This window comes from Leucobacter komagatae (assembly GCF_000834055.1).
GTDB classification, from domain to species: Bacteria; Actinomycetota; Actinomycetes; order Actinomycetales; family Microbacteriaceae; genus Leucobacter; species Leucobacter komagatae_A.
Genome location: NZ_JXSQ01000025.1, coordinates 1 through 46,314, shown reverse-complemented (window position 1 = coordinate 46,314; position 46,314 = coordinate 1). Strand labels below are relative to the sequence as shown.

Here is a 46,314-nt window from a genome sequence, read left to right as displayed (position 1 = left end):
TGATATCAACCCTGGGGAGGAATGGGTCGACAGGATCGAAAAGGAACTTCGAACGACCCATGCGGGTGTCATATTTTTGGTGCCCGGGTTTGAAAGCAGCACCTTCTGCGATCAAGAAGTAGGCTGGATGCGCGGCAGGAGCATCCCCTTACACACTCTCAAGTATCAGACGGCATCACCGTATGGATTCTTCGGCAGACGACAAGCGCAGCATGTTCCGGACGAGTGGAAGGCAAGCGACGTCGCAACTAACCTCGTCACCTGGCTTTCGCTCCAAAGTGAAATTGCTGAAAGCTTCGCGACGTCTCTTGCCCTCTCGCTTCAGAGCGCAACTAGTTTCGACGCGGCGAACAAGCGCTTTGGTTTCATCGAGCACCGCAGAGATTTGACCGCCGCGCAAACCGCCGCAGTTGCAGTTGCTGCGCGAGATAATAATCAAGTCGCCAATGCTGAGTACCGCCCCAAAGGACAGAGTAGCGGGGAGGGATTAGCACACCGAATACTCCGCTTCCTCAAGGATCAACCAGGGTTTCCCGCAAATGCCGAGTTAATTTCGGAGGTCGCCGAGGCAAACAACATCAATGATTTGGGTCTAATCGTTGACGAAAGGGACGTTGACACACCATTTTAATGAAACTCCCAGCTCGACTTCCGCAGGGCAGTGAGCTTGCAGAGCGCAGTCAACCGGCTAGAGAAACAGATTCTATAGCCGAGGACTAGGCTAGGCCTAAGCCAGTGAACAGTGCAGCAACGGGGAGCGGTTTCATGCGAATTCAAGTACGAAAAGACCTGAGCAACCCGAAAGGTACCCTCGGACTCTTGGTACTTATGCCTGTCGAATGGAACGACTGGTGGGACTTCAAGAACCTCTACATCGCCCAGTATTTTGCACTCGACGGTCGGGAAGTGAAGCTTGGCCATGTCAAGATACAAGATCCAACCGGAAAGCCGCAAACAGATTTGACTCACCCCTTGAAAGGTGATTATTCCGCGAAGGCGCTCCCAAGTGCACTCGTCTCGCTCGGACAGACAGACAATTACTATGAGGCTTTAGCGGGACTCCCGGAGCACGAACGCACCGAGTTCTGCCAAGCACTTAGGGACGCAGTTTTCGACCCCTCTCGACTGGTCGCGAATAGAACCAAGTCGGCGGTGCGCCGATCTCTTCTCCGAGCAGTCTCGCTTTCCTCGGTCCAAGGAGAGTACAGACGAATTCTGCATAACGAGGGGGGTGCCAGCTTCTACAGGATTAAATACAATCAGAATGAATTCGCAACAGAGTTCCTAGTAGATCCGGACTTGAAGCCCCGCACCAATCTTCACACCGTTATCGGCAGGAACGGGGTCGGAAAGACTACGTTACTTCGCAATATCACGAGATTGCTTGCCACAGGAGACAAAAGCGACCCGCAGCAAAGCCTCCAAGTCTTCGATGGAGATGGGAAGTCCGAGGACGTACTGGCTGGAGTTCTCTATGTTTCCTGGAGCGCGTTCGATCACTTTGACGCAGACAAAGACTGGAAGTTTGAGAGCGGGATTTCTTACAGCAAGGTCGGTCTGAGCGGAATCAAACAATCGACCCCCGATGGGCAACTCATTCGCCCACCTGTTATTGGTATGGGCCAGAGCAAAAGCCAACTCGTTGAGAACTCTGAGCACGAAGCACCGGTCGACTCCTTTATACGGTCCTTCCTATTGGTCATCGAGCGACAGCGAGTTCAGCTTTGGAAGGAAGCACTCGCCGCCTTAGAGAGTGACCCAGTGTTCCGGAGACTGAGAATCCTCCGCGAGCTCGACGCCATACTAGACGACGTCAGTGAAAGCGAAGAGAACCAAATACCCCGCGAGGCACTCTCAACTGCGTTTCATCGGCTGAGTGACGGGCACAAGGTAGTTCTTCTGACCATTACATACATTGCGGCGACGCTTGCCGAACGGAGCCTTGTGGTCCTCGACGAGCCCGAGGCCCACCTACACCCCCCTCTCCTGGGATCGCTAATGAGAAGTTTGAACGAGCTACTTATCAAGAAAAATGCTGTCGCGATTGTGGCGACGCACTCTCCCGTTGTGCTCCAGGAGGTTCCGCGAACCAACGTCAAGAAGCTCCTCCGTGGGCGAAAGGGGTTGCAGGCTTCTGCTCCAAGCATTGAAACATTTGGCGAAGACACGGGTGCCTTGACGTACGATGTATTCGGCTTGGAAGTATCAGAAAGCGGCTTTTACAAGACGCTAAATGAGCTGGCGTCACGGTTCGAGAGCTTTGATGAGGCCTTAGAAGAGCTGGGAGGACATCTCGGGGTCATGGGGCGCTCAGTATTGCGCTCACTCATCGCCGCTAATCATCCTGATGAAGAGGCCTAAGTCTTCAATGCTCAACTATCCGGCTCCGTTGCATCGCAATGCCAAGGTGTTTGACCTCCTCTACTCACACAGAAAGACGAGGGTAGTGCAGCTAACACCTCTGCTGCGCGCGCTTCACGAGGCGGAGAAGGAGTATCGTCTACACTGCGGACAAGGACAGTTCACTTACGCAACGTCTGTAAAAACCCCAGTCGCGCTCGCCAACGGAGAGATGACTGCTTTGTACAACGAGCATTTGCGGGGCAAAAATGGACGGGAATTCTACGATGAGGTTATCAATGACGATCAAGGATTGCCCAAGCTCTGTTCTTACTGCGGTGAACGAGCGGCTGAGCAGGCCGACCACTACAAGGAAAAATCCAAGTATCCATTGCTTGCGGTCTTCCCGGCGAATCTGGTTCCTTCGTGCGGAGCGTGCAATTGGAATCTGCGTGGCGCGAAAAACAAGTTTCACCCCTATTTTGATGATATCGGAAGCAGCAAATGGCTCACAGCCGAGATAATCTGGGATGGCTCATTCAATCCTCCGGGACTCAGATTCTTCGTTCCAGCAGATTTCGTTGGTGACACAGCACTCGCCAAACGAGTCTCAGACACTTTCAAGGATGCAAAGCTGTCGAGACGCTGGTCTTCTGAAATCTCGAGAATGGTCGCCCAAGCACATCGATATTTCCTCAGCACGACCTCGATTCGTGCACGCGAGAATCACTTGGAGGATATGCGCACATCACATCTCGAGACCCCGGCGGGCCCCCATCAGGCAGTCATTGATGCAATGCTCTGCTCCGCCTGGATCCAAGATCTCCCTGCGAGTCTCTAATTGCATAGATCGTCCCACAAGCCACCATCGCAGAGAGCGCCTCACCACTCCTGAAAGGCGTGGGCCTGAGCAACTTTCTTACTACCCAAGAACCTGGCAGCTCCCGAAGGCGGTTGAAATCCGACTTCCGGTCGCCTCTTAACAAGAAGGCAAAGCTGATGTCCCCATTGCGTGCCGCACTTACGCCCGGCGAATGTAAAGACCGTGAATGTGGAAGACCCAGGTCTGCCTACTGTGGCTCATCACCTTTCAGCGCCCCAACCCCACAGATGTCGCGAGGCCTGGGATGCGTCTGCCCTACCTGATCCGTGACCGGCGACAACAAAGCGACACAGAACTCCACGAAGCCGCAACGGCGCTGCTGGAGGGGGTGGAAGCTTTGCTCGTGCAGACAATACCCTCTCGCGCACGACTCCTGGACAAAGCCTGACACCAGGGGTTGAGAGTGTTGCGCTTGATTGGTTCTTCCAATGGCTTGGGGGAAACGTTGAGTCCGTAGGCTTCTCCCCAAGTTTTCGGGAAGTGAAGTACGCCCGATCCCCTTGTACTGCCTGAAACAGTTCAATAGGGCTGACCGCGCATGACTCAACAACCCGTGCGGTAGTACTCCTCCGTGGCTCAGAACGGCGTCACTCAGCAGGATGTACTTTTGCTACTTGTGGAGTCTGCTCGAGCGCTGCCATGCATTGATTCAATCCACAATCATCGAACGTCGCACCTTCGAGTGCCTGCGATGAGGTGTCCAAGGCGGGACTAAACATGAAAGCTACCGCAACCGTTTCAAACCCGGTACCCCGCAATGAGAGAAGTATCACGAGTCCGTAAAACTCCGTCAAGGTTATTGCTGCCCTGGAGGTCCTTTCGACATAGATCACATCGCGTGTATGACTTGAGTGAGTACATCGTTCAACGCGGGCCTGGCCTGTTCGTTCGGGGTTCCGTAGTCGCAGAACAACGTTGCGGTCCCTAACTTCTCCGCCTGTAACTCAGGGGTAGTTTCAGCGTGGTCTACGAACATGTATCCGTACACTTCATTCGACATCATGACGGCCCTCCTCAGGCTATAGAGTGGCAGCGTTGTGCTGCCAACCTTGAACTACGAATCGGCGCAGGCTTCATAACCCTTAGTACCTCTGCTTGGTGACGAGATGGGTTTCGGGGAGTGCCCGCGAGGTGCCCACAATCGGCATAGTTGTGCTTTCCAGGCCTCATACGCACAGCATGAACCGCATGATCAAGCCGAAGTCAGCGATACCCCGACACTGCTAATGAAGGGTTCTTGTTAAAGGGAACCGGGGGTTCAAATCCCCCCGTCTCCGCCATAGACAGGTAACTAAAGAGCCCCACTCCTCGGAGTGGGGCTCTTTGCTTTTGCTGTGCGTCCCGTGAGAAGAAGTGCCAGCTCTCGACGGGCCTCTGGCCCGTGCGGTAGCGTGGGCAACTCGCAAGGCAAAGGGGGAACCGTGCGCACAGCTGCTGCAGTGGCCGCCGCCCTCGCTGCCACGATCACCGGCGGTGTGCTCACGCTTGGGGCATCACCCGCAAGCGCGGAACACCCCAACACCGTCTGCTCCTACTGGGATCACACTGGCGACAGGCACGTGCAGGTCGACTGGATGGCTGGCCGGAGTTTCAGGGTCGCCATCACCGACCTCACGATGCAAGCGGAGGTTGCCGAAGCGGGCGACGCGTACCTGGCTCTCCCCCTAGACCCAGACTTGCGCCTCAGCGCGAACACCGTGCGGCTCGGCGCGCACGTTACCGCCTCGGATATTTCGTCGTCGCAGGGCGTAGCCGCCACCGGGTTGGGCGGCGATGGGCAGCGGATCGACAACTACCTGCGGCTCCCCGCTGCGCCGTGGGAGAGCGCAACCCTCACGGGCCCCAAGATCGTGTGGCTGCACGACGTAGACGCCCGCAGTGACGGCAACGGCGTGCAGACTCGGCCGAGCGAGCACGCCTCGGCCTCCGAGCGCGCTGCCGACTCAGCCGGCGTTCTCGACTTCACGGTGACGATACCCGACGACGTGGACGGGGATGTCTCGCTGTTTGACGAGATGAACGCCACGCGCACCGCGGGAGTCCTGTCGGCCGAGACGGACACCTGGACGGCGGGGCAGCCGCAGACGAGCACGCTCCCAGGCTGCGCAGTCACCGTGGAGGCCGCGATCGCTCCTGAGTCGCCGGAGACGCCCTCAGATGCGGGAGCGCCCACCGTCTCTCCCCCGCCAACCGCGAAGCAGAACCAGCCAGGAGAAGACCCAGCTGCGCAAGCGCGGCCAGGCAGCTCCGGCGAGAACTCGCCCGGTGATACTCGTCCCCCAGCTCACAACCCACCGCGCGCGAGCGGCGAGGCCCCCCGCGCGGATACCGACACACGCAGCAGCGACGGCGACAGTGCCTCGCGTGGCGGAAACCGAGACGTGGCTGCGGCAGGCGGTGAAAACTCCGCCCCCTGGCTCATCGCGGCGGGCACGCTCGCGGCGCTCGGGCTCGCAGCCTCACTCGCGGCATGGCTACGCGCACGCTCGCGGCGCGCGGCCGTTGATCGCGACGATCCAGGCGTCACCACCGGCGCGGACGGCGACAACCGCTAGCGGATCGCCGAGCGGTGCGGGTAGGTTCCGCCGGTGAAGCGATGCCAGAGCATAGCCGCACCCACGATGATGATCGAACTCACGAGAACGGGCGCCAACAGGTAGCTCCAGCCAGCCCCGGTGACGCAAACGACGACCGCGTTCGCGACCGCCGGCGGGTGCAGCACCCGAAGCGCGAGCATCGCGACGACCGAGAGGGCCGCGGCCAGCGCACCGGCGAGCGCAGATGCGAGCTCCCCGTCCCACCAGCCGGTGTGTGGGATCGCCCCAATCCCGAGCCCTACCGCTGCGGACACCAGGTGGCCGCCGACCACCGCGGTCGGCTGCGACACCGGGGCCTCCGGCAGTGCGAACACGAGCAGGCAGCTCGGTGCGAAGCCGAGAAACAGCAGCGTGAGGTCCATCGACGTGCCGAGCGCCCCGAGGAGCGCGACCGCGCCGCCAGTGCCGAGAGCGGCGAGCGCGATCCTGCGCCACGGCAGGCGGGGCTGCGTGCTCGTTACGAGGGCACGCAACGCCCCAGCCCACCGTTTTCGCACGGTCCCACTCTACGCCAGCGAGTCCTCCCAGGCCGCGTGGAGCCCCGCGAAGCGCCCGCCAAGGGCGATGAGCTCGCCAGGCGACCCGTCCTCGACTACGCGCCCGTGCTCCATGACGAGCACGCGATCTGCAATCGCGACCGTCGACAGTCTGTGCGCGATGATGATCGCCGTGCGGTCAGCGAGGAGCGTCTGCAGCGCGTCCTGCACGAGCCGCTCGCTCGGGAGGTCGAGCGAAGCTGTCGCCTCATCAAGGATGAGCACGGCGGGATCAGCGAGGAACGCGCGCGCGAAGGAAACGAGCTGCCGCTGCCCGGCTGACACGCGGCCGCCGCGCTTGTTCACATCGGTGTCGTATCCGTCTGGCAGCGCCGAGATGAACTCGTCTGCGCCGACGGCGATGGCAGCCGCGCGGATCTGCTCGGGCGTCGCGTCGGGCTTGCCGAGCGCGATGTTCTCCGCGACGGTGCCACTGAAGAGGTACGCCTCCTGCGTCACCATGACGATCGCGCGTCGCATGTCGGCGGGGTCGAGCTCGCGCAGGTCGATGCCGTCGAGCGTGAGCCTGCCCTCCGTCGGGTCGTAGAACCGGGCGACGAGCTTCGCGAGCGTCGACTTGCCGGCACCGGTCGTGCCGACGAGCGCGATCGTCTGCCCAGACGGGATCGCGAGGTTGCAGTCGTCGAGCACCACCCTCGGGTCGTCAGCGCCGCCGTAGCGGAAGCTCACGTCGTCGAAGCGCAACGCGCCGCGCGCTACTGGTAGGGCGACGGGGTGCTCGGGATCCTGCACCGTTGGCTCCTCCTCGAGCACACCCGAGACCTTCTCGAGGGCCGCGACCGCCGACTGGTACGAGTTGAGGAACATCGCGACCTCTTCGAGCGGGCCGAAGAAGTTGCGCACGTAGAGCACGGCGGCCAGCAGCGCGCCGACCGCGAGCGCGTTGTCCGTGACGCGGAAGGCACCCCAAAGCAGCACGAGTGCGACCGTGATGTTGCCGAGCAGCACGAGGCCGGGATCGAGCACGCCGAAGAGGTTCACGACGCGCAGGTTCGCGCGCCGGTAGTCGTCAGACACCTTCGCGAACGTCTTGTCATTGCGCTTCTCGCGGCGGAACGCCTGCACCGCACGAATGCCGGTCATCGTTTCGACGAACTGCACGATGAGCCGCGCGCTCACCGTGCGGGTCGCGCGGAAGCCCTTCTGCGACTCGATGACGAACCACCACATGAGCAGCGTCAGCGGGATGCCCATGCAGACGAGCAGCACGCCGCTGCGCCAGTCGATGAGGAATAGCGCGATGAGCGTGAACGTTCCGAGCAGCACGGCGTCGATGAGCTCCGAGAGGCTGCCCGAGAGCAGCTCCTGGATCGACTCAAGGTCGCTCGTCTGCCGCGAGATGATGCGGCCAGACGTGTAGCCCTCGTGGAACTCGAGGCTCAGGCGCTGCGTGTGCCGGAAGATGCGCGTGCGCAGCTCGATCATCACGGCCTGGGTGAGCTTCGCGATGAGCACGACGTACCAGCCGACGAGGGCCGCGCCACCGCCGCCAATCGCGAGGTAGGCGAGAGAGATCCCGATCGTCGGCCCCCAGTCGCCGTCCTCGACCGCGCGCGGCAGCGCCTCGTCGATGCCGAAAGCGATGAGTGTCGGCCCGACCGCGCGGAACACCGCCGAGAGGATCACGACGCCCGCGGTGAGAATAATCAGCGCACGGAGCGGGCTGAGCAGCGAGCCGAGCAGCCTGAGCGAGCGCTGCCTGATGGCACGGCTCTCCTCGCGCGTGTAGTTGCTACGGTCTTCGCCGCGGGTGCCGCGGACAGTTTCGGGGCTCATCGTGCCACCTCCTCGGTGCCGGTTGAGCCGGCTGAGCCGGTCGTGTCGTCTGGTTCGGACATGGGCGTGTCATCGTGCGGGGGTGACGCGTCGCCTGCCACTGGTTCTGCAACGGCTGCGTCCACTGCGGGAGCTTCCTCACCCGCCTCAAGCGAGGAAATGAGGTAGCGGTAGTGGTCGCTCGTGCGGAGCAGCTCGCTGTGCGTGCCGACCGCGGTGACGCGGCCGCGCTCCATCACTGCCACGCGATCCGCCATCGAGACGGTCGAAGGCCGGTGGGCGACGATGAGTGCGGTCGTCGTCGCGAGCACGCGCCTGAGCGCCGCTTCGACAAGCGCCTCCGTGTCGACATCGAGCGCTGAGAGCGGGTCGTCGAGCACGAGGACGTCAGGCCCAGCTGCGACGACGCGCGCGAGCGCGAGCCGCTGCCGCTGGCCGCCGGACAGGCTCATGCCCTCCTCGCCGACCTCGGTGTCGATGCCGTTGGGAAGGTCGAAGACGAAGCCAGCCTGCGCGACGTCGAGCGCCTCGCGGAGCACGCGATCGGCCTCTGGCCCCTCGGGGTCGAGGTCCTCGCGGCCGAGCAGCACGTTCTCGCGCACGCTCGCCGAGAAGAGGATCGGATCCTCAAACGCGACGCCGATGCGCCCGCGGAGCTCCTCGAGCGTGAGGTCGCGCACGTCGACCCCGTCGAGCTCGACCGCGCCTGCGGTGACGTCGTAGAGCCTTGTCGGGAGCGCGGTGAGGGTCGTCTTGCCCGAGCCCGTCGCGCCGACGAGTGCCATGGTCTCCCCTGGCCTGAGCACGAGGTCGAGGCCGTCGACGAGGTCGCGCTCGTGGTCGCGCGCGTCGGCGAAGCGGAAGTGGACATCGCGGAACGCGAGCTCGCCACGGGGCTGCTCGACCGTGCGCGGATGCTCGGGGTCGGCGATCGTGATCTCCGCGTCGAACACCTCGAACACGCGGTCGGTCGCGGTGCGGGCGTCGATGAGGAAGGAGAACAGGAAGCCGAGCGAGTTCATCGGCCAGCGAACAGCGGCCGCGAGCGCGAAGAAGCCGAAGAGCTCACCAACGGTGAGCTGGCCCATGGAGGCGAGCACGATGCCGGTGAACAGGCACGCGCCGAGCGCGAGGAACGGCACGAGGTCGTACCAGAACCAGATGAGGCCAACCTCGCGGGCCTTGTGCATCTCGGTGCCGCGCAGCGACTCGGCCTGCTTGCGGAACTGGTCGAGGGAGTGCCCGCCGCGGCCGAAGGCCTTGAGCACGCGGATGCCGTGCACGCTCTCCTCAACGGCCGTCGCGAGGTCGCCCGACTGGTCCTGGCTCTTGCGCGAAAGCGCGCCGTACTTCTGCTCGAAGCGGTAGCCAACGATCCAGATCGGCAGGGAGCAGATGAAGAAGACGGTTCCGAGCGCCCAGTGCCAGCGGAACAGTAGGCCGATACCGATGAGCATCGTGAGCACGTTCACGACGAGCATGATGAGGCCGAACGTGAGCCAGCGGCGGATCAGCCCAATGTCCTGCATCATGCGGCTGAGGAGCTGGCCCGACTGCCACCGGTCGTGGAACGCGACGGGGAGGCGCTGCAGGCGCTCGTAGAACGTCTGCCTGATCGTGAACTCGACCTCGGTCATGGGGCGGAGCACGAAGCGGCGGCGCAGGAAGATGAACAGCGCCTCTGCGACGCCGAGCCCCAGCACGGCGGCGACGCCCCACACGATCGCGGTGCGGTCGCCCGTGAGGAGCGGGCCGTCAACGACCCACTGGAGCACGATCGGGATGATGAGACTCGCAACCGAGCCGAGGAGGGCCACGAGGAGCCCCGCAAAGATCCACCACTTCGCCGGCTTCGCGAACGGGATGAGCCGAGCGAGCGCGCGAGGAAGAGACAGCTGTGCAGAAGAAGATGAAGAAGACATGGTCCCTAAGAAAGACGAGAGAAGTGCGCGAGCCGCGCGGATGCTGGGGAGAAGACGGCCGGAGACGGCCTGGATCTAGTGTCCGGTCAGCGGGCTGCCCGGAAGAGCAGCTGCTGTAAATGCGATTCTGACAATCATGAGCTGCTCCTTTCCGGGTCGTAGGGATTCCAAGAATTCACCCTATCCGTTTCCGCAGAGGGTTGGCAAGAGGAATTTTCTTGGCCGGTGCTGGCATTTCCCGCCGGCCCCTGCCCTGACAGTGAAGCGGGCGGCACCAAGCTAGTCCTCGGGTAGGGGGGTCGATTCGCTCCACAAGGTGACGCCGCCGCGCACACCTTGGCGAGAGGCTTGGGCTCTCATCGGAAGGAACCTATGTCGCTCATCAGCACTCCCCCCGCCCCACGTGCGTCGTCGCACGGCCGCACCCCACCCGGCGCGGGCGGCGGCAGGGACGCCGCCGTCGACCTCATTCGTGCGGCGTGCCTCGTCGCGGTGGTGGTGGTGCACGCGCTCATGGTGGGGGTGAGCGTGCAGGGCGGCGAGCCCGTGCTGGAGAACGCGCTCGAACCGTGGGACGGGTTCACAAGCTTTTCGTGGTTCGCGCAGATGATGCCGCTCTTTTTCATCGCGGGTGGCTTCGCGGCGGCAACCCACTACAAGCGGTTGCGGCTGCGTGGGGTGACTGCGGCGGGCTATGTCGCGTCACGCATGGGGAGGCTCCTACCCATTCCGCTGCTCGCGGCGGGTGCTACGGCAGCCATCCTTGCGGCGCTTGCGCTGCTCGGCGTCGACCCGACGATCGTTGCGACTGCTGGATGGCGCATCAGCCAACCCCTGTGGTTCCTCGGCGTGTACGTGCTGTGCTCGGCCCTGGTCCCCGCGATGGTTGCCATGCACGACCGCGCGCCACGGGCAACGCTTGTCGCCCTCGGCGCGGCTATCCTCACCGTCGACGGCCTCCGTCTCGTGACAGGGGTGGAGCCGATCGGGTTCGCGAACCTGCTCTTCGTGTGGCTGTTCGTGCAGCAGCTGGGGCTGTGGCTCGCAGACGGCGCTGCACCCGGCGCGCGGACCGCGGTGGTCGCGCTCGCCGGCGGCGCCACCTGGATCGCGATCGGAGCTTCCCCTGCGAACCTCTTCGAGGCGCTGAACCCGCCGACCGCTGTGCTCGCGCTGCTCGGCGTCGCGCAATACGCCGTGTTCGCTGCGCTGCGACCGTGGCTGACGCTGCTCGCCGATGTCCCAGCTGTGCGGCGCGCGGCCGACGCCATCAACCTGCGGGCAATGACCATCTATTCCTGGCACATGCCAGCGACCGTGCTCCTCGCCGGCGGTGTGCTCGTAGCCACGCAGCTGCTTGGCGGCCAGCTGCCGCTGCCGCTCAGCGACGCATGGTGGCTGTCGCGGCCAGCGTGGTTCGTCGGCGTCGCGGGTGTCGTCGCTGTGACCGTGGTCGTGGCTGGGCGGCTTGAGCGCAGAGCACTCGCGCGCGTGCGCATTGTCACCAGGCCGACGCCGTTGCGCGCAGCGGCCGCCGCGCTTGTCGCCGCCGCTGGCGTGCTCGTTATCCTCGCTGGAGCCGGCGCGCTCGCGGCGTGGCTCTGCGGCGCAGCGCTGCTAGCTGGCGCGCTGCTGCTCTGCAGCGACCGCGGTCAGAAGGCGAATGCCGCTCCGAGCAGCACGCCGTAGCCGAGGGCTGCGAAACTCGTGAGCTGCAGCACGAAGATGAGCTCGCGCGCCGTGCGCGCGGTCAACGTGATGATCACCGCAGGGATGACTGCGGCCAACACGAACCAGACAAGCAACATGCCCGAGTACACCCAGCCGTAGAGAAGCGGAACGCCGAACGGCAGCACCATGCACACGACATAGAGCACCCGTGTCCACCGCTCCCCGATCCGCACCGCAAGCGTGTGCTTCCCTGCCGCGCGATCGGTTGGGATGTCGCGCAGGTTGTTGACGAGCAGCACCGCGACAGCGAAGAACCCGATACCGGCTCCGGCGAACCACATCTCCTGATTCGCGATCTCGGTCTGCAACCATACGGTTCCGACCGTCGCCACCATGCCGAAGAACACAAACACGACGACTTCGCCGAGCCCCGCATAACCATACGGGCGTTTGCCTCCGGTGTAGAACCACGCGGCGACGATCGCGATCACGCCGACGGCGATGAACCACCACCGCTCGCTCAGAATGACCGCGACAAGACCAGCGACGGCGGCGAGACCGAAGAACACCATCGCAGTGATGAATACCCGCTTCGGGTTCACCCGCCCTGAACCGGTGAGCCGCGCTGGGCCAACCCTGAACGCGTCGGTGCCGCGAATGCCATCGGAGTAGTCGTTCGCGTAGTTCACCCCGATCTGCAAGAACAGTGCCACCGCGAGCGCGAGCAGCGACAGCGTCAGCGAGAACTCGTGCAGCATGTGGGCGATGCCCGCACCGGCGGCGACAGGCGCGATCGCCAGCGGCAGCGTGCGGAGCCGCGCGCCGGACACCCAGTCGCGCCACGTCACGCGAGCGGTTGCGCCCGCTGAGAGCAGTTCGTCCGCGACGGCACGCTTGGCCGGGTTCCCTGACCGCTTCGGGTTCTTCGTGCTCACTCGGTGTCCCCTGTTTCGCTCTGCTGGTGTGGTGGAGGTGTCGTGTCGCTCAACCGGGCAAAGCTCGCACGCAGCGAGCCAATCCACGCCGCGACAGCAGCCAAATCTGGTTTACCCCCGGCAAGCCGTGGGAGCCGTTCTGTTTCTGTCGCCCACGCCGGAGTCGCCGCCGCGCCCAGACGCGCACGAATTCCGTCGCGCACTTCGTCGAAGCTCACGGCCCCGGGCGTCGTCTCGACAACGAGGCAGGGGCGCGAACCCCACTCCGGGTGGTCGGTGGCGAGCGCAACCGCGCTGTCCCAGCCCGGATACTCGCGTGCGACCCGCTCGATCTCATCGAGCGAAACGTTTACGCCACCCGAGATGACCACCCGGTCGAGCCTGCCGGTGACGGTGAGCATGCCGCCGAGGAGCTCGCCTGCGTCGCCGGTGCGGTACCAGCGGGTCGGTTCGCCGTCGCGGCCATGGTCGACCACGAACCGGTCAGCGGTCTGTTCGGGGTCGCCGAGGTAGCCCAGCGCGAGGACGGGCCCAGCGAGTTGCACCTCGCCACCGCGAATCCTCACGCGCGTGTCGCCCGTCTCCACCCCGTCATACACGCAGCCCCCAGCGGTCTCAGTCATCCCGTAGGAGCGGCGGAGGCTCACGCCAAGCGCGTGCGCACGGCGGCGCAATTCGAGCGAGACAGCCTGCCCGCCGACGAGTACAGCGTCGAAGCGTGTGAGCTCGGCTGCGGCATCCGCGTCGCGCTCGGCAAGATCGAGCAGCCTGGCCAGCTGAACGGGTACGAGAGAAACGTATCGGCGCTCGTGTTCCAGCTGCCGCGCTGCTTCGATGAGCGCGCTCGCGTCTGCACCGGTCGGCGCGAACACCGGATCGATCCCCGAGACGGAACTCCGCACCAACATCTGTAGGCCGGAGATGAGGTGGGTTGGGAGCGCGACGAGCCACTGCCCGTCACCCCCCAGCGCCTCCGAGGTCGCCTTAGCACTCGCCACGAGGGCTTCGCGGGAGAGCGCAACAGCCTTCGGCACTCCGCTCGACCCTGACGTGCGAACCACCACCGCTGTGCCGGCCGGCAGTTCGAGCGCCCTCGTCGCCTCAACCCCCTGGTCGTCAGGCGCGAGCCCCGCGGCGAGCGGGAGGATCGGCGCACCACCTGCGAGTGCGTCGTCAAGTGCGGCGATGAGCCAGGCGCGATCCTCAACCGGAATGGCGCGCAGAACGTGGGAGGCGGTCACACGTCAAGGGTACCGCGGTTCGCGTGGGAGGCGCCTCCGCGGCGACACGTGAGGCCGCGGAGGAGACACACGCTCAGTAGTGGTACGGGAACGGCGACCAGTCTGGATCGCGCTTCTCGAGGAACGAGTCGCGCCCCTCAACGGCCTCGTCGGTGCCGTATGCGAGGCGCGTGGTCTCGCCCGCGAACAGCTGCTGCCCCACGATACCGTCGTCGACGGCGTTCATCGCGTACTTGAGCATGCGGATCGCTGTCGGCGACTTCCCGAGGATCTCGCGAGCCCACTCGATACCGGTCGATTCGAGTTCTGCGTGCGGCACGACCTCGTTCACTGCGCCGATTTCGCGGGCGCGCTCGGCATCGTATTCGCGGGCGAGGAAGAAGATCTCGCGCGCGTTCTTCTGCCCGACCTGCTTCGCGAAGTAGGCGCTGCCGTAGCCCGCGTCGAAGGAGCCGACGTCGGCGTCGGTCTGCTTAAACTTCGCGTGCTCGCGGCTTGCGATCGTCAGGTCGCAGACCACGTTGAGCGAGTGCCCGCCGCCTGCGGCCCAGCCGGGAACGAGCGCGATGACGACCTTCGGCATGAAGCGGATGAGCCGCTGCACCTCGAGGATGTGCAGGCGGCCCGCACGCGCGAGCGCCTCCGGCCCGACCGCCGTCTCCGACTCCGAGTACTTGTAGCCGTCGCGGCCACGGATGCGCTGGTCGCCGCCTGAGCAGAACGCCCAGCCGCCGTCTTTCGCGCTCGGCCCGTTGCCAGTGAGCAGCACGACGCCGACCTTCGGGTTCACCCGCACCCTGTCGAGCGCGTCGAAGAGCTCATCGACGGTGTGGGGGCGGAACGCGTTGCGCACCTCTGGGCGGTCGAACGCGACGCGCGCGATGCGGCCGTCGAGGCTCAGGTGGGCGGTGATGTCGGTGTAGCCCTCAGCACCAGGGGCTACCTCCCAGACGCTCGGATCAAAGATGTCAGAAACCTGCTTGGTCATGCCCCCAGCCTAGCTATCCGACGGCGACGCCGAACAGCAGCCCGATGAGGTAGGTCGCGACCATCGTCGCACTGCCCATGAGCACATTGCGGAGCACGGCCCGCGTGCGGGGTGCCTCGCCGAGTGCCGCCGAGATCCAGCCCGTGAGCACGAGCCCGACGAGCACGGCGCCGCCTGCCGCGAGCACGCGGCCCTCGCCGAGCGGCAGCAGGATCATGATGAGCGGCAGCAACCCGCCGACGGTGAACGCGATGAACGACGAGATCGCCGCCGCCCACGGGCTCGTGTACTCGTCAGGGTCGATACCGAGCTCAACCTCGGCGTGGGCAGCGAGCGCGTCGTGCGCGCTGAGCTCTTGGGCGACCTGCGTCGCGAGCGCAGCTGACACGCCCCGCCTGCGATAGAAGCCCGCGAGGCCGCGGAGCTCGACCGCTGGCTGCTCGGCAAGCGAGCGCCGCTTCTGGTCTATGAGCGCACGCTCGGTATCGCGCTGCGTGCTCACGGAGACGTACTCGCCGCCTGCCATGGAGAACGCGCCTGCAACGAGCGCTGCGACGCCGGCGGTCGCGACGGCGACCGTGTTCCCAGGGGTCGCGGCCGCGACGCCGATAACGACACCGGCGACGGAAACGATGCCGTCATTCGCCCCGAGCACACCGGCCCTGAGCCAGTTGAGCTTCTGCCCGATGCGGGCAGAGCGGGGCTCGTGCTCGCCGCCCGTTGGCTCCATGACGGGGCGCTGAGCGTGTGTGCCAGTGGACTCCCCCAGGTGCGCGGTGACGCTGCGTGTCGCTTCGAGTGTCATGAGATCGCCTTCCCCAATTCGGTGGTGTTGACCTCAGTTTGCTCCCCTTTTTCGGGCCCCGCAAGCAAGGTTAGGCTCACCTTTGCCCTGGTCAGAGCCACTTTTTTAGGCAAGCCTTACCAAAGTGAGACAATCAGATCATGGTCTCCCCCTCGCTGCGCAACACCGACACCCCACCCCTTGCGGAGCTGCTCGGAACCGCGCGCGTTGTCTCGATCCCCACCCGCACGAGGTTCCGCGGCATCACCGAACGCGAGGCGGTGATCTTCGCCGCGCCAGCCGGCGCGAGCGAGTTCTCGCCGTTCGTGGAGTACGGCGACACCGAAAGCGCACGCTGGCTCGCCGCCGCAATCGAGTTCGGGTGGGGCGAGGTGCCGCCCGGCCTGCGCGACACGATCGCCGTGAACGCGACCGTGCCAGCGGTGTCGGCGGCCGAAGTGCCAGGGGTGCTCGCACGGTTTCCCGGCTGCCGCACGGCGAAGGTGAAGGTTGCTGAGCGCGGCCAGACCCTCGCCGACGACATCGCGCGGGTGCGCGCGACCCGCGAGGCGCTCGGCGACGACGCGTTCGTTCGGGTCGACGCGAACGGCGGCTGGTCAGTCACCGAGGCCTTCGCGGCGCTGAGCGAGCTCGCTACGTTCGACCTCGACTACGCAGAACAGCCGTGTGCCACCGTGCCGGAACTTGCCGAACTCCGCACGCTTCTTGCCCGGGCTGGCATCCGCATGCGGATCGCCGCGGATGAGAGCGTGCGTAAGTCCGAGGATCCGCTCGCCGTTGCCCGAGCGGGAGCCGCTGACCTCTTGGTGGTGAAGGCGCAACCGCTCGGGGGGATCGCGCCGGCCCTGCGGATCATCACCGAGGCGCAGCTACCCGTAATCGTGTCGAGTGCGCTCGACACCTCCGTGGGGATCTCGATGGGCCTCCACCTCGCAGCCGCACTCCCAGACGGGATGCTCGCTGGCGCCTGCGGTCTCGGCACCGTCGCGCTTCTCACGGGCGATGTCGTCGACCGCCCACTCGTGCCCGAGGGCGGAGAACTGCCTGTGCGGCGCGCGACACTCGACGCCGCGGCGCTCGACCGCTTCCGCGCATCACCTGGCCGCGAGGCCTGGTGGCGCGAGCGGATCGAGCGCTGCTACGTCGAGCTCGCCGCTGGCAGCTAGGCGTCCTTGAGGTCGGGGAAGTCTTCCTCACGCCATTCGGAGGTGATGCGCTCACCGGCCGAGTGTGCGGCCTCCTCGCGGGTGCGCAGTTCCACGCGGCGAATCTTGCCCGAGGTCGTCTTCGGCAGCTCAAAGAACTCGACCCTGCGCACGCGCATGTAGGCCGGAAGTGCCTTGCGCGCGTGGACGAGGATTTCGCGCGCTGTCTCCTCAGAGGCGGCAACATGCTGCGGCAGGGAGACGTACGCCTTCGTCACGTTGAGGCGCGTGTCGTCAGGGCACCCGACCACAGCGGCCTCGGCCACGAAGTCATGCTCGAGCAGCACGCTCTCAACCTCGAACGGCGACACCTTGAAGTCGCTCGCCTTGAAAATGTCGTCGGTGCGCCCAACGAAGGTGAGTGAGCCGTTTTCGTCACGGTGGGCGACGTCGCCGGTGTGGTAGAAACCGCCGGTCATCGCCTCGGCCGTTGCTTCAGGGTTGCCGTAGTAGCCGGTCATGAGGTTCACGGGTCGCGCGGCGCCCGTGCCGCCGTCCTCCGGCGCGAGCCTGAGGCACGCCTCGCCCTCGTCGCCCTCTTCACCGGTCATCGGATCGATCAACACGATGTCGACCCCTGGCAGCGGCCTGCCCATCGCGCCGGGAACCACGGGCTCACCTGGCATGTTGCCAATCGTCGCAGTCGTCTCCGTCTGGCCGTAACCGTCGCGGAGCACGAGCCCCCAAGCATCCTCAATGCGGGAGATCACCTCGGGGTTCAGGGGTTCACCGGCAGAGACGATCTCGCGCAGCGCCGAGGGTTTCGCGCCGAGCTCGCTCTGGATGAGCATGCGCCACACCGTCGGCGGCGCACAGAAACTCGTTACGCCGACGCGATCGAGCTCCGCGATGATGCGCTCGGCCTTGAACTTCGCGTAATTCGCGACATAGACGGTCGCCCCAACGTTCCACGGGCCGAAGAAGCTCGACCAGGCGTGCTTCGCCCAGCCGGGAGCGCTGATCACCGAGTGCACATCGCCAGGACGCACACCGAGCCACGACATCGTGGTGAAGTGCCCGAGCGGGTAGCTCGTGTGCGAGTGCACCGCGATCTTTGGCAGCTTTGTCGTGCCCGAAGTGAAGTACAACAGGGCCGGGTCACCGCTCGACGTCTCCTTCTCAACGGGCGCGACGGATGCGGAGCGCGACTCCTCGAAGCGTGCCCAGTCGTACAGCGCGGCACGCTGATCCATGGTGCCCTCGTCTAGGCGCACACCGACGCCGCGGAAGTCGCCGGGGATGCCGGCGAACTTCACCGCGTCCTCCGGGCCAGCGAAGACCCACCGCACGTTGCCGCGCTCGACACGGTCAACAAGCTCCTGCGGCCCGAGTACGACCGACGTTGGGAGGATCACGACGCCGAGCTTCATCGCCGCGAGCATGATCTCCCACAGTTCGACGTGGTTGCCGAGCATGAGCATCGCGATATCGCCGCGCTTCGCCCCAATACCGCGCAGCCAGTTCGCGACCTGGTCCGAGCGCCGCTTGAGCTCGCGGAAGCTGCGTTTGTGTTCGTTCCCCGTTTCCTCCGCTATCCAGAGCGCAGTCGTGTCGTTGTCCGCTGCGATGCGGTCAAAGACATCATGGGCCCAGTTGAAGTGGTCTCCGACGTCGGGCCAGCGAAACTCGGAACGCGCGCGTTCCGGCTCACCGCTCAGGCGAAGGAGGTGGTCTCTGGCTGCAAAGAAACTGTCGCTCACACGACCAGTCTCGCTCATTTGAGGTGAAAATGTACAACACCTCACACAACGGGTCGCTTTTTGGCGACTGTTAGCTGTTGCCCTTGCGCGGAGGCGGCCCGCCGCGTACGGGCTCCGTATCGCCGCGAACGGTCGCGATCCACTGCGCCACCAGCGCGACCCACATCAGCACGGCGAGCACGATCATCACGGTGATCACGCCGGAGCTTCCTGGCATCGGCCCGATGATCCACCAGAACACGATCGACTGGGCGACAGCGAGCAGCGAAAGCGTGCCGAACGAGACGAGCACGCGCGACAATCCCAGCGTTCGCCTGCCGCGGAGCGCCGTGACGAACATGGCCCCCGCCCCGACGATGATGAGCGCCGTGAAGCCGGTGAGCAGCGAAAGCGGCGCCGCACGAGCCACGCGGTAGTCGTCTGCCGCGCCCGGGGTCACGTTCGTGAAGGTGCCGTCGGCGAAGTTCAGTACCGCCCCGAGGTCGCCGCCAAGTCCGATCTCATGCTCCCCGATGCCAGCGTTGAGTTCCTCGTTCACCGCGAAGTCCTCTGCCTCTTCGGCGGGCGCGCCATACTCAGGTGCCGGCCGCGACAGCACAGCGTCGACGTCAAGCGTGGCGCGCAGCGCTCCGTCTGCCATCCGTTCCTCGGCGCCGACGATGATCTCGGTACGGCCGTTGTCGTCGTAGACATCCTGTTTCGCGGCCCAGTCGCTCTGCCCCGTGCCGCTTTCGTACGGGATCTTCGCCGCGTCTCCGGAGTCGATCCAGCCGCCGGATTTCACCAGGTCGACAAGCTCGGGGGAGACCGTCAGTTGCACCCGGATGGGCCGCACGCTTTCGGAGCCGCCGAACGGCCTCGACAGGTCCGTGTAGAACGTGTCGTCCCAGAACCAGTGCATCGCCGTCCAGCGCAGCTGCTGGGCGGCATCAGCGCCGTCACGGACCTCGACCACCGGGCTCGCCAGCGCGTAGCGCACCTCAACGGGGAAGGTGCCGTCGAGCACCTCGCTCAGCTTCGTTGTGACCTTCGTCGTTGATGCGCCGTCGGTAGTGCTGAAGGGCACGGATGCGCCGTCGACGAGCACGGCCTCGACTTCGAGGCCGAGATCCTGCCCCTGTCGCGCACGCGGCCACTCCCGTTCGAACTGCGGCACCGAGGCCCCGCCCTGGGAGAAACCCGCCTGGATGTGCTCGGTCACCGCGAGCTTCGCCGCGCCGGAAGGGTCGCGCGTGAGCTCGGCTTCGATGCTGAACCCCTCCGTCTGCGACCAGGTGGCGCCGCGCGACTCAGACGACGGCCAGGTAAGGAACTCGTCGCTCCCGTACGGCGCTGGCTGCGTGCTCACGAGCACGATCGAGCCGGCGAACAGCGCGATCGCCGCGAGCGCCGACAGCAGCGACGGCACGGAGAGGAAGTGCTCGCCCCGCCAACCGGCGGCAAGGCCTGGCTCACCAGCCTCACGCGTCGCGTGCTCGGTGACCGCGTTCCCGGCGCGCCTTGGCGACTCGAAGAGCACAGCGTACGGGAGCAGCGGGTCGCCAACGGGGCCGCGATCAACAAGCCGTGTCGCACTCGCGAACACGTCGACGCCGCGCAGCTGTTGCTGCGCGAGCGCCCCCTTGCGGGTGAGCGGGCGCGGGCGGGCGACCGCCCACAACGTCACGGCAGCAATCACCGTCGCCGCGGCGACGAAGACGAACGGCCACCACACGACAAGCAGGATCACCTGGTGCGAGAGTTGCCTGAGCAGGCCCCACTGCAGCAGCGTCACGGCCACCGGCGCGAGCAGAAACGTGTCCCTGACATAGCTGTCTGGCACCCAGCGGAACCCCTCGGTGACGGCACCGCCCGTGTTGCCCCAACGGGAACGCCAGCGCGCGACCGTTGGGAGGTTGCCGAGCCGGCCAGCGCGCCGGCCAGCGCGCGCGAGGGCGCGCAACCACACGAGCTGTGATGCGCGGGCGGTGGGGCTCGGTTTGCGCGCAGGCGTTGGCCTGGCCTCGAACGCAGCGACAAGGTCGGCGTGCCGTGTCTTGCCGAGCAGTTCGGCGGCGAGCAGCGGGCTCAGCCCATCAGGCGGATCCTCGCGCGCCGTAAACCATGGCTCGCCTGCGGTGTCTGCCCACACGATCCACCGGGCCGCGAGCGCGAAGAGCATGAGTACGCCGAGGGCGGCGAGCGGCAGCAGCGGGCCCCACGTTTGCACCCAGAAGAGCAGCGTCTTCGGCGGTTGCGCGAATGTGCCCTCCGCGAAGGAGAACTCGACCCATACGTCGGCGTTCGGCGGTAGCGAGTCGTCGTTCTCGAAGGCGTAGCGCACCGACTCTGGCGTCTCTGCGTCTGGCGTGAGCCACACGTTCCCGGATACGAGCAGCCAGCCGACCGTCGCGTGCGGGCCGCGCACGAGCGCGTCGTCGAGTTCGCGCGGCAGCGTCACGGAGACGTCAAGCCCCTTCGTCGCCTGGGTCCAGCTGGGGGCGAAGATTGGCCACACCCACTCATCGATCGCGTCCCCGGTCGCTGTGTCGCTCGCCGGGCGGGCGAGGTGGTGCAGCTCGTAGCTCAGCGCAATCTCGCGCTCGCCCTCGAGCCGTTCGCCGCCCGGGGCTTTGAGCACAATGTCCGTCGTCGTCGGCCGCGGCGTCACGGTCACCTTCGCCGGCTCACCGTCGACCGTCGCATCGAGCAGCTCAAACTCCGCGTTGTTACCGTTGATCTCGGTCACGAGCGTGCGCAGCACCTGCTGTTCGGGACCGTTGATGAAGTTCGCGTTGAACTTCTCAGTGACGCGCGTCGAAAACGTGCCGTCGGCTTCCCGATTCACCTCGTAGTCGAACTGCGCGTCGCGCGCCACCCAGTCGACATCGTCGACATCCGCTGAGGCGAGGACGTCATCGAAGTCCATCGGCTTGTTGAGCACCGGCCCGACGAGGAGCAAGATACCGATGGCGGCAATCGCGCCCCAAAACAGGCGGATCCCCCTGCGCAGACTCTTGCCGCCGCGGGCGCGCAGAAACGCCTCGATCGTGGCGAGTACGCGAGCGAGCCACCGAAACAGCGGCGTGTGCTCCGGCTGCGGGTCGGGAATTCTGCCCGAGCGGAGTTGCTCGGGATCGGTCCCCGCCACATCGAAGATCGCGGCGGCACGCCGGCCGCGAGATGACTGCCGGCGCGCGTTCACTCGCCGCTGGTGAATACCGTGTGGAGGTGGGGATCCGCCACGACGGCCCTGCCACCCATGCCGTCGATCTCGAATAGCACCGCGGTGCCCGAAACCGTGTAGCCGAGCAACTCGAGCAGCTCGCGCGCCGCCTCGAGCGTGCCGCCAGTTGCGAGCACGTCGTCGATGAGCAGCACGCGGCTGCCGGCGGGAACATCGTTGTGCGCCTCGACCTCGGCGACGCCGTACTCGAGCTCGTAGCCGACCGAAGCTGCCGGCCTGGGAAGCTTGCCAGCCTTGCGGATCGGCAGGAGCCCGACCCCCGTCGAGTACGCCGCGGCGCTCGCCAGCAGGAAGCCGCGGGCCTCGAGACCCGCGATCACGTCGAAGGTGCCGAGGAACGGCGCGATGAGCGCGTCGACGGTTGCGCGGAGCGCGGGGCCGTCCGCGAGCAGCGGCATGATGTCGCGGAAGATGATCCCAGGGGCCGGGTAGTCGGGGATACCCAGGATGAGCTGCTCTGCTCGCAGGAGCTCCGCATTCGACTCCGTAGGCTGTGGCTTCGCGAGACGGTCGCTATCAGTGTTCATAGGCACGTGCCTTATCGTACCTGCAGCCCAGGGTGGTGCTCGCAGTCGCTCATTGCTATCGTTGCGAGCACCCGCACTGCTCAGCACCTGCTTTACGACGATGTAAGAGGTAGAACATGCTCTTTGATCCCGCACTCTCCGCAACGATTTCGGCTGCGCGGGCCGACACGCTCGGGGATCAACTGCGGCGCACCGCAGCTCGGCTCCCCAACAAGACGGCGCTCATCGACGGCGAGACTGAGCTGAGCTTCGCCGACTTCGACCGGCTCGCAAACCGCTGGGCAAACGCCCTCACCGATGCCGGGGTGACTCCCGGAGCGCGCGTAGCGATCCTCAGCCGAAACTGCTGGCAGTTCGCCGTCGCAGCCTACGGTGCCGCACGCGCCGGAGCCATCCTTGTACCCATCAACTTCGTGCTCACTCCCGGCGAGCTCGGCCCGCTCATCGCCGCCACTCGACCGGCGGTACTTATCACCCAGTCGGCCCTCGTTCCCAACGCCGAACTCGCGGTTGCACACCCAGGAGCAAACGTTCCGACGCTCGTCGAAATCACCGAAGACCTGGCGACAGCATCATTCTCAGGGTGGATTCCATTCGAGGAGCTGCTCGCGACAGCATCCGAGGCGGAGCCAACCACCACGATCACGCCGGACGACCCGATCCGCATCATGTTCACGAGCGGAACCGAGTCGCGGCCGAAAGGCGCAATGCACTCCAGCCGGTCGCTGAGCTCCGAGTACTTGAGCTCGGTCGTTGAGGGCGGAATGACCGCTGACGACGTCGACCTCCACGCGCTCCCGCTCTACCACTGCGCCCAGCTCGACTGCTTCCTCGGACCAGACGTCATGCTTGGCGCGACGAGCATCCTGCTGCCCGGCCCCGATCCGGCGACGGTGCTGCGCGCGATCGAGGAGCACCGGGTCACGAAGTTTTTTGCGCCCCCAACCGTGTGGATATCGCTGCTTCGCTCACCTGCCTTTGCTGAGGCAGACCTCTCGAGCCTCAAAAAGGGCTACTACGGCGCGGCCGCCATGCCGGTCGAGGTGCTCTACGAAATCCAGAAGCGTCTGCCTGAGCTGCAGCTCTGGAACTTCTATGGCCAAACGGAGCTCGCGCCCGTCGCGACGATCCTGCCGCCGCACGAGCAGCTCAGCCACGCCGGCTCAGCTGGCCGGCCAGTGCTCCACGTCGAAACCCGCGTCGTCGATGAGGAGGGCAACCCTGTGCCCGTCGGCGAGGTCGGCGAGATCGTGCACAGGAGCCCGCAGCTCACCCTCGGCTACTGGGAGGCGCCGGAGCAGACCGCTGAGGCGTTCAGGGGCGGCTGGTTCCACTCGGGCGACCTCGGAGTCTTCGACGAGGAGGGCAGGCTGCGCATCGTTGACCGCAGCAAGGACATGATCAACACTGGCGGCGAGAACGTTGCGAGCCGAGAGGTCGAGGAGGCGCTCTACGAACACGATGCAATTGCCGAGTGCGCAGTGTTCGCCACGCCGCACCCGAAATGGGTGGAAACGGTAACGGCAGCCGTCGTGTTCACCGCCGACTCCTCCGCGACCCCCGACGAACTTCGCGCCCACACACGCGAGCGACTCGCCCCATTCAAGGTGCCAACAGTCGTTCACGTCGTCGCCGCGCTCCCCAAAAACCCAAGCGGAAAGATCCTCAAGCGCGCGTTGCGCGAACAGTTCAGCGACGCGACACCCGCCTCGTTTTGAACATGGCCCAAGTTTCGTGTAATGTATTCCAAGTTGAGAGTTCAACACTGCGCCCCTAGCTCAGCTGGATAGAGCATCTGACTACGGATCAGAAGGTCAGGGGTTCGAATCCCTTGGGGCGCACAGCATCACCAGAAATCCCCGTCGCGAAAGCGGCGGGGATTTCTGCATTCTCAGCACGCCCTCCGGCTGTTGAACTAGTGCCCGCCCTGGATTTCAGTGTGCGGCACAGGCTCCCCGCCCGAGTGCCCCTCGTAGCGAAGCACGTCACCGGGCTGGCAGTCGAGCGCTCGGCAGATTGCGTCGAGCGTGGAGAAGCGAACAGCCTTCGCGCGGCCGTTCTTGAGTACGGCGACGTTTGCTGGAGTGATTCCGACGGCCTCCGCGAACTCGCCGACGCTCATTCCGCGCTCGGCCAGCAGGCGGTCGATGGTCACGCGAATCGCCATCACACAACCTCATCCAGCTCGGCGCGCATCGCGATGGCGTTTTGCAGCAGGGACCTGAGCACGCGCGTGACGCACGCAAGCGAGATGAGGGCCAGGCAGGTCAGTACCTGAATGAGCGCCATGAACGGGCTCCCGGCCTGACCATTGCTCACGACCACGAATCCGACGACGACGAGCGCGGCGGCGCACCCGAGAGCCGCACCGAGCAGGTCAACCCAGCGGACAGAGCCGCGGCTCAGCATCGCCCCAATGCCTATGCGGCGCACGAGCAGCGCGACGACCACAATGGCGAAGAGGCCAAGGAGCGTGAACACGGTTGCAGTCGCGAGGAGCGGAACGCGAAGGTCGGCGTATTCCGGATAGCTCACGGCGAGCTCTCCTGCGAGGCTTGGCAGTAGGAGGATCGCGGCGACGCCCACGAGGAAGAGGACGCCAAGCAGCACTTCGGTGGTGATGACGAGCGCCCGCGCAGGGGGCATGGGGGTGGGGTACATGCCTCAATGATTGCCCGACAACTATCGATAATCAATAGGCAGCGTGAAGTTCTCGCCCCGAACCCTTCGGCTTCGCACCAGGCCACACCCGCCACCGCGGCGTTTCCTCGCCCCGGTGTCCGGAGGGTGAACCCGCAGTGAAGCCCGAGTTCACCCGCTCGTTGCGGCCGGTTCACACTGGTGGGTTTAACTACCCAGGTGCTTCTCTCCACACCCGATACACAGGCGGCCATGACCGCTGACGCCCCGGCCCAGCTTGAACGCGAACGACCGGCGAGCGGAGCGGCGGTCACTATCACCGGTGTGAGTCGCGTGTACCAGGACAACACAGGCCTGCACCCAACGAGCATGGAAATCGCTGCGGGCGACTTTGTGAGCATCCTTGGGCCATCGGGCTGCGGCAAGTCGACGCTGCTGCGCTGTATCGCAGGCCTGGAGACCCCGCAGACCGGCCGCATCGAGTTCGCCGGTCGCCCAGTGTTCGACTGGCGCGACCGGCTCAACCTCGCGCCAAGGCAGCGCGGGATCGGCATGGTGTTTCAAGACCTCGCTCTCTGGCCGCATCTTTCCGCGTTCGAAAACGTCGCCTTCCCACTGCGCGTTGGCGGCCAGGGCACACCCAAAGGAGCCCGATCGAAGGAGCTGCGAGCAACCGTTTCTGGTGCGCTCGAACTCGTCGGGCTCGGCGGCTTCGCCGAGAAACTGCCCCACCAACTTTCCGGCGGGCAACAGCAGCGCGTCGCCATCGCCCGCGCGGTCGTCGCGAAACCCAGTGTGCTGCTCATGGATGAGCCGCTCTCGGCGCTCGACGCTGCGCTTAAGGTGCAACTCCGGACTGAGCTCAAAGCGCTCACCAAGGAGCTCGGGGTGACAACGGTGTTCGTCACCCACGACCAGGCAGAGGCGATGAGCCTCTCTGACCGCATCGCCGTGCTCGCGAAAGGCGAGCTGCGCCAGTTCAGCTCCCCTGAGGAGCTGTACCAGGGGCCGGTCGACAGTGTCGTCGCCGATTTCGTCGGCGTGTTCAATCGCCTACCGGCGGTCGGCTCGCCGGCCGAGCGTCTGCGCGGTGCGCGGCTCGAGGCCGTGCGGGTACTCACCCCCGACCTCGCGCGGGAGACCGCGGGCGACCCCGGCGTGATCTCCGTCACTGCGACCGTGATCAGCTGCGACTATCGCGGCGGCGGTTACCGGGCCACCGCGCAGCTCACCGGCTCCCCCAACGTCTGGACGTTTGACGCCCCGCACGCGAGCAGGCTAGGCGAAACGCTGGCGCTCTGCGTCCGTGAGAGCGACGTCATCGACGTCGCGAACGCAGACTGACCAGCCAGCGCCCAACTCTCCGCCCGCCGCATCCGGTGGCGGCGCGAACACCCGCGTCTGCGCACACAGTTGCGCAGACCACAACACACATTCGAAAGGCAACATCATGCTCCGTCTCGGAACCAAGTCCCTCGCAGTTGCTGGCGGGCTCCTCGCGGCAACGCTCCTTGCGGGCTGCGGCAGTGTGCAGGCCGAAGGCCCCTCCTCCGCCGCCGGCGGCCAGCCAGCCTCCTCCGATCTCACATGGACGGCCCCGCAGGGGTTGAGCGGCTCGCTCACGCTCTACTCCGCGAACCCGCAGGGCCTCACCGACGATCTCGTAGCCGCCTTCACCGACGCGACAGGCGTGAAGGTCGATGTGTTTGGTGGCGAGACGGGCAAAATCACCGCGAAGCTCGACGCAGAGTGGGAAAACCCGCAGGCGGACGTCGTCTACCTTGCGTCGTGGGCGCCAGCGGCGAAGTACGCCGCCGACGGCCGCACCCTCGCGTACCAGCCGTTCGGGTACGACAGCATCACCCCGTCGTGGATCGGCGACGGCGACAAGTTCATCGGCCGCGACGGTTCGGCCCTGTCTCTGGTGATCAACACCAACACGGCACCGGCCGAGCCGAAGGACTGGGCAGACCTCGCGAAGCCGGAGTTCAAGGACCAGGTACTCATGCCCGATCCGCGGGAATCGGGGACGGCCCGCGACCTCATCGCCGCGATGGTCGCCTCGCAGGGTGAGGACGCGACCTGGGAGCTCTTCGACAAGCTCTTCGCAAACGGGATGGTCGTGCAGGGCGCAAACGGCCCAGCACTCGATGATGTCACCGCTGGCTCACACTCGGTCGTCTTCGGCGGGGTCGACTACTCGGCGTACGCTGCGGTGCAGAAGGGCGAAGCGCTCAAGGTCATCCTGCCGTCGTCTGGCACAACCGTCACTCCCCGCCCCGTATTCATCTTGAACACCACCGCGAACCAGGAAGCGGCAGAGGCGTTCGTTGACTTCATGTTCGCGGAGCAGGGCCAGACGATCGCCGCTGAGAAGTTCATGATCCCGTCGCAGCCATCGGTGCCGGTGGCCGAAGGCGCCGTCGCTCTCGACGACGTGGGCCAGCTCGACTTCGAATGGAGCGAGGTGTCGGCCTCAGGCAAGGACATTCTGGCCACGTTCGTCGAGCGCTACCTCTCGTAAGCCATGCCTCCGATCACTGAAGCTGCACGCGCAGACGCACCCTCCTCCCCCTCGGCCGCGGCCGCAGCTGAGCGCGCTGACTCAGTGAGCTTGCCGCGCGGCCGCGCCCCCCGAGCATCGGGTGCGCGGCCTGCGCCTGGCGGGCGGGCTGGCGTGCCGCGATCCACGCCCGGCCGCCCGTCCATCGGCGTTGCCGGACTCATCGTGTTGCTCGTCGTCGGCACTGCGCTACCGCTCGTCGCAGTGCTCGTCAGAGCGGTTACGGGATACAACGGTCAGCCCTCAGCGCTCGGGTCGCTCGTCGAGCCAGGCAATCTGCAGATCGTCGGCAACACCATCGTGCTGTGCGCACTCGTTGTGCTCTTTTCGACGCTCATGGCCGCTCCCCTCGCATTTTTCATGTCGTGGACGAAGCTGCGCGAGCAGCGGTGGATCGACGTGCTCGTGATGGTGCCGTTCATGACGCCGCCGTATGTCGCCGCGCTCGCATGGCTGGATTTCACCCGCGTCGGGGGGCTCGCTGAGCAGGCGTTTGGTCCGCTTGGTTCGCTGGCTCGCTCCTTCGTGCTCACCCCGTTTGGCATGGCGGCAGTGATGGCCTGCGAGATTTTCCCGTTTCTCTACCTCATCCTGCGCAACCATCTGAACGCGGTGCCAGCGAGCGCCGACGAGATGGCGAGCATCGCTGGCGCGTCGCCAGCGCAGCGGTTGAGGCGTATCGTCGCACCGCTCGCGAGCACGCCGTTCTCGCTCGGCGTGCTCATCGTCTGCATTCGCGCTGCTGGCGAGTTCGGCACTCCGGTGACGATCGGAAACCAGATCGGCTTCCCCGTCCTGGTATCGCGCGTCTACGCCGACGTGACGATCGATCCGCTCGACTTCCCAAGCGCAGCGGCGTTCTCGAGCCTGCTGTTGTCGCTCGGCGTGGTTGTGTGGGGGCTCCAGCAGTGGATCGGTCGCCGCGACACCCACTTTGGCGGGCGCGCAAGCCGCAGAACGACCGTACGGGTTGGCGGGTGGATCGCAGCCGGGTGGGCTTGGGTTGTCGGCATCGCGCTGGTGTCGGTCGTCATCCCCTACGTCGCCGTCGTGCTCGGCGCGATGACGCTGTTGCGCTCCCAGCCGCTCTCGCTCGACAACCTCACGTTCGATTACTTCGCGCTCGTACTCCAACCCAACGCCGGCCTCCCCGCGCTCATGAACAGCATCGGGTTCGCCTTCGCCGCCGCGACCCTCGCGGTGCTCATCGGCATCGCCTGCGCGCTGGTCGCTGCGCGCAGAAAGAACGTGGCGGGCCGACTCGTTGACATGCTCGCCGTCGCCCCAGACACCGTTCCCACAATCGTGCTCGCGATCGGCTTCATCTTTCTGTGGAACGCGCCCTGGCTGCCAGCGACCCCGTACAACACGGGGTGGATGCTCATCATCGCGTACGCCGCGCTGTTTCTGCCGATGGTCGTACAAAACATCAAGACCGCGAGACTCAGCATCGACGATCGCCTGTTCGAGGCGGCGTATGCTGCCGGCGCGACCGGGCCGCAGCGGTTCTTCCGCATCACGCTACCGCTCCTGCTGCCCGGCATCATCGCTGGCTGGATGCTCGCGTTCCTCGTTGGCATCCGCGAGGTCGTCGTGTCGTCCCTCATTCGGCCCGCATCGCTAGATCTGCTCTCGCCGTGGATCATCAGCTCGTTCGACCAGGGCAAGCGTGCCGAGGCGATGGCGCTCACCGTGATCGGCGTGCTCGGATCCACCGTCATCCTGGTTGCGCTTGAGGTGTGGCGTCGCCGCCAGGCAGAACGGCGGGCTACGTGATCCGCATCGCTCACCTCGCCGACCTCCACATCGGGGCCAACGGCGCGGGATACACCGCGGGAGCTGCGGCGAGCGCAGCACCAGACGCGCGCTCCTACCGTGACGTCGCTGCGCTCTTCGATCGCGTGCTCGCAGGCCCAACGGTCGGCGACGGCGCTCGGAGCTGCGGGGCGGTGGGACGGGGCACATACGACGCGGTGCTCATCGCCGGCGACGTATTCGACCGCGCACACGGCGAGAAGCGGGGCGAGGAACTGTTTCTGGGTTTCCTCTCGGCGCTCGCCGCTCAAGGCACCAGGGTGGCGGTCATCGCGGGCAACCATGACGCAGAGAACGGTGTGCTCTGGCAGCTTGACCTCCCGGCAGAAACGAGCCTGCTTGGCCGCGCCCGCCCGGAGACGGTCACCTGGCCACACCTTGGCGTCGCGGTGCACGGGCAGTCGATCAGCGTCGCGGACGAGCAACAGGATCTTTCCGCCGCCTACCCAACCCCGGTTCCCGCGCTGCTGAACATCGGCATGCTGCACACCTCCCTCGACGGGCGCGACAGCGCACGCACGTGTGCGCCGACAACGCTCACCGCGCTCGAGGGCTTCGGCTACGACTATTGGGCGCTCGGCCACGTCCACGCGCGCGCTGTGCTGGGGTCCGGAAGGGTTGCGTACGCCGGCGGCGCAAGCAGCCGGAGTACAGAGGAGGACGTGCCGCGCGGGTTCCTGGAGATCGAGTTCTCCAGCAACCACCCCGAAGTGACCGCGATTGATGCGGTGCTCGTCGGGTAGCTGCGCGGCCGTCCCCCTCTGCGTCAGCGCTGAGTGCTAGGCGTCAGCACGCTGCGAGCGCCGCCGGAGCAGCATGAGCGCGCCACCCGCGAGGAGCAGCCCTGCGAGACTGACGGGGAGGAAGGCCCCGCCGGAGCCAGTCGCCGCGATGCCATCTCGGCCTGCGCCCGAGTTCGGGCCCCCAGCCGCGGGCGTCCCGTCATCCGGCGCGCCAGGGGTGCCGCCATCAGGGGTCTCACCGCCAGGCGTTTCGCCGCCAGGGGTCTCGCCGCCCGGGGTCTCGCCACCCGGGGTCTCGCCACCCGGGTTCTCAGGCTCTTCCACGAGATCCGCGCACTCCGCGGCACGAACGGCTGAAACCTCCGCGTACGTAGCCGCTTCATCCACGAGGTACGGGATGACGGGGCGCGCCTTCTGCGCGAGCGAAATCTGGTAGCCATCCGCGATCTCGTCAACGACGACGCGGTGCCGCTCCAACTGCTCACTCACGGCGTCGTAGTCCTCGGCCGTCAGCGTGTAGCACGCCGGAGCCGGGTCGAGCGTCGCCAGCGGTGTGCCTGCTGGCAGCACCCCGACACCGTCTGTTGGGTTGCCATCGGGGACCACTCCACCAACGAACAGTGGCTCGCGGTTCTCGCCTGCGGTTATCTGCGAGGCCTCGTACGCGTTCGCCATTTCGGTCACGCGCTGCACGTTCTCAGCGTGGTACCCAAGGACGTCCTGCATTGCGGTTGTCTGCACACGCACCCGGTCCGTGTTGTTCAGGTAGTTCTGATTAGACTCGAGCAGCACGCTCACTGTCCCGCGCAAACCGAGCGCGTTGCGCATGATCCGCTCATCGCCACCGCTGAGGTAGTACCTGCCGTCGAAGCCCGCGGCGCGGGTGCCAGCGATTGCGCCGTCGACGAAGTCCTTCGACAGCTGCCACACGTCCTCTGGCACGTTCGCGTTGCGCGGGTAGAGGAACTCGGCGTCACCGTAGCGGCCAGTTGGGTTTGAGTTCGGGCCGGGCTTCGGTCCGATCTCGCCGCGCACAGGAATCTCGTGCGCGTCGAGGGCGACGTGCGGCGTGAACTCGCTGAGCAGCGACGACATGAGCCGCCCCTCGACCGTCTGCAGTGCGAGGTGATCGCGGTTCGGGTCTGTGCCAGGGGCGGGGTTGCCCGCCGCGTCGGTTCCGTCCCAGAGCAGACGGGTGCGGGTGTCGTGGGTGACGATACCGTCGGCGCCTGCCGCGAAGAATCCGTCTGGGTTCCCCGTGGGGATCACGAGCACCGTGACCTCCTCGAGGTACTTGACGATTGCGGGATCCTCGGCGAAGGCGAGATCGCGCACGAGCTTCAAGCAGGCCTCGCGTGGCGCCTCTTCGTTGCCGTGCTGGGTGCACGTCACCATGGCGGTGTTCGCCTCGTTGAGTTCGCCGCGGGCTGCAGGGGTGTCGGCACCAATGCGGACGAGGTGGAGGTCGCGGCCGAGGGTTGACTGCCCGAGCACCTCGAACTCAACGCGCGAGCTCGCGTCGGCTACCGCGTTGAGGAACGCGAGCTCCTCTGCTTGGGTCGTCCAGGACTCGCCGTCGACCTCTCCGCGCAGCTCAAACCCCGTCTGCAGTTCTTCGGCGAACGCTGTGGGAGCCGCGACCGGCACGTTGACCGGGGCTGGAGCGTCGTCGCTCACCGGGGGAGCTGGCGACTCCCCCAACCCCGCGTCGTCCGGGAGGCCAGGCTGCTCGCCCGGGTTCGGTGCCGCAGCGTCGTCGTCTGCCGCATCATCTTGAGTGTCGTTGACGCCCGCTACCGCGTCGCTCGCAAGGGGGGCTTCGGTGCCCGTGTCCTCGGCGAGCGCAACGGTTGGAGCTGCAAATATGCCTGAAAGGAGCACACCGGCAACCACATACATTGCCAGTGGTCGAGATTTAACTGCCACTCAGTTCCACCTTCTCTCATGATCGTTTCGTTGTGCGGTCACCCGAGTGTGGGTGCCGCTGATTTCGCCTCCGAGGTCGGAGGCGGCGTGCACCCGTGCCGGGTGTACGAGGAGCGGCAGCCGTGCGCGGCGGGACGTGGTGTGTGCACGAGGCTCGACCACGGCTGCTGGCGAAAGTGACAGGAGGGGCGTACGGGTCGCCTGACCCCACTGCCCCATTGCGCTGTCAACATACTTACGGAAGTTATAGGTTTCCCAGGGCGTGATCTATGGCCTTGAGCGAACCTTGAGCATGTCACCGAGGGGCCGTGCGCCCGCGGCGACAGCGGATCGTCTCCGCCAGCGCTGCTGGCGCGAGGAGGCATCGCACCCGCGTGACACATTAGGTAACAAAATACTTCGCATTAGCTTCACTTATGCTTTCGTGGCATAGTTTTCACAGATGAGCGCACGTCGCCCACCGCGTTGCGCACGCACCGCCGACCAGCGACCGCGCTCATCACCACACCAGGACAGGCAGAGGAGAGGCACGTGAGCAGTACCGCCACACAGCAGGACGTTGCGGAGAACACCTTCGACTCCCGCTACTTCCGCGACGTCATGGGGGCCTTCCCCTCGGGCGTAACGGTGATCACCACCCCGGGCGCCGACGGCCCCGTTGGCTTCACCTGCCAGTCGTTCTACAGCGTCTCCATCGAACCGCCGCTGATCTCGTTCTCGATCGCGCGCACGTCGAAGAGCCTGCCGTCGGTACGCGCGAGCGGCCAGGTTGTCGTGAACTTCCTCAGTAGGCAGCAGCGGCACCTGAGCACACAGTTCGCGCGCTCGGGCACCGACAAGTGGCGCGACGTCTCCTGGTCACCAGCGCCCTGGAACGGTGCGCCCGTACTCGACGGCGTCATCGGGTGGGTCGCCGCGCAGATCGAGCGCGAGATCGAAGCCGGCGATCACCTCATTTTCCTCGCACGAGTCGGGGAGCTCCAGACGGACCCCGCGAGCGAGCCGCTCGTGTTCCACCGCGGCGTGTATCGCGAGCTCGACTACGTGATCTGAGCTGTCGTGCGCGCGCCACCGACAGGCGCGCGCACGACAGCCGCACCCCTACGAGCCGCTCACCGCCGACACAGCCTGCTCACGCACAACGCTGCGCTCGCCAGCACGAATCGGCAGTGGGAGCCGGTTCTCACGGGTGGGCAGCGGGCACACAAACTGGTCGCTGAACGCGCACGGCGGGAGGTACGCACGATTGAAATCAAGCACCGTGCGCCCGTCAGTATCCGGCAGCTCGGCAGACAGGAACCGGAACCCGTAGCTCTCTCCCCCGTTCGTCTCGTCACCGAAGACGATCGAAATGCCCGCAGGTCGCAGGGTGGCGGTCAGCCGAAACTCAACACCCTCCCGCACCCACACCACAGCGCCAGAGGTCTCCGCCAACTGCGTGTACCCGTCGGCGAGCTCGATCTCCCGCTCCACTCGATCCGCTTCGAAGCGCGCAGCTAGCCGCCAGCTCTCGTCAGGCTCATACGCGGCTATCGCGCGCAACCCGCGGCGGCCGTCCGCTGCGGGATCAAACACTCGCAGCGCAAGCTGCTCGCCGCGAGCAAACCGTCGAATGGATCGCTCGCCAGCGTAAATCTCAGCGGGGCCGTCAGCGGCAAGGGTCACCTCATCCGACACCGGGCCAACACCGGGGACGGTGTACGCCCCAGCGGCAAAGCCGGATCCGACGATTGCCCCGCCTTTGGACCGCCACAGGCCTGGCAGGCCAGGGACCGCACGCGGTTCATCGCCAAGCCACCCGGTGAGCGTCAGCGAGGCCGGCCCGTACGGCGCTCCCGCCGCCGCAATACGCTCGCGCTGCCAGGCCTCCCACTCCGCGACAAAACCGCGCGGCGCGCGAGGTTCGCCCGTGCGGGCGGCCCCGGTCGCCACGGCGCCGCCACCGGCTGTGGCCGTCATGCCGACACCTCAAGCCGCTCAGCCTCGAGGAGCGCCGCACGGCCGGCCGCCCAGCCCTCACGCACCAGCGGCACCACCTCGTCGATGAGGATGCGCGCCTTTTCGAGCGTCTCATCGATCGTGTGCCTTGCCGGGTGGATGCCAAGCACGAGCTCATCGGTGAGGAGCACCGTCGGGTCGGCAAGCAGGTCTGCGGCGAGCGCAGCGGGATCCCCCCAAATGTAGTTGTCAGAGAGCAGCTGATCCTCAATCGAGTCTTCGAGGTTCACCCGCCCGGCGAGCGCCGCGAACCGGTTCCAGTGCGCGACGCGCGTTGACGATTCCGCGAGCGCCGCCGCCGTCGTCGCCGCGGGGTATGCGGTGCGCGACGTCACAACATACGGTGTTCGCTCCTCACCCCACACCTCGCGGAACACCCTGCGGTACTCGAGCACAGAGTCCGCCTGGCGCTGCTGGAACGCCTGCCGCTTCGCCGCATCACGCTCAGCGCCGTTGCCGAAGCGCTCAAGGATGAAGCCGTCACCGCTGCGGGCGGCAAAGCGAATGGTGTCGATGTTCGAGCTGCCGTGGAAGAGCCGCCCCTTGAGCGCCTCGTTCGCCGGGTAGATGGACGAGGACCCGTTCTCAACCTGGTTCCCCTCGAGCGCCCAGTGGAGCCGCTCGATCTTCTCCTCGAAGCTTCTGTCGCGGTCTGGCTTGTAGGCCTCGAAGACCTGATAGGAGTCACTCGGGACCCCCTTCCCGAGGCCTGCAAGCAGCCGATGGCCAGACAGATGGTCGATGACCGACAGCTCCTCCGCAACCCGAACCGAATCGTCAAAGATGATCGGCAGCACCGCTGTCCCCAGCCCAATGCGCTCGGTATTCGCGGCGAGCGCCCCCAGGAACGCGTAGGGACTCGGGAGCGCCGCCCACCCCGCCCCGAAGTGCCGAGACGCTATCCAACCGCTGTCGTACCCCTGCTGCTCGAGCTCCTGGAAGAGCCGAATGTTCTCCCGATAAATCGTCGCAGTGTCGTCGTGCTGGTCGAGGTGGGTGATAAACCCGATGCGAAGCCGTTCGCCGACATCGGTCGTGCCAAGCGGGCTTCTCGTTCCCTGAACGGGGTGGAGTGGTTCGTGCGTCATGGTGTGCTCCTCGTGGTATCTGAATTCGTTGCGCTAGACAGCGACGTGCTGCCGGACATTGGGCTCCCCGACCGCGCCGCTGTACGGGGCGAGGCTCGCTGTGACCGCCCGGTCCGGGATGCCGCGATCCACCCACTGCTCGTGCGTATTCACCGCGTCTGCCTGCAGGCCAGGCAGCTCTGCCGCGAAGAGTTCGATCGATTCGAGTACGTGCTCGTGCTTCACGTGGGGGCCATGGAACTGGATCGCCGTCTCCTCGGTTCCGGAGAACTGCTCGGTCCACCCCCAAATCTTGTCTGCGACCTCGCTCGCGGTGCCAACGGCGAACGACAGCCGCTCTGCGATCTCGTCGAACTCCGCACTGTCTGGCCCGCCACGCCAATCCGCTTTGAGATAGACGCGAGCGTACTCGCGGAGAAACTCAACGGCGCGTTCACGCGCGATCTCGCGCGTCGGGCCGACAAGCCCCGAGCGCAGGTGCACAACCTCGCCGCCAGGCACCTGGTCGCGGTACTCCTCGTTGACCCGGAGCCTTGCTTCAAGGGGAAGCGGCCTCGGAATCATGAGCCGGTACCCGTGCTCTGCCGCGAGGGGTATCGCGTTGCGTCCGGCCGCTGTCCAGATGATGTCTTTTGCTGGCCGCCCAGCGGGCGGCGAGATCTCAACGTTCGAGTACGAATAGAACTGACCGTCAAAGTTCACGACGCCGTCATCAAACGCCTGCCGGAGGATCTCGTGGATCTCGCGGGCGCGCAGCGCGGCGTCTTCCGCCTCAAACCCCCACACGCGCGCGAGCTCCTCCGTTGTCATCCCCGTGCCGACGCCGAGGTCGAGACGCCCGCCAGAGATCGCGTCGACCAGCGCGGCCTGCTCAGCGAGCCGGATTGGGTGGTAGTACGGCGCGCACACGATTGAGGTGCCGAAGCGAATGCGCTCGGTCACACCGCTGAGTCGCGCGATAAGCGTGAGCGGTTCGGGGATCTCACCGCGGGAACCGAAATGGTGTTCGGTGAACCACACCCCGTTGTACCCAAGCTGGTCTCCGAGAATCACCTGCTCTTGGAGCTCACGGTACAGCCGCGCTGGCGAGTGCCCTGGCGTGGTATCGCCGTAGTAGAAGAGATCGATGCGTGGCACGTGGCCGTTCCTTTCAAGTGGGTGGTGAGGTGAGCGCGGGTGGGGGCTGGCCCACCCGCGCCGCTGTGTGCGGGCGGTCAGGGCGCTCAGGCCCGGACCACCCGCAAGCCGGTTACTGCTCGAGCCAGACGTCGAAGAAGCTGTCGGTGTATCCGACGGCGTCGAACTTCCACCCGTGCACGCTCTCCGTCGTGCCGACGATCTTCTTCGGCACGTACACGGGTACGGCGAAGCCCTCGTCGAGGATGCGATGCTGCGCCGTCTGCGCCGCCTCGATACGCACCGCTGGATCGAGCGAGGTGCTGATGGCCTCATACGCCTCATCGATGACCGGGTCGCTCAGCAGCCCATAGTTGATCCCGGAGCCACCGTTCGACGTCGGAATCGAGCGCGTTGTGAACGGCGACACCGAGGTGCCAACGTCTGCGAAGCCGCGCGACGAGTCGGCGAGGTGGTGCTCGTTCTTCGCGATCTCTGCTCCGAAGGTTGCCGTGTCGAGCGGGGTGCGAACGACCTCGAACCCGGCGTCCTTGAGCGCCGACGCGATGGCCTCGCCAAGCTGCTGGCGCTGATCAGTCTGCGAGTACAGGCTGTCGACGTACCACTGCAGTGTCAGGCGTTCGCCATCCTTCACGCGATAGCCCTCGCTGTCGACCTCCGTGTATCCGGCAGCTTCGAGCCGCTCCGTCGCCGAATCCAGGTCGTACTCCCAGCTATCGACGAGGGACTTGTCGAACGATCCAAGCGGGGGTGTGTCTGGCAGCGTCGTGCTCCACGCCTTCTCGTAAACGCCCCCGTAGACACCCTGCAGGAGGCCATCAATATCGATCGCATCGCGGAACGCGAGGCGGACGTTCTTGTCGTCAAACGGCGCGAGGTTGGGGTTGAGCGCGATGTAGTAGGGCGTGCCCGTGTTGTCCTTCTGAAGGACAGAGAGGCCAGCAGCCTCAACCTCGGGAATGTTTAGCGGCGGAATCTGATCGATCGCGTCCGCCTGACCTGACGTGATCGCGCCGATACGAGCCTGCGTCTCAGGCACAAAGTTCACGACGACCTCGTCGAGGTACGCGGTGCCCTCGTGTTCCCAGGTCTCAGGCGCCCAGTCATAGTCCTCGTTGCGCTCGAGCACAACGCGCGAACCCTTGACGTACTCGCCCACCTTGAACGGGCCCGTGCCGATCGACAGTTCGGGCGACGCGGCGAGCTCGGCTGAGGAGTGCTCCGAGAGCACCTTGCCCGAGTAGATCGGCCAGTGCGGGGTGGAAAACGCGTGCAGCAGTGCGGCGTTCTTGCGACTGAGGTGGACTTCAAGGGTGTAGTCGTCGACGACGACGTTCTCCTCGATGCCGTTCGAGACGGTCGCGAGGTCGGGCTCGTTCACCGGGCGATCGAAATTCTGCTTCAACACCTCGGCGTTGAACGGCGTGCCGTCGTGGAACGTGACACCCTCACGGAGGGTGAAGGTGTAGGTGAGGCCGTCATCGCTGATCTCCCACGCCGAAGCGAGGCCGGGAAGGTACGTGCCGTCCTCCGCCTGAGCGATGAGCGTGTCGAAAATGGAGCTGTTGATGGAGTTGAGGTTGAGGCTCGGGATTCGCTGCCCGTCCCACACCGGCGGCTCGGTGTTGGCGAAGTAGGTGAGTGAGCCCCCGACGACAGGGTCCCCCGCGGCCTCGGCGGGCGACGCGGTCCCTGCGCCGGCAGCTGAGCAGGCCGAAAGGCCCAGTGCTGCGGCGAGCGCGATGGCCGGTATGAGTAGGTGCTTTCGTTTCACGATGTGTGGATACTTTCGTTCGGAGTGTGGGTGAGAGTTGGGTCGGCTCCGTGGAAGCGGAGCCTGGGGATGGCGTCGACGAGTTGGCGCGTGTATTCGTGCCTCGGCTCGTCGAACACGGTCTGGGTGCGCCCGGCCTCGACGACCTGGCCACGCCGCATCACGATCACCTCGTCTGCGACATGGCTGATCACCCCGAGGTCGTGCGAGATGAACAGCAGCGACACCCCGGTGTCGCGCTGCAAGTCGGAGAGGAGGTCAAGCACCTGCGCCTGGATCGAGACGTCGAGAGCAGATACTGCTTCGTCGCAGACGAGCACCTCGGGGCTCGTCGCCAGTGCGCGCGAGATTGCCACTCGTTGGCGTTGGCCGCCGGAAAGCTCGAGTGGGTTGCGCGCAAGATGCTCACCGCCGAGGTCGACCCGTTCGAGCAGCTCAACCGCTCGGTCACGGCGCTCTCGCGCCGGCACCCCAACGGCCTCAAGGGTTTCGGTGAGGATCGCTTGCACGTTGGCTCGCGGATCGAAGGAGCCGAGCGGATCCTGCGAGATGGACTGGATGCGGTGCCGCAGTGGCCGGCGACCGCGCTCACGCAGCTCCGACCATGGTTTGCCGTCGAGCAGTACCCTGCCAGAGTCCGGGGCAGTGAAGCCGAGCACCACGTTCGCCGCCGTCGACTTCCCAGACCCGGATTCGCCGACGATCCCGAGCGTGCTCCCGCGGCGCAGCGCGAACGACACCCTGTCGAGCGCACGCGTCTGCCCGCCTCCCGGCCGGGCATAGCTTTTGACGAGGTCAAGGGCCTGGAGTACTGGCGCCTCGCGCTGCACCGCGGCAGGGATTGTCCGATCCGCGACCGCGACGCTTCGATCCACACTGCCCTTCTCCCCCACCGACGCGTCCACTTCGGCCTCCGAGGTGATCGTCAGGCTGCGGCCGCGCGATCCGCGCGACGGAATCGCGGCGAGCAGCTGCTTCGTGTACGAGGACGCTGGAGCGCCAAGCACGCGTGCGGTTGGCCCCTGCTCAACGACCCGGCCATTGTGCATCACCAGGATCTCGTCGGCTAGCTGGGAGACAACGGCGAGGTCATGGCTGACGAGAATGAGGCCCATACCCTGTTCTCGCAGCGAATCGAGCAGCTCGAGCACCTGAGCCTGCACGGTGACGTCGAGCGCCGTCGTCGGCTCGTCTGCGATGAGCACGCGCGGGCCGGCGGCGATCGCGCTCGCGATGAGTGCGCGCTGGCGCAGCCCGCCGGACAGCTCATGCGGGTACTGCTTTGCCCGCATCTGCGCCTCAGGTACGCCTGCGCTCGCGAGCAGCTCGACCGCCCTGCGACCCCTGGCCGCGCGGGCGAGCTGCCCGTGCGCCCTGATGGGCTCGGCGACCTGGTCGCCTACCCTAACGAGCGGGTCAAGCGAGACGAGGGCGTCTTGCATCACGAGCCCGACCTCGGCGCCTCGCAGCTTCCGCCACTCGCCCGGCGAAAGCGACTGCAGATCGCGGCCACCGAGCCGCAGCGTGTCCGCCTCGACGGTTGCCCCGCGGCCGACGAGCCCAAGCAGGCTCCTGACGGTCACGGACTTCCCCGAGCCGGACTCGCCGACGAGCGCGACGCACTGCCCCGGATACAGCTCGAAGCCGAGTTCGTGCACCGCGGTGAGCTCCCCGAAGCGTATCCGCAGCCCCGCGACTTGAACGAGTGGTTCGGTCATAGTGAACTCCGTTTCGCGATGAATCGCTGTTGCGCCCAGCGGCCGATAACGGTGATCGACACCACTGTGATGGTGATGAATATGCCCGGCCAGATCGCCGTCCACGGCGAAATGCTCAGGTACTGCCGCGCTTCGGAGAGCATGAGCCCCCACTCAGGGGTCGGTGGCACCGAGCCGAGCCCGAGGAAGCTGAGCGAGGCACCGAAGATGATGCTCACCCCCACCCCGAGCACCGAGCTCACGAGCACCGAACCGAGGCTATTGGGCACGATGTGGCGGAGCACGAGCTGGCGTTGCGTGAGCCCGATCCCGACCCCCGCGCGCACGAATCCGGACTGCTTGATGCGCAGCACCTCGCCGCGCACGAGGCGCGCAGCCCCGGGGAGCCTGCCGAGGCCAACCGCCCAGATGAGGCTCCACTCGCCCGGGCCGAGCACGGTGATCGTGACGAGGGCGACGAGCACGTCAGGGAACGCGAGCAGCACGTCAAGGAAACGGGTGATGGCGCGGTCCCAGATCCCGCGCGTGTAGCCGGCGAGCACCCCGAGGATCACCCCGCCGACGAGCCCGATGAGCGTCGCGAAGACGCCGAGCGAGATCGAGTAGCGCGCACCGTGGACGAGCCGCGAGAACAGGTCTCTTCCGATCTGGTCGGTTCCCAACCAGTGCTCAGCGCTTGGGCTCGCAAACGCGTTGCGAGGGTCGCTCGCGATGGGATCGTGCTGCGTGAACAGCCACGGGGCGAGCGCCGCGAGAACGAGCAGCGCGAACACCACGAACGCGATGAGCACGCCGACCGGAGCAAACGTGCCGCGCCCGCGGGGCTGGCGAGGCTGGCGAGGCGACAGCTGCTGGCGTGTGGCTTCGATGGTCATCGTTCCCCCCTCAGGCGCGGGTCGATCAGCGGCAGCACAAGGTCAACGACGGTGTTGATCACAATGAAAACGATCGCGGCAAAGATCACGAAGCCGAGCACAACAGGCACGTCGCGGCTCTGCAACGCAAGCACAATGACCCTGCCGATGCCCGCACGCGCGAAGAGGGTCTCGATGATGACCGTTCCGGTGAGGAGCGAGCCGAACAGAATGCTGCTCAGCGTGAGCACGGGCACACTCGCGTGGCGGAGCAGGTGCCCGGAGCGCAAACTCGTCTCCCCAACGCCGCGCGCGCGAATCGTCGTCACGAACGGCTCATGGAGTTGATACTCGATGCGTTCGCGGAGGATCTGGCTGATAATGCCAGTCAGCGGCACGGCGAGGGTGATCACCGGGAGCACGAGCGTCGCTGGCGAACCGTTGCCAAACGCCGGCAGCCAGCGGAGCCCAAAGGAGAACACCGTCATGAGCACAATGCCAAGCCAGAATGACGGCACCGATATCGAGACGATCTCGACCGCCTGCGCCACGAATCGCACGCCCTTGCGCTGGCCGCTGGTGAGCAGCGCAATCGCCGAGGCTGCAAGTACCGAGACGAGCATCGCCGCGACCGTGAGCTGAATCGTAGGCCCGAGCTCGCTGAACAGGATCTGGGTGACGGGGGCGCCAAGGTGGTAGCTCGTCCCGAGGTCGCCGCGCAGCACGCCGCCGATGTAGCTGAAGTATTGCACGATGACCGGCTGATCGAGCCCGTACTGTTCGGCGATCGCTGCCCGCATCTCCGGCGTCGAATCCTGCACACCGGACAAGAGCACGTCGAGCGGGTCGCCGGGAATGAGCCGCAGCGCGAGGAACGCGATGGTCGCCGCGATCCAGACGACGAGCGCAAGGTCGAACACGCTGCGGCCGAGGATCCGCACCCACCGCGGAACCGCCGCGACTCCGCGCGAGCGCAGTCGCGGCTGAGCGAGCAGCGCCGCACTCACCCCTCCCACCGCTTCCTGCCACCCGCGCGGTCGAACTCCGCAGCCGCGGCCTCCCGCAGCGCAGCGTCCGATAGGTAGTCCGCCGCGAGCCCGGCAAGCGCCGAAGCTGCATCTGCGAGCGCCGCGAATGCTGGGGGCTCAATCGTGCTCGCTGCGAACGATGCGTTGTGCGGCAGCACGTCGGGGCCGCCGCCAAGCCCGAGCGCCGGGTGCACCGATGGAATCGCCCAGCTCACATTCCCCATGTCGGTCGACGGCCCGCCGTGGGTGACCCTTGCTGGTTGCAGCGGGACAGTGCGGCCGCTGCGCTCGAGGTGCTTCGCCCAGTGCTTCACCAGCGAGACGTTCTGCTTGAGCGGCAGGTATGGTGGCTCAAAATCTGGCTCGATCTCGGCGCGAGTGCCCGTAGCGAGCGCCGCGGCCTCGAAGATCTCGATCACCCGCTCCGTGAGCACGTTGAGCGTCTCGATGTTGGAGGAGCGAACGAGGAACTCCGCCTCGGTGAACTCGGGCACGATGTTTGCCGCTTGGCCGCCGTTCACGATCACCCCGTGGATCCGGTCAATGGGGAGGATGTGCTGCCTGAGCTGCGCGATCGACTGGTACGCCGTCACAACAGCGTCGAGCGCGTTGAGCCCGAGATATGGGCTACCAGCCGCGTGCGCCGCACGGCCGTGATAGCGCACGCGCACCCTACGCACCCCGCTCGTCCCAGACCCGTAGATCGGGGAGACCTGATTGCCGACGCTCGGGTGCACCATTCCCGCGGCGTCGACGTCGTCGAACCCGCCAGCCCGGAGCACGTGCTCCTTGCCGCCGCCGCTCTCCTCCGCTGGTGTGCCGATAAGGCTCAGTCGGCCACCGAGCTCGGCCACCTCGGGGGCAAGAGCCAGAAAGGCGCCGATCGCTACGCCAGCGATGATGTTATGGCCGCAGGCGTGCCCGACGCCTGGCAGCGCGTCGTACTCTGCGACGATCGCGAAGTGCGGACCCTCGGTTCCCACCGTCGCAACGAAGGCAGTCGGCAGGCCGAACGCGCCGACGGTCGCTTCGTGGCCGTGCCGCTCGAGCAGTTGCGCGATACGGGCGACGCTGCGGTGCTCCTGGAACGCGGTCTCCGGATCCTCGTAGAGCTCCACCGCGAGCTGTTCGAGCTCGGGGCGGAGCGTTTCGATGCGCGCAATTACCCGGTCAATCGTTGCCTCGGCCGCACCACTGAACGGAGTTCCGGCGACGACTTCCACTGCCGGCCCGTCGAGGTCACCTGCGTTGTAGCCTGCGTAGGTCTCGATGGGGTCTGTTGCGGTGCGGGTCATTGCTCCTCCTTGGGGAACTTGGGGTTGAAGGTCACATCGCCGATGACCCGCTCGACCGCTTGGGAAACCTCAGCGGCGATGCAGCCGTCGAGCAGAATGTCTGCTGCGACGAGGTTTTGCACGAGGTGGCTGATCGAACGCGATCCGGCAACCGCGAGCGACTCGGGTTGCGTGGTGAAAATCCAGGAGAGGCTCAACTGGTGCGGGCTCAGGCCGACCTTGTCCCCGATGATGCGGAACTCCTCGAACAGCTGCGCCTTGTGGGCCTGCTGCAGACCTCTCCCGACGAGCGGCCAGTAGGCGACGAAGGGAATGTTCAGCTCGCGGGAGCGCGTCGCCACCGTGGTGTTTGCCCGCGCGACGGGGTTGTACAGGCTCTGCACCGCGGCGAGCGCCGGTTCGAGCGTCGCCGCCTCTTCGAGCTGGATGAGCGTGGGCTCGCTGATTCCGATTGCCCCGACGTCGCCGCGGTCACGCGCCTCCTGGAGCACCCCGAGCTGATCGGCGAGTGGGTAGTCGGGGTCGATGCGGTGGAGGTAGAGCAGCTCGATCCTGTCGCGGCGCAGCCGCTGCAGGCTGAGGTGGATCTGCTGCCTGAGGTAGTCGGGCCGCCCGAGGATGCTGAACACTGTCGGGGATGGGCGGAGCATTCCGACCTTCGTTGCGACGAGCACGTCACTGCGGTTCCCGACGGCGTCGCCGATGATCTGCTCGCTCACACCTGGGCCAAGCGAATCGGCCGTGTCGACGTAGTCGTAGCCCGCGTCAATGGCGGCAAGGAGGAGGTTGCGCGCAGCGGCTGGGTCCTTCGGCGTGCCCCAACCGTCGCCGGCAGTGAGGCGCGCAGCCCCAAAGCCGACCCGCGACACTGTGGTGCCCGCGATCTCGACTCTTCCCAATGCCGTACGCGTCTGTACCGTCATGATCCGCCCTTCCGTGCGGTGGGGATTCCCCCACTCGAATATGTGCCTCAGCTTATGGTTGCCATAAATCTCTGTCAGTATTTATTACAGCAAGTTACTTCACACATAACGGCAAGTGAAATGATTGCTGCACGATTGCCAGCAAGCCGGCTCACCTCGGCACCCAAGACCCCACCCAGAAGGACCAGCAATGCCAACACCCCCAACGGTCACCGCCACGCCGGCAGTCGGCCTCATCGACACCCCCATCGCCGTCACCATCGAGGGCCTCGCACCGCGCAGCCTCGTCACCGTTGAGGCGACCGTGGTGATCCCCGACACCACGACATGGCGATCCCGCGTTGCGTACGTTGCCGACAGCGCCGGCCGCATCGACCTCGACCGCGACACCCCCGTATTTGGCGACTTCCTCGTCCCCGACGCCGAGGGGCTGCTCTGGGCACTCGCCGCGGACCCGGAGTCACCCGTGCGCCCAAGCAACGCTCGCTTCGTGAACTCCGGACTCGCCGACTACACCGTCGAGATCACCGCCTCGGTGAACGACGAGCTCGTCGCAACGACGACCATCGTCCGGCAGCCCGTTCACGGGACCGTGTCGCGAACCGAAGTACGCGAAGACGGCCTCTACGGGACCCTGTTCACCCCAGAGGGAACGGGCCCGTTTCCCACGATCATCGTCGTGCCAGGCTCGGACGGCGGCGTGCCGGAGCCGATCGCAGCTCTGTACTCATCACACGGCTACGCCGCACTCGCCCTCGCATACTTCAACGCCCCCGAACCGGGCTTCCTGCCGCCGACACTCACGGAGATCCCCCTCGAATACTTCGGCACCGCAATCGACTGGCTCGAGCGGCGACCAGAACTCGACACCAGCACCCTCACCATCAGCGGCACCTCACGCGGCGGCGAGCTCGCGCTCCTCCTCGGGAGCAGCTACCCGCAGATCAAATCCGTACTCGCCTGGGTGCCAAGCGCATACGTCAACGGCGGCATGGGGCCAGACGATGTCGAGGCCGGCCGCTCTGCCTGGACACGCAACGGCGAACCGGTCCCCTACGCGCAGCGGTGGACGGGAAGCCGCCCTACCCAGGAAACACGCGACGGCGTACAGGTGTTCGCAATCAACTCACTGCGCAACTTCCAGGATCGCGAACAGCACGCGGCAGCCGAAATCCCCGTCGAGAACATTTCGGGGCCCATCCTCTTCATCGCAGGAGAAGACGACCTGCTCTGGCCGGGAGCCACCTACAGCCGCTGGGCCATCGAGCGACTGGAGGCACACGGCTTCGCCCACGAGGTCGAATTCCTGAGCTACCCGAACGCCGGCCACACCATCGGGCCAAACGGCAACCCCGCAACCGTGCTCGGCACCTCCGAACTCCCCGGGGCCGACCCGGCGAAGCAGGTCGGGCCGATCCACCTCGGCGGCACGCCACAGGGAATCGCGGCGGCACGCCAGGACGCGTGGCCGCGGGTGCTCGCCTTCCTCGAACGGCACACAGCACTCGGTGCGGAGCCCAGCTAGGCTGGTGCTATGCGCATCGCCACCTGGAACGTCAACTCGATCCGCACTCGATTCGGTCGCGTCGTCGACTGGCTGCAACGGGAGGATATTGACGTCCTCGCGATGCAGGAGATCAAGTGCCGCCCCGACCAGTTCCCCATCGAGGCATTCGAGCAGGCTGGCTACCACCTTGAGATCAACGGCCTGAACCAGTGGAATGGTGTCGCGTTCGCGAGCCGCCACGAGATGACCGACGTGGCGCGCGGCTTCGACGGCATGCCCGGCTTCGGCAAGCCCATCAAGGGGCAGGAAGAGGTGCAGGGCACGGGCCCGAACGGCCTCCCGCTTGAGGCGCGCGCGCTCGGCGTCACCGTCGGCGACCTGCGACTCTGGAGCCTGTATGTTCCCAACGGTCGCTCGCTTGAGGATCCGCACCTCGAGTACAAGCTCGACTGGCTCCAAGCGCTCCGCAACAACACGGAGGCCTGGCTGGACGAGGACCCCGAGCTGCCGCTCGCCCTCATGGGCGACTGGAACGTCGCCCCGCTCGACGCCGACATGGGCGACCCGTCGTTCGTGCTCGGCCGATCCACCCACGTCTCCCCCGCGGAGCGCGCCGCGTTCGAGGCGTTTGCGCCCCTCGTCGCCGACGTCGTGCGGCCCATCGTACCCGAGGGCTACACGTTCTGGGACTACAAGGCCGGCCGCTTCCAGAAGGATGAGGGGATGCGGATCGACTTCATCATGGGGTCCGAGGCGTTTGCCGACACCGTGACGGGTGCGAGCATCCACCGCGACGAGCGCCGCGGCGACGCCCCGAGCGACCACGTGCCGGTCGTCGTGGATATCGATCCGAGCCTGCTCGGGGGCACGTTCGAGGACGACTACGACCGCCCGATGGTGTTCTAGCGGGCCTCCCCGCCCCCCTCCCAGCA

At 66.0% G+C, this 46,314-nt stretch carries 36 protein-coding genes and 1 tRNA gene; 15 read left to right on the top strand and 22 right to left on the bottom strand.

The window, feature by feature from the left end:
* The 4 genes from SD72_RS18045 to SD72_RS13870 all read left to right on the top strand — a co-directional run.
* Positions 1-631: hypothetical protein (locus SD72_RS18045; RefSeq protein WP_198141978.1), on the top strand; the 631-nt coding region annotated here is incomplete at its 5' end.
* Positions 632-765: 134 nt separating this feature from the next.
* The gene (locus SD72_RS13880) at positions 766-2,361 is read left to right on the top strand and encodes an AAA family ATPase (protein ID WP_042545055.1); all 1,596 of its coding nucleotides are present in this window, start codon (positions 766-768) and stop codon (positions 2,359-2,361) included.
* Between the two features lie 85 nt (positions 2,362-2,446).
* Positions 2,447-3,181 (top strand): hypothetical protein, encoded by a 735-nt coding sequence (locus tag SD72_RS17800; RefSeq protein ID WP_157000601.1) that lies wholly within the window; start codon positions 2,447-2,449, stop codon positions 3,179-3,181.
* A 1,463-nt stretch (positions 3,182-4,644) separates the two neighbouring features.
* Positions 4,645-5,778, top strand: coding sequence for a hypothetical protein (locus SD72_RS13870; RefSeq protein ID WP_042545053.1), 1,134 nt, complete (start codon positions 4,645-4,647; stop codon positions 5,776-5,778).
* On the opposite strand, the gene SD72_RS13865 is transcribed toward SD72_RS13870, so the two are convergent.
* From SD72_RS13865 to SD72_RS13855, 3 genes are read right to left on the bottom strand one after another with little or no spacing between them, the layout of a single operon-like run.
* The gene (locus SD72_RS13865; RefSeq protein WP_157000600.1) at positions 5,775-6,317 is read right to left on the bottom strand and encodes an HPP family protein; all 543 of its coding nucleotides are present in this window, start codon (positions 6,315-6,317) and stop codon (positions 5,775-5,777) included. The genes SD72_RS13870 and SD72_RS13865 overlap by 4 nt on opposite strands.
* Positions 6,318-6,326: 9 nt before the next feature.
* Positions 6,327-8,153, bottom strand: a complete 1,827-nt coding sequence (locus tag SD72_RS13860) for an ABC transporter ATP-binding protein (protein ID WP_042545051.1) — start codon at positions 8,151-8,153, stop codon at positions 6,327-6,329.
* Entirely contained in the window at positions 8,150-10,075 is a 1,926-nt protein-coding gene (locus SD72_RS13855; RefSeq protein ID WP_084767234.1) for an ABC transporter ATP-binding protein, read from the bottom strand. The genes SD72_RS13860 and SD72_RS13855 overlap by 4 nt, the downstream gene beginning before the upstream one ends.
* A 372-nt stretch (positions 10,076-10,447) precedes the next feature.
* Here SD72_RS13855 and SD72_RS13850 point away from each other — a divergent pair, with 372 nt between their 5' ends.
* Positions 10,448-11,764, top strand: coding sequence for an acyltransferase family protein (locus tag SD72_RS13850; protein ID WP_052492711.1), 1,317 nt, complete (start codon positions 10,448-10,450; stop codon positions 11,762-11,764).
* Here SD72_RS13850 and SD72_RS13845 read toward each other — a convergent pair.
* The 4 genes from SD72_RS13845 to SD72_RS13830 form a co-directional block, all read right to left on the bottom strand.
* Entirely contained in the window at positions 11,728-12,681 is a 954-nt protein-coding gene (locus SD72_RS13845) for a 1,4-dihydroxy-2-naphthoate polyprenyltransferase (protein WP_042545050.1), read from the bottom strand. The genes SD72_RS13850 and SD72_RS13845 overlap by 37 nt on opposite strands.
* Positions 12,678-13,922, bottom strand: a complete 1,245-nt coding sequence (locus tag SD72_RS13840) for an AMP-binding protein (RefSeq protein WP_232299792.1) — start codon at positions 13,920-13,922, stop codon at positions 12,678-12,680. The genes SD72_RS13845 and SD72_RS13840 overlap by 4 nt, the downstream gene beginning before the upstream one ends.
* 73 nt (positions 13,923-13,995) lie before the next feature.
* Positions 13,996-14,910 carry a 1,4-dihydroxy-2-naphthoyl-CoA synthase gene (locus tag SD72_RS13835; protein ID WP_042545049.1) on the bottom strand — a complete coding sequence of 305 codons (915 nt, stop codon included), beginning with the start codon at positions 14,908-14,910 and terminating at the stop codon, positions 13,996-13,998.
* A gap of 13 nt (positions 14,911-14,923) precedes the next feature.
* Positions 14,924-15,640, bottom strand: a complete 717-nt coding sequence (locus SD72_RS13830; RefSeq protein WP_042545065.1) for a VIT1/CCC1 transporter family protein — start codon at positions 15,638-15,640, stop codon at positions 14,924-14,926.
* 215 nt (positions 15,641-15,855) lie between these two features.
* On the opposite strand from SD72_RS13830, the gene SD72_RS13825 reads away from it, so the two are divergent.
* Positions 15,856-16,881 (top strand): o-succinylbenzoate synthase, encoded by a 1,026-nt coding sequence (locus SD72_RS13825; RefSeq protein ID WP_042545048.1) that lies wholly within the window; start codon positions 15,856-15,858, stop codon positions 16,879-16,881.
* Here SD72_RS13825 and SD72_RS13820 read toward each other — a convergent pair.
* The 3 genes from SD72_RS13820 to SD72_RS13810 are packed head-to-tail and all read right to left on the bottom strand — an operon-like array spanning position 16,878 to position 22,373.
* A complete protein-coding gene (locus SD72_RS13820) occupies positions 16,878-18,638 on the bottom strand; it encodes an AMP-binding protein (protein WP_042545047.1) in 1,761 nt (586 codons plus the stop codon). The two genes, SD72_RS13825 and SD72_RS13820, sit on opposite strands and share 4 nt — an antisense overlap.
* Positions 18,639-18,690: 52 nt before the next feature.
* Entirely contained in the window at positions 18,691-21,804 is a 3,114-nt protein-coding gene (locus SD72_RS13815; protein WP_042545046.1) for a DUF2207 domain-containing protein, read from the bottom strand.
* Complete coding sequence (locus SD72_RS13810; RefSeq protein WP_042545045.1) at positions 21,801-22,373, bottom strand: adenine phosphoribosyltransferase; 573 nt, start codon at positions 22,371-22,373, stop codon at positions 21,801-21,803. Before SD72_RS13810 ends, SD72_RS13815 begins: the two co-directional genes overlap by 4 nt.
* Before the next feature lie 116 nt (positions 22,374-22,489).
* On the opposite strand from SD72_RS13810, the gene SD72_RS13805 reads away from it, so the two are divergent.
* Together SD72_RS13805 and SD72_RS13800 are read left to right on the top strand one after the other, a co-directional pair.
* Complete coding sequence (locus tag SD72_RS13805) at positions 22,490-24,091, top strand: fatty acyl-CoA synthetase (protein WP_042545044.1); 1,602 nt, start codon at positions 22,490-22,492, stop codon at positions 24,089-24,091.
* A gap of 49 nt (positions 24,092-24,140) precedes the next feature.
* A tRNA-Arg gene (locus SD72_RS13800) sits at positions 24,141-24,214 on the top strand.
* A gap of 74 nt (positions 24,215-24,288) precedes the next feature.
* Here the strand turns inward: SD72_RS13800 and SD72_RS13795 are convergent.
* Entirely contained in the window at positions 24,289-24,540 is a 252-nt protein-coding gene (locus tag SD72_RS13795) for a helix-turn-helix domain-containing protein (protein ID WP_042545043.1), read from the bottom strand.
* A complete protein-coding gene (locus tag SD72_RS13790) occupies positions 24,540-25,034 on the bottom strand; it encodes a DUF2975 domain-containing protein (protein ID WP_084767233.1) in 495 nt (164 codons plus the stop codon). Before SD72_RS13790 ends, SD72_RS13795 begins: the two co-directional genes overlap by 1 nt.
* A gap of 231 nt (positions 25,035-25,265) precedes the next feature.
* On the opposite strand from SD72_RS13790, the gene SD72_RS13785 reads away from it, so the two are divergent.
* From SD72_RS13785 to SD72_RS13770, 4 genes are all read left to right on the top strand, one after another.
* Positions 25,266-26,357, top strand: a complete 1,092-nt coding sequence (locus tag SD72_RS13785) for an ABC transporter ATP-binding protein (RefSeq protein WP_042545041.1) — start codon at positions 25,266-25,268, stop codon at positions 26,355-26,357.
* Between the two features lie 106 nt (positions 26,358-26,463).
* Positions 26,464-27,537, top strand: a complete 1,074-nt coding sequence (locus SD72_RS13780; RefSeq protein WP_042545040.1) for an extracellular solute-binding protein — start codon at positions 26,464-26,466, stop codon at positions 27,535-27,537.
* Between the two features lie 3 nt (positions 27,538-27,540).
* On the top strand, positions 27,541-29,352 hold the full coding sequence (locus SD72_RS13775) for an ABC transporter permease (protein WP_084767232.1): 1,812 nt from the start codon (positions 27,541-27,543) through the stop codon (positions 29,350-29,352).
* Entirely contained in the window at positions 29,349-30,134 is a 786-nt protein-coding gene (locus SD72_RS13770) for a metallophosphoesterase family protein (RefSeq protein ID WP_198141977.1), read from the top strand. The genes SD72_RS13775 and SD72_RS13770 overlap by 4 nt, the downstream gene beginning before the upstream one ends.
* A gap of 36 nt (positions 30,135-30,170) precedes the next feature.
* On the opposite strand, the gene SD72_RS13765 is transcribed toward SD72_RS13770, so the two are convergent.
* Positions 30,171-32,060 carry a M14 family zinc carboxypeptidase gene (locus tag SD72_RS13765; RefSeq protein WP_157000598.1) on the bottom strand — a complete coding sequence of 630 codons (1,890 nt, stop codon included), beginning with the start codon at positions 32,058-32,060 and terminating at the stop codon, positions 30,171-30,173.
* 531 nt (positions 32,061-32,591) lie between these two features.
* Here SD72_RS13765 and SD72_RS13760 point away from each other — a divergent pair.
* Positions 32,592-33,113 (top strand): flavin reductase family protein, encoded by a 522-nt coding sequence (locus SD72_RS13760; RefSeq protein WP_232299790.1) that lies wholly within the window; start codon positions 32,592-32,594, stop codon positions 33,111-33,113.
* Between the two features lie 48 nt (positions 33,114-33,161).
* Here the strand turns inward: SD72_RS13760 and SD72_RS13755 are convergent, their stop codons facing one another.
* The 9 genes from SD72_RS13755 to SD72_RS13715 form a co-directional block, all read right to left on the bottom strand.
* On the bottom strand, positions 33,162-34,019 hold the full coding sequence (locus SD72_RS13755) for a DUF1684 domain-containing protein (RefSeq protein WP_052492709.1): 858 nt from the start codon (positions 34,017-34,019) through the stop codon (positions 33,162-33,164).
* Complete coding sequence (locus SD72_RS13750; protein ID WP_042545038.1) at positions 34,016-35,146, bottom strand: LLM class flavin-dependent oxidoreductase; 1,131 nt, start codon at positions 35,144-35,146, stop codon at positions 34,016-34,018. The genes SD72_RS13755 and SD72_RS13750 overlap by 4 nt, the downstream gene beginning before the upstream one ends.
* Before the next feature lie 33 nt (positions 35,147-35,179).
* A complete protein-coding gene (locus SD72_RS13745) occupies positions 35,180-36,283 on the bottom strand; it encodes an LLM class flavin-dependent oxidoreductase (RefSeq protein ID WP_042545037.1) in 1,104 nt (367 codons plus the stop codon).
* Between the two features lie 112 nt (positions 36,284-36,395).
* Positions 36,396-38,057, bottom strand: coding sequence for an ABC transporter substrate-binding protein (locus tag SD72_RS13740; RefSeq protein ID WP_042545036.1), 1,662 nt, complete (start codon positions 38,055-38,057; stop codon positions 36,396-36,398).
* Positions 38,054-39,775 carry a dipeptide ABC transporter ATP-binding protein gene (locus tag SD72_RS13735; protein ID WP_042545035.1) on the bottom strand — a complete coding sequence of 574 codons (1,722 nt, stop codon included), beginning with the start codon at positions 39,773-39,775 and terminating at the stop codon, positions 38,054-38,056. Before SD72_RS13735 ends, SD72_RS13740 begins: the two co-directional genes overlap by 4 nt.
* Positions 39,772-40,650 carry an ABC transporter permease gene (locus tag SD72_RS13730; RefSeq protein ID WP_052492708.1) on the bottom strand — a complete coding sequence of 293 codons (879 nt, stop codon included), beginning with the start codon at positions 40,648-40,650 and terminating at the stop codon, positions 39,772-39,774. Before SD72_RS13730 ends, SD72_RS13735 begins: the two co-directional genes overlap by 4 nt.
* A complete protein-coding gene (locus tag SD72_RS13725) occupies positions 40,647-41,645 on the bottom strand; it encodes an ABC transporter permease (RefSeq protein ID WP_052492707.1) in 999 nt (332 codons plus the stop codon). Before SD72_RS13725 ends, SD72_RS13730 begins: the two co-directional genes overlap by 4 nt.
* Positions 41,633-42,952 carry a M20 family metallopeptidase gene (locus SD72_RS13720; RefSeq protein WP_084767229.1) on the bottom strand — a complete coding sequence of 440 codons (1,320 nt, stop codon included), beginning with the start codon at positions 42,950-42,952 and terminating at the stop codon, positions 41,633-41,635. Before SD72_RS13720 ends, SD72_RS13725 begins: the two co-directional genes overlap by 13 nt.
* Positions 42,949-43,875, bottom strand: coding sequence for an aldo/keto reductase (locus SD72_RS13715; protein ID WP_042545034.1), 927 nt, complete (start codon positions 43,873-43,875; stop codon positions 42,949-42,951). Before SD72_RS13715 ends, SD72_RS13720 begins: the two co-directional genes overlap by 4 nt.
* A gap of 190 nt (positions 43,876-44,065) precedes the next feature.
* Here SD72_RS13715 and SD72_RS13710 point away from each other — a divergent pair, with 190 nt between their 5' ends.
* On the top strand, positions 44,066-45,400 hold the full coding sequence (locus SD72_RS13710; RefSeq protein WP_052492706.1) for an acyl-CoA thioester hydrolase/BAAT C-terminal domain-containing protein: 1,335 nt from the start codon (positions 44,066-44,068) through the stop codon (positions 45,398-45,400).
* 9 nt (positions 45,401-45,409) lie between these two features.
* Entirely contained in the window at positions 45,410-46,288 is an 879-nt protein-coding gene (locus SD72_RS13705; RefSeq protein WP_042545033.1) for an exodeoxyribonuclease III, read from the top strand.
* Positions 46,289-46,314 lie beyond the last annotated feature (26 nt).

What these genes read in the sequence shown, in the direction of transcription:
- SD72_RS13880 (WP_042545055.1), top strand. Translation starts at nt 766, where the DNA reads ATGCGAATTCAAGTACGAAAAGACCTGAGCAACCCGAAAGGTACCCTC.
- SD72_RS13775 (WP_084767232.1), top strand. Translation starts at nt 27,541, where the DNA reads ATGCCTCCGATCACTGAAGCTGCACGCGCAGACGCACCCTCCTCCCCC.
- SD72_RS13780 (WP_042545040.1), top strand. Translation starts at nt 26,464, where the DNA reads ATGCTCCGTCTCGGAACCAAGTCCCTCGCAGTTGCTGGCGGGCTCCTC.
- SD72_RS13825 (WP_042545048.1), top strand. Translation starts at nt 15,856, where the DNA reads ATGGTCTCCCCCTCGCTGCGCAACACCGACACCCCACCCCTTGCGGAG.
- SD72_RS13850 (WP_052492711.1), top strand. Translation starts at nt 10,448, where the DNA reads ATGTCGCTCATCAGCACTCCCCCCGCCCCACGTGCGTCGTCGCACGGC.
- SD72_RS13710 (WP_052492706.1), top strand. Translation starts at nt 44,066, where the DNA reads ATGCCAACACCCCCAACGGTCACCGCCACGCCGGCAGTCGGCCTCATC.
- SD72_RS13755 (WP_052492709.1), bottom strand. Translation starts at nt 34,019, where the DNA reads ATGACGGCCACAGCCGGTGGCGGCGCCGTGGCGACCGGGGCCGCCCGC.
- SD72_RS13705 (WP_042545033.1), top strand. Translation starts at nt 45,410, where the DNA reads ATGCGCATCGCCACCTGGAACGTCAACTCGATCCGCACTCGATTCGGT.
- SD72_RS13715 (WP_042545034.1), bottom strand. Translation starts at nt 43,875, where the DNA reads ATGACGGTACAGACGCGTACGGCATTGGGAAGAGTCGAGATCGCGGGC.
- SD72_RS13795 (WP_042545043.1), bottom strand. Translation starts at nt 24,540, where the DNA reads ATGGCGATTCGCGTGACCATCGACCGCCTGCTGGCCGAGCGCGGAATG.
- SD72_RS13730 (WP_052492708.1), bottom strand. Translation starts at nt 40,650, where the DNA reads ATGACCATCGAAGCCACACGCCAGCAGCTGTCGCCTCGCCAGCCTCGC.
- SD72_RS13750 (WP_042545038.1), bottom strand. Translation starts at nt 35,146, where the DNA reads ATGACGCACGAACCACTCCACCCCGTTCAGGGAACGAGAAGCCCGCTT.
- SD72_RS13820 (WP_042545047.1), bottom strand. Translation starts at nt 18,638, where the DNA reads ATGAGCGAGACTGGTCGTGTGAGCGACAGTTTCTTTGCAGCCAGAGAC.
- SD72_RS13810 (WP_042545045.1), bottom strand. Translation starts at nt 22,373, where the DNA reads ATGAACACTGATAGCGACCGTCTCGCGAAGCCACAGCCTACGGAGTCG.
- SD72_RS13805 (WP_042545044.1), top strand. Translation starts at nt 22,490, where the DNA reads ATGCTCTTTGATCCCGCACTCTCCGCAACGATTTCGGCTGCGCGGGCC.
- SD72_RS13835 (WP_042545049.1), bottom strand. Translation starts at nt 14,910, where the DNA reads ATGACCAAGCAGGTTTCTGACATCTTTGATCCGAGCGTCTGGGAGGTA.
- SD72_RS13785 (WP_042545041.1), top strand. Translation starts at nt 25,266, where the DNA reads ATGACCGCTGACGCCCCGGCCCAGCTTGAACGCGAACGACCGGCGAGC.
- SD72_RS13790 (WP_084767233.1), bottom strand. Translation starts at nt 25,034, where the DNA reads ATGTACCCCACCCCCATGCCCCCTGCGCGGGCGCTCGTCATCACCACC.
- SD72_RS13860 (WP_042545051.1), bottom strand. Translation starts at nt 8,153, where the DNA reads ATGAGCCCCGAAACTGTCCGCGGCACCCGCGGCGAAGACCGTAGCAAC.
- SD72_RS13720 (WP_084767229.1), bottom strand. Translation starts at nt 42,952, where the DNA reads ATGACCCGCACCGCAACAGACCCCATCGAGACCTACGCAGGCTACAAC.
- SD72_RS13830 (WP_042545065.1), bottom strand. Translation starts at nt 15,640, where the DNA reads ATGGAGCCAACGGGCGGCGAGCACGAGCCCCGCTCTGCCCGCATCGGG.
- SD72_RS13855 (WP_084767234.1), bottom strand. Translation starts at nt 10,075, where the DNA reads ATGTCTTCTTCATCTTCTTCTGCACAGCTGTCTCTTCCTCGCGCGCTC.
- SD72_RS13735 (WP_042545035.1), bottom strand. Translation starts at nt 39,775, where the DNA reads ATGACCGAACCACTCGTTCAAGTCGCGGGGCTGCGGATACGCTTCGGG.